Annotated in this window: 53 protein-coding genes (2 of these 53 cut by a window edge); 36 read left to right on the top strand and 17 right to left on the bottom strand. The window is 36.8% G+C overall.

Going from position 1 to position 57671, the window contains the following annotated elements; translation table 11 throughout:
• The 6 genes from gyrA to dnaA form a co-directional block, all read right to left on the bottom strand.
• Window positions 1-2112, bottom strand: partial view of a DNA gyrase subunit A gene (gyrA, locus tag MHH95_RS04405; protein ID WP_340726566.1) — the 5' portion only. The gene continues 390 nt to the left of window position 1, outside the view; only the first 2112 of its 2502 coding nucleotides appear in the window; the start codon lies at window positions 2110-2112; its stop codon lies off the left edge, out of view.
• A 28-nt stretch (window positions 2113-2140) separates the two neighbouring features.
• The gene (gene gyrB / locus MHH95_RS04400; protein WP_340726565.1) at window positions 2141-4066 is read right to left on the bottom strand and encodes a DNA topoisomerase (ATP-hydrolyzing) subunit B; all 1926 of its coding nucleotides are present in this window, start codon (window positions 4064-4066) and stop codon (window positions 2141-2143) included.
• 67 nt (window positions 4067-4133) lie between these two features.
• Window positions 4134-5246: a DNA replication/repair protein RecF gene (gene recF / locus MHH95_RS04395; protein ID WP_340726564.1), complete on the bottom strand. Its 1113-nt coding sequence runs from the start codon at window positions 5244-5246 to the stop codon at window positions 4134-4136.
• Between the two features lie 3 nt (window positions 5247-5249).
• Window positions 5250-5486: a S4 domain-containing protein YaaA gene (gene yaaA / locus MHH95_RS04390; RefSeq protein WP_191701044.1), complete on the bottom strand. Its 237-nt coding sequence runs from the start codon at window positions 5484-5486 to the stop codon at window positions 5250-5252.
• A gap of 124 nt (window positions 5487-5610) precedes the next feature.
• Window positions 5611-6747, bottom strand: coding sequence for a DNA polymerase III subunit beta (gene dnaN, locus MHH95_RS04385; RefSeq protein WP_191701045.1), 1137 nt, complete (start codon window positions 6745-6747; stop codon window positions 5611-5613).
• A 170-nt stretch (window positions 6748-6917) separates the two neighbouring features.
• Window positions 6918-8261: a chromosomal replication initiator protein DnaA gene (dnaA, locus tag MHH95_RS04380; RefSeq protein WP_340726563.1), complete on the bottom strand. Its 1344-nt coding sequence runs from the start codon at window positions 8259-8261 to the stop codon at window positions 6918-6920.
• Between the two features lie 685 nt (window positions 8262-8946).
• Here dnaA and rpmH point away from each other — a divergent pair.
• The 11 genes from rpmH to MHH95_RS04325 all read left to right on the top strand — a co-directional run bounded on the left by rpmH (window position 8947) and on the right by MHH95_RS04325 (window position 19400).
• Window positions 8947-9081 (top strand): 50S ribosomal protein L34, encoded by a 135-nt coding sequence (rpmH, locus tag MHH95_RS04375; RefSeq protein ID WP_008408389.1) that lies wholly within the window; start codon window positions 8947-8949, stop codon window positions 9079-9081.
• 269 nt (window positions 9082-9350) lie between these two features.
• On the top strand, window positions 9351-9692 hold the full coding sequence (gene rnpA, locus MHH95_RS04370) for a ribonuclease P protein component (RefSeq protein ID WP_191701047.1): 342 nt from the start codon (window positions 9351-9353) through the stop codon (window positions 9690-9692).
• A 156-nt stretch (window positions 9693-9848) separates the two neighbouring features.
• Complete coding sequence (gene yidC, locus MHH95_RS04365) at window positions 9849-10631, top strand: membrane protein insertase YidC (RefSeq protein ID WP_191704186.1); 783 nt, start codon at window positions 9849-9851, stop codon at window positions 10629-10631.
• On the top strand, window positions 10632-11399 hold the full coding sequence (jag, locus tag MHH95_RS04360; RefSeq protein ID WP_340726562.1) for an RNA-binding cell elongation regulator Jag/EloR: 768 nt from the start codon (window positions 10632-10634) through the stop codon (window positions 11397-11399). It begins immediately after the preceding gene.
• A gap of 180 nt (window positions 11400-11579) precedes the next feature.
• Window positions 11580-12965: a tRNA uridine-5-carboxymethylaminomethyl(34) synthesis GTPase MnmE gene (gene mnmE / locus MHH95_RS04355; RefSeq protein ID WP_340726561.1), complete on the top strand. Its 1386-nt coding sequence runs from the start codon at window positions 11580-11582 to the stop codon at window positions 12963-12965.
• 27 nt (window positions 12966-12992) lie between these two features.
• Entirely contained in the window at window positions 12993-14888 is a 1896-nt protein-coding gene (mnmG, locus tag MHH95_RS04350; RefSeq protein ID WP_340726560.1) for a tRNA uridine-5-carboxymethylaminomethyl(34) synthesis enzyme MnmG, read from the top strand.
• A gap of 62 nt (window positions 14889-14950) precedes the next feature.
• Window positions 14951-15667: a 16S rRNA (guanine(527)-N(7))-methyltransferase RsmG gene (gene rsmG / locus MHH95_RS04345; RefSeq protein ID WP_191704182.1), complete on the top strand. Its 717-nt coding sequence runs from the start codon at window positions 14951-14953 to the stop codon at window positions 15665-15667.
• 184 nt (window positions 15668-15851) lie between these two features.
• On the top strand, window positions 15852-16766 hold the full coding sequence (gene noc, locus MHH95_RS04340; RefSeq protein WP_340726559.1) for a nucleoid occlusion protein: 915 nt from the start codon (window positions 15852-15854) through the stop codon (window positions 16764-16766).
• A 211-nt stretch (window positions 16767-16977) separates the two neighbouring features.
• Window positions 16978-17739 (top strand): ParA family protein, encoded by a 762-nt coding sequence (locus MHH95_RS04335; protein WP_191701054.1) that lies wholly within the window; start codon window positions 16978-16980, stop codon window positions 17737-17739.
• A complete protein-coding gene (locus tag MHH95_RS04330; RefSeq protein ID WP_340726558.1) occupies window positions 17732-18577 on the top strand; it encodes a ParB/RepB/Spo0J family partition protein in 846 nt (281 codons plus the stop codon). Before MHH95_RS04335 ends, MHH95_RS04330 begins: the two co-directional genes overlap by 8 nt.
• 115 nt (window positions 18578-18692) lie before the next feature.
• The gene (locus MHH95_RS04325; RefSeq protein ID WP_340726557.1) at window positions 18693-19400 is read left to right on the top strand and encodes a DUF554 domain-containing protein; all 708 of its coding nucleotides are present in this window, start codon (window positions 18693-18695) and stop codon (window positions 19398-19400) included.
• Here the strand turns inward: MHH95_RS04325 and yyaC are convergent.
• Entirely contained in the window at window positions 19317-19943 is a 627-nt protein-coding gene (gene yyaC / locus MHH95_RS04320) for a spore protease YyaC (RefSeq protein ID WP_340726556.1), read from the bottom strand. The two genes, MHH95_RS04325 and yyaC, sit on opposite strands and share 84 nt — an antisense overlap.
• A 115-nt stretch (window positions 19944-20058) precedes the next feature.
• On the opposite strand from yyaC, the gene MHH95_RS04315 reads away from it, so the two are divergent.
• From MHH95_RS04315 to ychF, 3 genes are all read left to right on the top strand, one after another.
• Entirely contained in the window at window positions 20059-20976 is a 918-nt protein-coding gene (locus MHH95_RS04315) for a mechanosensitive ion channel family protein (RefSeq protein WP_340726555.1), read from the top strand.
• 3 nt (window positions 20977-20979) lie between these two features.
• A complete protein-coding gene (locus tag MHH95_RS04310) occupies window positions 20980-21180 on the top strand; it encodes a DUF951 domain-containing protein (RefSeq protein WP_191701059.1) in 201 nt (66 codons plus the stop codon).
• 129 nt (window positions 21181-21309) lie between these two features.
• Entirely contained in the window at window positions 21310-22410 is a 1101-nt protein-coding gene (gene ychF, locus MHH95_RS04305; protein WP_340726554.1) for a redox-regulated ATPase YchF, read from the top strand.
• Between the two features lie 93 nt (window positions 22411-22503).
• Here ychF and MHH95_RS04300 read toward each other — a convergent pair whose 3' ends face one another.
• Window positions 22504-23040, bottom strand: a complete 537-nt coding sequence (locus MHH95_RS04300) for a DUF3267 domain-containing protein (protein ID WP_340726553.1) — start codon at window positions 23038-23040, stop codon at window positions 22504-22506.
• Between the two features lie 176 nt (window positions 23041-23216).
• On the opposite strand from MHH95_RS04300, the gene rpsF reads away from it, so the two are divergent.
• The 3 genes from rpsF to rpsR are packed head-to-tail and all read left to right on the top strand — an operon-like array spanning window position 23217 to window position 24386.
• Complete coding sequence (gene rpsF, locus MHH95_RS04295) at window positions 23217-23507, top strand: 30S ribosomal protein S6 (protein WP_191701062.1); 291 nt, start codon at window positions 23217-23219, stop codon at window positions 23505-23507.
• A 37-nt stretch (window positions 23508-23544) separates the two neighbouring features.
• Window positions 23545-24105, top strand: coding sequence for a single-stranded DNA-binding protein (ssb, locus tag MHH95_RS04290; RefSeq protein WP_191701063.1), 561 nt, complete (start codon window positions 23545-23547; stop codon window positions 24103-24105).
• Window positions 24106-24146: 41 nt separating this feature from the next.
• Window positions 24147-24386 (top strand): 30S ribosomal protein S18, encoded by a 240-nt coding sequence (gene rpsR, locus MHH95_RS04285; RefSeq protein ID WP_191701183.1) that lies wholly within the window; start codon window positions 24147-24149, stop codon window positions 24384-24386.
• Between the two features lie 161 nt (window positions 24387-24547).
• Here rpsR and rbsB read toward each other — a convergent pair whose 3' ends face one another.
• From rbsB to MHH95_RS04255, 6 genes are read right to left on the bottom strand one after another with little or no spacing between them, the layout of a single operon-like run.
• A complete protein-coding gene (gene rbsB / locus MHH95_RS04280; RefSeq protein ID WP_340726552.1) occupies window positions 24548-25486 on the bottom strand; it encodes a ribose ABC transporter substrate-binding protein RbsB in 939 nt (312 codons plus the stop codon).
• Between the two features lie 16 nt (window positions 25487-25502).
• Window positions 25503-26444, bottom strand: coding sequence for a ribose ABC transporter permease (gene rbsC / locus MHH95_RS04275; RefSeq protein ID WP_340726551.1), 942 nt, complete (start codon window positions 26442-26444; stop codon window positions 25503-25505).
• The gene (locus MHH95_RS04270) at window positions 26431-27927 is read right to left on the bottom strand and encodes a sugar ABC transporter ATP-binding protein (protein WP_340726550.1); all 1497 of its coding nucleotides are present in this window, start codon (window positions 27925-27927) and stop codon (window positions 26431-26433) included. Before MHH95_RS04270 ends, rbsC begins: the two co-directional genes overlap by 14 nt.
• Window positions 27928-27942: 15 nt before the next feature.
• On the bottom strand, window positions 27943-28332 hold the full coding sequence (gene rbsD, locus MHH95_RS04265) for a D-ribose pyranase (RefSeq protein WP_340726549.1): 390 nt from the start codon (window positions 28330-28332) through the stop codon (window positions 27943-27945).
• Window positions 28329-29207 carry a ribokinase gene (gene rbsK / locus MHH95_RS04260; protein WP_340726548.1) on the bottom strand — a complete coding sequence of 293 codons (879 nt, stop codon included), beginning with the start codon at window positions 29205-29207 and terminating at the stop codon, window positions 28329-28331. The genes rbsD and rbsK overlap by 4 nt, the downstream gene beginning before the upstream one ends.
• The gene (locus MHH95_RS04255; protein ID WP_340726547.1) at window positions 29204-30190 is read right to left on the bottom strand and encodes a LacI family DNA-binding transcriptional regulator; all 987 of its coding nucleotides are present in this window, start codon (window positions 30188-30190) and stop codon (window positions 29204-29206) included. The genes rbsK and MHH95_RS04255 overlap by 4 nt, the downstream gene beginning before the upstream one ends.
• A 479-nt stretch (window positions 30191-30669) precedes the next feature.
• Here MHH95_RS04255 and MHH95_RS04250 point away from each other — a divergent pair, with 479 nt between their 5' ends.
• The 15 genes from MHH95_RS04250 (at window position 30670) to MHH95_RS04180 (ending at window position 47192) form a co-directional block, all read left to right on the top strand.
• Window positions 30670-31617, top strand: a complete 948-nt coding sequence (locus MHH95_RS04250; protein WP_340726546.1) for a YybS family protein — start codon at window positions 30670-30672, stop codon at window positions 31615-31617.
• 13 nt (window positions 31618-31630) lie between these two features.
• On the top strand, window positions 31631-33610 hold the full coding sequence (locus MHH95_RS04245; RefSeq protein ID WP_340726545.1) for a DHH family phosphoesterase: 1980 nt from the start codon (window positions 31631-31633) through the stop codon (window positions 33608-33610).
• On the top strand, window positions 33607-34053 hold the full coding sequence (gene rplI, locus MHH95_RS04240; protein ID WP_340726544.1) for a 50S ribosomal protein L9: 447 nt from the start codon (window positions 33607-33609) through the stop codon (window positions 34051-34053). Before MHH95_RS04245 ends, rplI begins: the two co-directional genes overlap by 4 nt.
• 12 nt (window positions 34054-34065) lie before the next feature.
• On the top strand, window positions 34066-35418 hold the full coding sequence (gene dnaB / locus MHH95_RS04235; RefSeq protein WP_191701073.1) for a replicative DNA helicase: 1353 nt from the start codon (window positions 34066-34068) through the stop codon (window positions 35416-35418).
• Between the two features lie 182 nt (window positions 35419-35600).
• Complete coding sequence (locus MHH95_RS04230) at window positions 35601-36887, top strand: adenylosuccinate synthase (RefSeq protein WP_340726543.1); 1287 nt, start codon at window positions 35601-35603, stop codon at window positions 36885-36887.
• A gap of 288 nt (window positions 36888-37175) precedes the next feature.
• On the top strand, window positions 37176-38645 hold the full coding sequence (locus tag MHH95_RS04225) for a M23 family metallopeptidase (protein WP_340726542.1): 1470 nt from the start codon (window positions 37176-37178) through the stop codon (window positions 38643-38645).
• 232 nt (window positions 38646-38877) lie between these two features.
• Window positions 38878-39588, top strand: coding sequence for a response regulator YycF (gene yycF / locus MHH95_RS04220; RefSeq protein WP_191701184.1), 711 nt, complete (start codon window positions 38878-38880; stop codon window positions 39586-39588).
• Between the two features lie 5 nt (window positions 39589-39593).
• Window positions 39594-41429 (top strand): cell wall metabolism sensor histidine kinase WalK, encoded by a 1836-nt coding sequence (gene walK / locus MHH95_RS04215; protein WP_340726541.1) that lies wholly within the window; start codon window positions 39594-39596, stop codon window positions 41427-41429.
• Window positions 41426-42751, top strand: coding sequence for a YycH family regulatory protein (locus tag MHH95_RS04210; protein WP_340726540.1), 1326 nt, complete (start codon window positions 41426-41428; stop codon window positions 42749-42751). The genes walK and MHH95_RS04210 overlap by 4 nt, the downstream gene beginning before the upstream one ends.
• Window positions 42738-43574, top strand: coding sequence for a two-component system regulatory protein YycI (locus MHH95_RS04205; RefSeq protein ID WP_340726539.1), 837 nt, complete (start codon window positions 42738-42740; stop codon window positions 43572-43574). Before MHH95_RS04210 ends, MHH95_RS04205 begins: the two co-directional genes overlap by 14 nt.
• Before the next feature lie 12 nt (window positions 43575-43586).
• On the top strand, window positions 43587-44375 hold the full coding sequence (locus tag MHH95_RS04200; protein ID WP_340726538.1) for an MBL fold metallo-hydrolase: 789 nt from the start codon (window positions 43587-43589) through the stop codon (window positions 44373-44375).
• Window positions 44376-44512: 137 nt separating this feature from the next.
• A complete protein-coding gene (locus tag MHH95_RS04195) occupies window positions 44513-45811 on the top strand; it encodes a S1C family serine protease (protein ID WP_340726537.1) in 1299 nt (432 codons plus the stop codon).
• Window positions 45812-45929: 118 nt separating this feature from the next.
• Window positions 45930-46139: a CxxH/CxxC protein gene (locus tag MHH95_RS04190; protein WP_445682990.1), complete on the top strand. Its 210-nt coding sequence runs from the start codon at window positions 45930-45932 to the stop codon at window positions 46137-46139.
• A 90-nt stretch (window positions 46140-46229) separates the two neighbouring features.
• Window positions 46230-46709 (top strand): 23S rRNA (pseudouridine(1915)-N(3))-methyltransferase RlmH, encoded by a 480-nt coding sequence (rlmH, locus tag MHH95_RS04185; RefSeq protein ID WP_340726536.1) that lies wholly within the window; start codon window positions 46230-46232, stop codon window positions 46707-46709.
• 9 nt (window positions 46710-46718) lie between these two features.
• Complete coding sequence (locus MHH95_RS04180; protein WP_340726535.1) at window positions 46719-47192, top strand: hypothetical protein; 474 nt, start codon at window positions 46719-46721, stop codon at window positions 47190-47192.
• Window positions 47193-47295: 103 nt separating this feature from the next.
• On the opposite strand, the gene MHH95_RS04175 is transcribed toward MHH95_RS04180, so the two are convergent.
• Window positions 47296-47442, bottom strand: coding sequence for a hypothetical protein (locus MHH95_RS04175; protein WP_191701192.1), 147 nt, complete (start codon window positions 47440-47442; stop codon window positions 47296-47298).
• A gap of 662 nt (window positions 47443-48104) precedes the next feature.
• On the opposite strand from MHH95_RS04175, the gene MHH95_RS04170 reads away from it, so the two are divergent.
• The 4 genes from MHH95_RS04170 to MHH95_RS04155 all read left to right on the top strand — a co-directional run bounded on the left by MHH95_RS04170 (window position 48105) and on the right by MHH95_RS04155 (window position 53003).
• A complete protein-coding gene (locus MHH95_RS04170) occupies window positions 48105-48407 on the top strand; it encodes a DUF4212 domain-containing protein (protein WP_340726534.1) in 303 nt (100 codons plus the stop codon).
• A 17-nt stretch (window positions 48408-48424) separates the two neighbouring features.
• Window positions 48425-50098 (top strand): sodium:solute symporter family protein, encoded by a 1674-nt coding sequence (locus MHH95_RS04165; RefSeq protein ID WP_340726533.1) that lies wholly within the window; start codon window positions 48425-48427, stop codon window positions 50096-50098.
• Window positions 50099-50662: 564 nt separating this feature from the next.
• Window positions 50663-51406, top strand: coding sequence for a DUF4230 domain-containing protein (locus MHH95_RS04160; protein WP_340726532.1), 744 nt, complete (start codon window positions 50663-50665; stop codon window positions 51404-51406).
• 322 nt (window positions 51407-51728) lie between these two features.
• A complete protein-coding gene (locus tag MHH95_RS04155; RefSeq protein ID WP_340726531.1) occupies window positions 51729-53003 on the top strand; it encodes an OFA family MFS transporter in 1275 nt (424 codons plus the stop codon).
• Window positions 53004-53065: 62 nt separating this feature from the next.
• On the opposite strand, the gene MHH95_RS04150 is transcribed toward MHH95_RS04155, so the two are convergent.
• Entirely contained in the window at window positions 53066-56824 is a 3759-nt protein-coding gene (locus MHH95_RS04150; RefSeq protein WP_340726530.1) for a S8 family serine peptidase, read from the bottom strand.
• A 378-nt stretch (window positions 56825-57202) separates the two neighbouring features.
• On the bottom strand, window positions 57203-57671 hold the final stretch of the coding sequence (locus MHH95_RS04145; RefSeq protein WP_340726529.1) for a M2 family metallopeptidase. It continues 1124 nt past the right edge of the window; only the last 469 of its 1593 coding nucleotides appear in the window; its start codon lies off the right edge, out of view — the gene reads right to left on this strand; its stop codon occupies window positions 57203-57205.

Here is a 57671-nt window from a genome sequence, read left to right as displayed (position 1 = left end):
AATTTCCATACCAACTACATAATCGCCATCACGAAGTTTAATACCTCTAACCCCTGCAGCAGTACGCCCCATTGAACGAATATCGTCTTCTTTGAAACGAACTAGCATACCTTCACGAGTACCGATAATAATTTCTTTCGTACCATCTGTTAAATGGACTGAAATTAAATCATCATCTTCACGCAATGTAATAGCAATTAACCCGTTCGTACGAATATTTGCGAATTGGTCTACTGGTGTACGTTTCGTTACACCCGTTTTTGTCGTAAAGATAAAGTATGCATCTTCTTTAAATTCCGTAACGCGAATCATTGCAGTAACATGTTCACCTTTATCGATATTCAGTAAGTTAACAATTGGTAAACCTTTTGCCTGTCTACCGAATTCAGGAATTTCGTATCCTTTTGCACGGAAAACTTTACCTTTTGAAGTAAAGAATAAAATCGTATCATGCGTAGATGTAAATAGTAAATGCTCAACGAAATCATCCTCATTCGTACCCATACCTTGTACACCACGGCCCCCGCGCTTTTGTGAGCGATATGTATTCGCTGCTAAACGTTTAATATAACCGTTATGTGTCAATGTCAGTACTGAGTTTTCTCTTGGGATTAAATCTTCGTCTTCTATCATTTCTAAACCGCCGGCAGTTATTTCTGTACGGCGTGTATCATTGTAACGTTCTTTAATTTCCGTCATTTCTGTACGGATAATTTCAATTACCTTCGCTTCATCTGCTAAAATCGCCTTTAATTCATCAATTAGTTTTAGAAGTTCTTGGTATTCCGCTTCAATTTTTTCACGTTCCAATCCGCTTAAACGTACTAGGCGCATATCTAAAATTGCTTGTGCCTGACGTTCAGATAGATTGAAGCGCTCCATTAATTGAGGTCTTGCTTCTTCCCCACTGCGAGAAGCACGGATAATCGCAATAATTTCATCAATATGATCCAGCGCGATACGTAAGCCTTCTAAAATATGTGCACGTTCTTCTGCTTTTCGAAGTTCGAATGCAGTACGACGTTTAATAACTACTTTTTGATGTTCTAAGTAATGATAGAGCACTTCTTTTAGACCTAATACTTTTGGCTGTCCATCCACTAATGCAAGCATATTTACACCGAAGCTTGATTGCATCGCTGTTTGTTTAAATAAGTTGTTGAGTACCACGTTTGCATTGGCATCACGGCGAACCTCAATAACAATACGCATACCATTACGATCTGATTCATCCCGTAAATTTGTAATACCATCAATTTTTTTATCACGTACTAGCTCAGCAATTTTTTCAATAAGTTTTGCTTTATTCACTTGGTAAGGTAATTCGTGAACTAAAATTGTCTCTTTACCATTTGCAGCTTGTTCAATCTCAACTTTTGCACGAATCGTTAAAGAGCCTCGGCCTGTTTCGTAGGCACGGCGAATTCCTGAACGGCCTAAAAGAATACCGCCTGTCGGGAAATCCGGTCCTGGAATAATTTCCATCAGCTCTTCGGTTGTAATGCTAGGGTTATCCGCTATTGCCAATACCCCATCGATTGTTTCTCCTAATTGATGTGGTGGGATATTTGTCGCCATACCTACAGCGATTCCCGAAGCACCGTTTACTAAAAGGTTTGGATAACGTGCTGGTAATACTAACGGCTCGTTTTCACTACCATCATAGTTCGGACCATAATTAATTGTATCTTTATTGATATCGCGAAGCATTTCCATCGCGATTTTTGACATACGAGATTCTGTGTAACGCATAGCTGCAGCGCCATCACCATCTACCGAACCAAAGTTACCGTGACCATCAACAAGCATGTAACGATAGCTGAAATCCTGTGCCATACGTACCATTGCATCATAGATGGAAGAGTCACCATGTGGATGGAACTTACCCATTACATCCCCAACGATACGAGCACTCTTCTTATATGGTTTATCTGAAGTATTACCTAATTCCTGCATGCCGTACAAAATACGACGGTGTACTGGCTTAAGCCCATCGCGTACATCCGGTAAGGCACGTGAAACGATAACGCTCATCGCATAGCTTAGGAAAGATGATTTAATCTCTGTTGTAATATTTTTTGATTCTATATGTCCATGTTGAATGTCAGACAAAATAAGGACCTCCTTCCAATTGAACTAATTAAATATCCAGGTCTTGTACATAGACTGCATTTTCTTCGATAAAGTCACGACGTGGGCCAACTTCATCACCCATTAATGCATCGAAAATTCTATCGGCTTCAATCGCATCATCCAATTCTACTCGAATTAATGTACGGTGCTCTGGATCCATCGTTGTATCCCATAATTGCGTTGCATTCATTTCTCCTAAACCTTTATAACGTTGTACATTTGGCTTAGGCAATTTTGGTAGACGCTGTAAAATATCTTCTAATTCTTGATCTGAATAGCAGTATTCTACATGTTTCCCTTGTTTCACTTGGTAAAGTGGAGGTTTTGCTGCATAAACATATCCAGCTTCAATTAATGGACGCATGAAACGGAAGAAGAAGGTTAATAATAATACGCGAATATGCGCACCATCGACATCGGCATCCGTCATAATTACGATTTTGTGATAACGTGCTTTTTCTAAATTGAACTCTTCGCCAATACCTGTACCAAATGCAGTAATCATTGCACGAATCTCAGCATTGGATAAAATACGGTCTAAGCGGGCTTTTTCAACGTTTAGAATTTTACCGCGCAATGGCAAAATTGCTTGGAAGTGACGATCACGACCTGATTTTGCAGAACCACCCGCAGAGTCACCCTCAACGATATAAATTTCCGATTCAGCAGGATTTGTAGAAGAACAATCTGATAATTTACCAGGTAAACTTGAAACTTCCAATGCTGATTTACGACGTGTAAATTCACGTGCTTTTTTCGCTGCAACTCGTGCTCGAGCAGCCATTGTCCCTTTTTCAACAACCTGGCGCGCTACTGAAGGATTCTCCAACAGGAAACGTTCAAAGCCTTCTGAGAATAATGAGTTTGTAATTTGACTCACTTCAGAATTCCCTAATTTAGTTTTTGTTTGCCCTTCAAACTGAGGGTCCGGGTGTTTAATCGATACGATAGCTGTTAAACCTTCTCGTACGTCTTCACCTGTAAGGTTAGCATCTGCTTCTTTAATTAAATTTGATTTTCTTGCATAATCATTGATGACACGCGTTAAAGCCGTTTTAAAGCCTGATTCATGCGTACCACCTTCATACGTATTAATGTTATTGGCAAATGACATAATTGTTGAGCTAAAGCCAGCATTATATTGCATAGCAATTTCTACAGAAATGCCTTCTTTTTCTCCAAATACATCAATTGGTACATGGATCGGTTCTTTGTTTACGTTTATGTGCTCAACATATTCGCGAATACCACCTTCAAAGTGGAATGTTTCTGAACGTTCCTGCCCAATTCGTTCGTCGGCAATCGCTATACTAATTCCGCGATTTAAATAGGCCAATTCACGAATACGAGTTGCTAAAATATCGTACTCATATATTGTTGTTTCTTTAAAGATTTCACTATCTGCCTTGAAGCGTGTAGTAGTACCTGTATAATCCGTCTCACCAATAACAGTTAGTTTTTGTACAGTATGGCCGCGCTCAAAAATAATTTCATGAATTTTACCATCGCGATGTACTTGAACAATCGTTTGACTTGATAATGCGTTTACTACAGAAGCACCTACACCATGAAGACCGCCGGATACTTTGTATCCTCCACCGCCGAATTTACCGCCAGCGTGCAAGACTGTCATAATAACTTCAACAGCAGGCATGCCCATTTTTTCCTGAGTATCAACAGGGATACCACGACCATTATCTTCTACACGAATCCAATTGTCTTGTTCAATCGTTACTGTAATATTTGAACAATAACCCGCTAAAGCTTCATCAATACTATTGTCTACAATTTCCCACACTAAATGGTGCAATCCTTTTGAACTTGTTGAACCAATATACATACCAGGACGTTTTCGTACAGCTTCTAATCCTTCTAATACCTGTATTTGATCCGCATCATAAGATTGCTGGACTTTATTATCTTCTAAAGTCACTATTGGTCACCTACTCTTTCATAACTTTCAGTATGCTTCGCTAATATTAACTTTCATGCATTTATTGTTATTCAATTGCTCCTTTTTTCACATGGAACAATTTAGCGTGCTGTATTGTTTCATGGTGAATACCTTCAACACTTGTCGTTGTAACAAATGTTTGAACTTCACCCTGAATTGTATTTAATAAATGTGATTGACGATAATCATCTAATTCAGATAAAACATCATCCAACAATAAAATCGGTGTTTCTTTTGTTTCTTGTTTTATGAGTTCTATTTCAGCAAGCTTTAATGATAACGCTGTTGTACGTTGTTGACCTTGTGAACCATATACTTGTACATCATAGTCATTCACGAAAAACTGCAAATCATCACGGTGTGGACCGATTAATGTTACGCCTCGCTCAATTTCACGCTGTCTAACCTCTGTTAGTTTTTCCGTTAAATGCGTTATCATTTGCTCAGCTGACCAATTTGCTTCCATTCCTGACACAGGACGGTATTTAATTACAAGCTTTTCTAGACCGCGTGAAATGCCAAAGTGAATTGGTTCAGCCCACTCCTGCAAGAGTTCCATAAATTGAAATCTTTTACGAATTATTTGTATAGCTGCCTGAACATATTGTTCTGTATAAATATCAAACATTACATCAGATGCAAATGCTTGTTTTCCTTGGTTTTTTTTCAGTAAATGATTACGTTGTTTTAATATCTTTTGAAATGTCAGTAAATCATGTAAATAGACTGGCGATATTTGCCCGATTTCCATATCGATAAATCTTCGGCGAATTTGTGGGCTACCTTTCACGATATTCAAATCTTCAGGAGCAAACATGACAACATTCATCTGTCCAATGTAATTACTTAATTTAGTTTGTTCAAGATGATTGATTTTGCCTTTTTTGCCCTTTTTTGAAATCGTTAATTCGATAGGAATACCACCGTAACGCTTATTTACCACACCTTCTATTTTACCATAATCCGCGTCCCAAAGTATTAATTCTTTATCGTTCGCAGTACGATGAGATTTGGCCATCGCTAGTACATAGATTGATTCCATAACATTTGTTTTTCCTTGAGCATTCTCCCCAATAAAAACGTTAATTTTATTTGAAAAATCTAGTGTTAACGATTCATAGTTACGATAATTCGTTAGCTGTAAGCGCTCGATGTTCATGAATTATTCTTCTCCGTTTGCAATAAACGCATCCACAATTTTAAATCGGCCAACACCTGGGATATTAATAACATCTCCATGACGTAATTTTTTTCCTCGGCGACCTTCTGCTTCTCCATTCACAAACACTTCATGTTCACTTAAAAACCATTTTGCCATACCACCAGAGCTAATTGTATCTGTCATTTTCAGCGCTTGACCAAGCGTTATAAATTCTGTATCAATTACTAAATCATTCAACGTAATTCATCCTCCACTTAAATAAAGTCTTATCATTCTATCATACCTAAAATTTGTCCATAAGTAAAAAAGGAATGGTCTCAATAATAAGTTAAAGACCATTCCTTTTAAAAATTATATTTTTTTAGTAAGTACGTACCGGTAAAATCAGTTGTAAAATCGCATCATCTGCTACAGATCGCAGAATGAATGGACGCATTGCCCCTGTAAATTCAATGACAACATCTTGACCATCAATTGCTTTTAACGCTTCCATCATGTATTTTGCACTGAAAGAAATTTTTAAAGTTTCTCCTTCTAGGCTTTCCACTTGGATTTGCTCTTCCACTTTACCAATCTCAGGTGAATTTGATGATATTTCTACTGTTTGGTTTTCAAGAGTTTCAAATCGAACAACATTATTACGGTCTTCACGAGCAAGCAACGATGCACGGTCAATTGCTTGAAGAAGTGATTTTCCGTTAATAGTAATCATTGTTTTAAATTCTTCTGGAATTAAACGGGATGTGTCTGGGTAATTCCCTTCCAAAAGACGTGAAAAGAAAAGAACGTCATCTGTTTTAAACAATACATGTTGACTCGTTAATACAATTTGTACTGGGTTATTCGTATCTTCTAAAATTTTATTTAATTCATTTAAACTTTTTCCTGGAATAACAACTGAAGTCACATCAGTTGGTAAATTTTCAAGATTTACTTTACGACGTGCTAAACGGTGACTATCCGTTGCAACGCATATTAATTCATCGCCATCAACTTTCCAGTTTACACCTGTCAACACGGGACGACTTTCAGAAGTAGCTACAGCAAACACCGTTTCACGAATAATCGACTTTAATAGATCCGTAGGTATTGTAAATTGGCGATCAGCTGCAAGCTCAGGTAGTTGTGGATATTCTGTTGCATCAGATCCGATTAGATGAAATTCTGATTTACCAGAACGAATAATTGTTGCAGTACCGTTTGTAATTTCGATTTCTACTTCGTTTGTAGGTAATTTACGAACAATTTCGTTGAACATACGTGCTTGTAATACGATAGAACCTGTTTGAGTAATATTTATGATTTGTTCGCCATTTTCTTCTACTGGGATAAATGTTTGGATTGTAATATCTGCATCACTACCAGTTAAAGTCATACCCTCATTTGTAACATCAATCTTAATTCCCGTTAAAATAGGAATCGTCGTTTTAGAGCTAACTGCTTTCATTACATCATTTAATCCAGCTAAAAGATGATCACGTAAAATATTAAATTTCATTAGTTTACCTCTCTTATATAATTAATTATTTATTTAAAGATATTAATAGATATAGTAATAGGTCCTGTGGATTTGTGGATAACCGAACTTTTTCTTACGGCATGTAAGCTATCCACATGTGCACAAGTTGTGAATATCCTTGTGTGAAAAACAGTGAGTTATACACAACTTTATTTACCTAGCATGCTTCGAATTTGTTTAATATCCTGTTGGAGTTGCTGATCTGTTTTAATTAATGAAGATATTTTTTCATGTGCATGGATGACAGTCGTATGGTCTCGTCCACCAAATTCCTCACCAATTTTAGGCAATGAAAAATCCGTTAGTTCTCTGGATAAATACATCGCAACCTGTCTTGGGAAAGCAATCGACTTTGTACGGCGCTTTGCCGAAAAATCTTCTAAACGAATATTGAAGTGCTCGCCTGTTGCTGTTTGAATATCTAAAATTGAAATCATGCGCGGCTTTGAGTTTGGCATAATGTCTTTTAAAGCTTCTGCAGCCAGTTCCGGTGAGACATCCGTATTGACCAAAGAAGAATAAGCAACTACACGGATTAATGCGCCTTCCAATTCGCGGATATTTGTATCGACTTGGTTGGCAATATACAGCATAACCTCATTTGGAATATCTAGACCGTCAGCTTTGGCTTTTTTTCGTAAAATGGCAATACGTGTTTCTAAATCAGGTGGTGCTATGTCTGTGATTAAACCCCATTCAAATCGAGAGCGCAAACGATCTTCTAATGTAGGGATTTCCTTAGGTGGTCGGTCACTTGAAATGACAATTTGTTTTGATTCTTCATGTAAAGTATTGAATGTATGGAAAAACTCTTCTTGCGTTGATTCTTTCCCAGCTAAAAACTGAATATCGTCAATTAGTAACACATCAACATTCCGGTATTTATTACGAAAATCAATTGTTTTGTTATCACGAATCGAGTTGATAAACTCATTTGTGAATTTCTCAGATGATAGATAAACGACATTTGCAGTAGGATTATGTTCTTTTACATAATGGCCAATGGCATGCATTAAATGGGTTTTTCCTAGTCCTACCCCCCCGTATATAAAGAAAGGGTTATACGCTTTTGCTGGTGCTTCTGCTACAGCTAAGCTCGCTGCATGAGCAAAGCGGTTACCAGAGCCGATAACGAACGTATCAAATGTGTATTTTGGATTGAGCATACCAGGTGTAATATCATGATGTTCACTTGATTTTGCTTGGGTAATTGGTGGTGGTAGTTCAAAGTCGTCTGCAACTTGATCTTTCTGAACGACAAATTTTATGACCAGATCTTCGCCAGTTAACTCATTTAATATTCCTGTAATCATATGAATATAGTATTGTTCAAGCCAATCACGGGCAAAAGAGTTAGGTGCTGATATCGTTACTTTTGTGCCACTATGAGCTAAAAGTTTTGTCGATTTCAGCCAAGTATCAAAGCTCGGTTTTGAAATTTTTTGTTCAGCTTGGGCAAGGACGGCATTCCATAAATTTTCTAAATGTTCCAAGCTTGTTCTTCCTTTCGTTAATTCATTTCACATATTAATTCATATATTAGAAAAGATTTATTTCGTTCAACATAGAATGAGATAATTTTTTTTATGTGATTTTTGTTGAAACTGTTTCGTTCGTATTCACAAAAAAAAGAAACGCCCTGTTAGATATTTAATAGAAAAACAGAGCTATAAAATATGAACTTTATCAATAAAAAACACTTTCATACACATACCCACACACTGTGGATATGTGTTATACAATTGCCGGGGAAATCATTGTCCACAGATTATCAACAATTGTGGATAAAATATTTCCCAGAAAAGAATTCCACAAAGTAAAACACAGTTATCGTATCAAATAAAGTGAGCTATTTCAATACTTAATCAATCTTATCCACATAATCATATGTTATTCGAGTCATAGTTGTCCACAGGGAATTTATATGTGAAAAAGCTGTAGATAAACGTTGTGGATAATTTTTTAAGAAAAAAAACTACTCACAGGCTGAAGTTGAAAAAATTTTATGGATTGTGGATAACTGTATAGAGGAAAGGTAAGGGGAATGAACTAACAAATTCTTTTTAAAATAGAAAAATAAATAGAAGGATTGACAAATGGGTTTCATTATTTATATAATATCATGGTCTGTATGTAGAGATAGATATAGTAACGCTCGAATTCAGGAGGTGTATATAAATGAAACGCACGTACCAACCTAAAAAACGTAAGCACTCTAAAGTTCACGGTTTCCGCGCTCGTATGAGCACTAAAAACGGCCGTAACGTATTAGCTCGCCGTCGTAAAAAAGGAAGAAAAGTATTATCAGCATAAGTCCACTGAGCCACATCAGTGGTCTTTTTTTTCTTTTATCTTCATTCAGTAGAAAATACTTATCTGTATAGGTAGGGGATGCATGCTTGTTTTGTCAGTTCCGTCAGGTGTTGTAAACACTGAATGAAGATAAGCCTCTGGCAGATGGCTCAGATTTTTAAAGGTAATTTTTTACCGGAAATCTGGACGCAATTACGCCTAGGTGTAATTGATTGTTTCGACAGAAGCAAAAAAAGTACCAATGATTAGATGGAGCAGGTGAATGGATCATGAATAAACGCCAACGAATAAAGAAAAATGAAGATTTTCAAAAGGTGTTTAAAAAAGGTAAGTCATTTGCGAATCGCCAATTTATTGTTTATTGCTTGAAAAAAGAAGAACAAGAGGCGTTTCGTATTGGCTTATCAGTAAGTAAAAAAGTGGGGAATGCTGTCACTCGAGTTCAAGTGAAGCGTTATATTCGCCAGGCTTTTCTGGAAATAAAAGATGAAGTAAGACAAGATATGGACTATGTTATTATCGCCAGAACGCAGGCGGCCACAATAGATTTTCATGAAACCAAAAAAAGCTTGCAGCATGTATTAAAGGTTGCAAGAGTATATAAAGGTTAATATCGCACTAAAAATTTACTATAAAATTATTCGATAGTTTGAAATAAAGATACGATAAAATTTAAATTATCGGAACAATTAGTAGTGTACAAACGTATGCACATGGTAAACTGTTGTCATAAAAAATTGAATAGGTTTGCTTTAGGAGGAAGAAGGTTGAAGAAAAATCTTTGGATAATGCTGTCGCTTGTCTCTGTAGTATTACTACTTTCAGGCTGTACAGAATTTGACCAGCCGATTTCATCTGAAAGCGATGGCTTTTGGAATGAATATATCGTTTGGCCACTCGTATCATTCATCAAGCTTTTTGCTGATATGTTCGAAGGCAATGCTGCGAATTATGCTTTTGCAATTATTATCGTAACAGTTATTATTCGTTTAATTATTTTACCTTTAACAATCAAACAAGTTAAAAGCTCTAAAAAAATGCAGGAAATGCAACCAAAGTTAAAAGAGCTTCAAGCAAAATACAGCTCTAAAGACGCAGCAACTCAACAAAAGTACCAGCAGGAAATGATGCAGTTAATGCAAACTTCAGGTGTTAACCCATTAGCTGGATGTTTACCGATTCTTATTCAAATGCCAATTCTGATTGGTTTCTATCATGCAATTAGCCGTATGAATGCAACACCGGACGCATTTGAATTAGGAACATTTTTAGCGGTTCCATTAGCAGAGCCAAGTATTGTATTTGCTGTTATCGCAGGTCTTATCCAGTATGTTGTATTAATGACTGGACCAGCAGTAGATAATCCGCAAATGAAAATTATGATGTACATTATGCCATTAATGATTGTTGGTTTCGGTATTATTTTACCTGCCGCTTTATCATTATATTGGGTAGTCGGAAACTTTGTATCTGTATTACAAAACCTTGTTATTTACAAACCTTGGAATAAAAATAAACCGGATGCTACCGATGCAGGAGGAGCGAAATAAGTGAAACAAACTACGCAAATAGGCGCAACAGTAGAAGAAGCGATCTCATTAGCGTTACAAAAGCTTGGCCATACTCGGGAACAAGTTGATGTAGAAGTTTTACAAGAAGGTAAAAAAGGATTTTTAGGTTTTGGTGCACGAAATGCAGAAGTTCGTGTTACTGTAAAAGAAATTGTTCAGCAACAAGTGAATAAAGAAACGACTTCACATCCTACACCTGTAGTAGAAGAACAGTCATTTATCGAAGAGACCTTTGAAAATGAGTCGGTTTTAGTTAATGAAGATCAATCAATTCATCATGAACAACAACAACAAGTGGACCCTATTGAAGAAGCAAAGTCGTATTTAACGAATATTGCTTTAGGAATGGGAATTACAGATTTAACAATTGAACATGAATCAGATGGCAAATATGTTTCTTTTAAGTTATCGAGTGAAAAAGCAGCATTATTAATTGGTAAGCGTGGTCTTACTTTAAATGCGCTGCAACATTTAACACAGCTCATTCTTAATAAAACTGCCAAATCATTTATGGTTTTACAAATGGATGTAGAAGATTATCGTGAACGACGTCAAGTTGCGCTTGAGCAGCTAGCATTGCGGATGGCCGACAAGGCAGTACGTACACGAAAACCGGTCTCATTCGAACCAATGGCTTCTTATGAAAGAAAAATTATTCATAATGCATTGGCTAACCGTCTGGATATTGAAACATATTCAGAAGGTACAGAGCCAAATCGCTATTTAGTCATTGAGCCAGTAAAATAAATGCATACAGACAGTGTCGGCCTATTCATTTGGATAGGCCATTTTTTTATGTTAATAATACATGTAAAAAACAACATTGCTTTAGATTTTTTTTAAAATATGTTAGTCTAAATTGTTAGAAAGTGTAGCACGGATGTGATTTATCCACATGTGGATAACACAAAATTAGGAGGATATAAGATGGAATTCGATACAATTGCTGCGATATCCACACCAATGGGCGAAGGAGCCATTGCCATTGTTCGTCTAAGCGGAGATGAGGCAGTAGCGATTGCAGATAAAATATTTAAATCACCAAATCATAAGCGTTTAAACGAAGTAGCATCACATACGATTCACTATGGACACTTAATCGATCCAAAAACGGATGAGGTCGTAGAAGAAGTGATGCTGTCACTGATGCGCGGTCCAAAAACGTTTACACGTGAGGATGTAGTCGAAATAAACTGTCATGGTGGTATTGTGTCAGTTAATCGTGTTTTACAGCTTGTATTACGCTATGGTGCACGTTTAGCTGAACCTGGGGAATTTACTAAGCGGGCATTTTTAAATGGTCGTATAGACTTATCACAGGCAGAAGCTGTTATGGATTTAATTCGTGCAAAAACAGATCGTGCTATGAATGTTGCACTCGGTCAAATGGACGGGAAGCTTTCGCGTCTCATTACGTCTTTACGCCAAGCATTATTGGAAACATTGGCACAAGTAGAAGTAAATATAGATTATCCAGAGTATGACGATGTTGAAGAAATGACGATTCCGGTACTGCTTGAAAAATGCGGTTGGGTACGTGAAGAAATTATTAAATTACTTCAAACATCATCACAAGGGAAAATTTTGCGTGAAGGCTTATCAACCGTTATTTTAGGTAGACCAAATGTAGGAAAGTCTTCTCTTTTAAATAGTTTAGTTCAAGAAAATAAAGCGATTGTAACCGACATCGCAGGTACTACTCGTGATATTATTGAAGAATACGTAAATGTACGCGGTGTACCTTTACGTTTAGTTGATACTGCGGGTATTCGTGAAACAGAGGATATCGTAGAGCGAATAGGTGTTGAACGTTCTCGTGAAGCGTTAAAAGACGCTGATTTAATATTGCTTGTTTTAAATTATGGAGAAGCATTGACGATTGAAGATGAGCGGTTATTTGAAACTATTCAGGCAATGGATTATATCGTCGTTGTTAACAAAACAGATATCGAGCGCAAAATCGATTTAAATCGTGTCCATGAATTGGCAGGTAAACATCGTGTCGTAACGACTTCGCTATTAAAAGAAGAAGGTGTAATGGAGCTAGAAGAAGCGATTGCAGCGTTATTCTTTGAAGGGCAAGTAGAAGCAAATGATTTAACATATGTATCAAATGCACGTCATATCGCTTTATTGCATCAAGCTCAACAAGTAATTGAGGATGCGCTGGCTGCAGCAGAATCTGGTGTACCAGTTGATATGATTCAAATAGATGTTACGCGTACGTGGGAAATTCTTGGTGAAATTATAGGGGATACTGTTCAGGAAAGCTTAATTAATCAGCTATTCTCACAGTTCTGTTTAGGAAAATAAATTTAAGTAAAGGAAAGGAAGAACAACATGTCATTACAATATGAAGCAGGTAATTTTGACGTAATCGTTGTTGGTGCAGGACATGCTGGTGTGGAATCAGCATACGCTGCCGCGAAAATGGGTGCTAAAACACTCATGCTTACAATTAATTTAGATATGATTGCGTTTATGCCATGTAACCCTTCAGTCGGCGGACCTGCAAAAGGAATCGTTGTTCGTGAGATTGATGCACTTGGCGGTTTAATGGGACGTATTATCGATAAAACACATATCCAAATGCGTATGTTAAATACGGGGAAAGGTCCAGCAGTACGCGCATTGCGTGCACAAGCGGATAAATTCCAGTATCAACATGAGATGAAACGTGTATTGGAAGAAGAGCCAAACTTGCAAATTCATCAAGCAATGGTCGATGAACTAATTGTAGAAGATGGAGAAGTAAAAGGTGTAATTACACAAGTGGGAGCCATTTACCGCGCACCAGCTGTTATTATTACATCAGGTACGTTTTTACGTGGAGAAATTATTTTAGGGAATCTGAAGTATTCTTCAGGTCCAAATAACCAACAGCCATCGATTAAATTGGCGGATAACTTAAAAGAATTAGGATTTGACTTAGTCCGTTTTAAAACGGGGACACCACCACGTGTAAACAACCGTACAATTGATTATTCAAAAACCGAAATTCAGCCAGGTGATGAAGTACCGCGCGCATTTAGCTTTGAAACGACAGAATATATTATGGATCAGCTACCTTGCTGGTTAACTTATACAACAGAAGAAACACATCGTACAATTGAAGAGAATTTACATTTATCGCCAATGTTTTCAGGGATGATTAAGGGGACAGGTCCACGTTATTGTCCATCAATTGAAGACAAAGTAACGCGCTTTAGTGATAAGCCTCGTCACCAGATTTTCTTGGAGCCTGAAGGACGCAATACACGTGAAGTATATGTCCAAGGGTTATCGACAAGCTTACCTGAACATGTTCAAAAGAAATTACTTGCCTCTATTCCAGGATTGGAAAACGCGGAAATGATGCGTGCCGGCTATGCGATTGAGTATGATTCAGTAATTCCAACACAATTATGGCCAACACTAGAAACGAAAAAAATTCAGGGTCTTTATACGGCTGGTCAAATTAATGGTACTTCAGGTTATGAAGAAGCAGCAGGTCAAGGTTTAATGGCTGGTATGAATGCAGCAGCAAAAGTTTTAGGGCGTGAAGAAATTATTTTAGGTCGTTCTGATGCTTATATCGGTGTTTTAATTGATGACTTAGTGACGAAAGGTACAAATGAGCCTTATCGTTTATTAACATCTCGTGCAGAATATCGACTACTTTTACGTCATGACAACGCGGATTTACGTTTGACGGAAGTAGGCTATAAGGCGGGTATGATTTCAGAAGAACGTTATGCAAAATTCCAGTTGAAAAAAGCAAAAATCGAACAGGAAATTGCCCGTCTACGTGAAGTTATCATCAAACCAAATGCTACTACTCAAGAGGTAATCCGCTCTGTTGGCGGAGCAGAACTTAAAGATGGTATCCGCGGAGCAGACCTTTTAAAACGTACAGAAATGACGTATGATTTAGTTGCTTCGTTAACACCTTCAGAAATTGAACTATCAGACGATATAAAAGAACAAATTGAAATACAGCTAAAATATGAGGGTTATATTCAAAAAGCACTTCAACAAGTAGAAAAAATGAAGAAGCTTGAAAATAAGAAAATCCCTGAAAATATTGATTATGATGCGATATCAAGCTTGGCGACAGAAGCTCGTATGAAGCTAAAAAGTGTTCGACCACTTTCCATTGCACAGGCTTCACGTATTTCTGGAGTTAATCCTGCAGATGTATCGATTTTACTTGTTTATATTGAGCAAGGGAAAATTGCAAAAGTAAGTACGAACTGAATGATGTGAGCGTCTTTATTCAGAAAGGCGCTCATTCTTTTGAATATGGAGGAGTGCATTTTATGAACGAAAAGCAGTTTATTGAAGCATTGAAGGAAAAGGGTATTGAGCTTTCAGAGCAGCAAATTGCACAGTTTAATAAATATTTTGAGCTATTAGTTGAGTGGAATGAAAAAATGAACTTAACTGCCATTACAGATCTAGAAGGCGTATATTTAAAGCATTTTTATGATTCTATTAGTGCCTCATTTTATTTTGATTTCACGAAAGTCACATCGGTATGTGATGTAGGGGCAGGAGCTGGATTCCCAAGTATTCCAATTAAAATCTGTTTCCCACATTTAAAAATTACGATTGTGGATTCTTTAAACAAACGAATTACATTTTTAAATCATTTAACAAATGAGTTAAATCTTGAAGGTATGACATTTGTACATGCCCGTGCAGAAGAGTTTGGACAAAATACTGCATATCGTGAAAAGTTCGATGTTGTTACTGCTCGCGCGGTTGCACGTCTTTCTGTTTTATCTGAATTATGTCTGCCAATGGCAAAAGAAGGCGGATATTTTGTGGCATTAAAAGCCGCTGCAGGTGCAGAAGAGTTAAAAGATGCGACGAAGGCTATTTCCACTTTAGGAGGCAAACTAAAAGAAGAATTTGCGTTCCACCTACCTGTTGAAGAAAGTGAACGCTCGCTCTATGTATTTGATAAAATTAAGTCAACACCAAAAAAATATCCCCGTAAACCAGGTGTACCAAATAAGACACCAATTATTTAAAATTTAAATAAAAAATAAAATAAAAATATAAAATATGAAATGTTTTCACCTTTTGAAGCATACATATTTATATTTATGTTGTTTTTAAAAAAATTACTGTTCATTGAACACTGTACATTTTCGTATGAATCATAAATAATATGGTATAAGAGATAGATAGTTTCCTAAAGGTGGTGCCACACGGATGAAAAGTACTTTTTCACGTTTTTTCGGAGGCGGGAGCAAAGAGCCAGAAGTAAAAAGTGAAGTAGAAGTAATAGAGAACTCGTTGGCTTCAGAAGAAGTAATAGAGAATATCTCGATGGCTTCAGAAGAAGTAGTTAAAATTCCAATAGACAAAATCATTCCGAACCGTTATCAGCCACGTACAGTTTTTGATGATGAGAAGATTGAAGAATTAGCAAGAACAATTCATACACATGGTGTTATCCAACCGATTGTTATCCGTCCTATGAGCGATGATTCAGATAAATACGAAATCATTGCTGGAGAACGTCGTTATCGAGCTATGAAATCACTACAATGGACTGAAGTTCCTGCTATTGTCCGCCAATTAAATGATCGTGAAACGGCTTCCATTGCACTTATAGAAAACTTACAACGTGAAGAATTATCAGCAATTGAGGAAGCGCTTGCTTACCAACAATTATTAGGCTTGCACTCGCTCACACAAGAAGCACTCGCACAACGTCTTGGAAAAGGCCAATCAACGGTAGCTAATAAATTACGTTTATTAAAATTACCTCAGTTTGTCCAAGATGCTATATTAAATCGTGAAATTTCAGAGCGTCATGCGCGTGCTTTAATTGCTATTAAAGATGAGCAATTACAAATGCAGCTTATTGCTGCTACTAAAGAATATGATTGGAATGTAAGACAACTAGAAGAGCAGATTAAAAAACTTCTTAATCCAGAAGAACCAGAAGTGAAAAAACGCAAACCTACTCGTAAAGCGATTAGTAAAGATGTGCGTATTGCCCTGAATACAATTAAGCAATCGTTAACAATGGTGACGAAAAGTGGAATCGACGTGAAAACGGAGGAAGAGGATACAGATGATTACTATCAAATCACTGTTAAAATTCCGAAGAGAAAATAAATTATTTAGCTGCCCGAAAGATTCTACCTTTTGAGGCAGTTTTTTAGTGGATAGAAAGTATTAAGTTTTAAAAATAAATTTATTTTCATAGCATCGCTTTGTCACTATTTTTGTTAATATAAAAGTAGATGTGTCATAATAGAGAAATATTCTAAGTTTTTTAAACTTTGAAAAAATACCTAAATTGAAGTGATGAAAGCAGGTGCGGATATTGGGACGTATAATTGCGATTGCCAATCAAAAAGGTGGCGTTGGAAAGACGACATCTTCTGTAAACTTAAGTGCATGTTTAGCTTTTTTAGGAAAGAAAGTGTTATTAATCGATATCGACCCACAGGGAAACGCTTCAAGCGGACTAGGTGTGCGAAAGGGAGACTTAGAAAGCTGTATTTATGATGTAATAATTAATGATGAAGATATAAAAGAAGTGATACAACAGACAGATGTGGAAAATTTATATATAGTTCCCGCTACAATTTCATTAGCGGGTGCGGAAATTGAGCTTGTCTCAACCATTTCACGTGAAGTAAGACTAAAAAAGGCGGTACAGGAAATTAAAAATAATTTTGATTTTATTATTATTGACTGCCCACCGTCTCTTGGCTTATTAACTATAAATGCATTAACCGCTTCTGATGCATTGATTATACCTGTTCAATGTGAATACTATGCATTAGAAGGTTTAAGTCAATTGCTCTCTACGGTTCGTCTTGTTCAAAAGCATTTAAACAAGGAATTAATGATAGACGGTGTGCTATTAACGATGTTGGATGCACGTACCAATTTAGGGCTTCAAGTAATAGATGAAGTAAAACGCTACTTCCAGGATAGGGTTTATCGTTCTATTATCCCCCGCAATGTGCGGTTAAGTGAAGCACCCAGTCATGGAAAACCCGTAATTTTATACGATTCAAAATCACGTGGGGCAGAAGTATATTTAGAGTTAGCAAGGGAAGTGATTAAAAATGGTTAAAGGGTTAGGTAAAGGGATTGACGCGCTTTTTAGAGAAGAGGCCGTACATAAGGAAGATCAGGTACAGCAAATTGCCGTCACAAAAATTTTGGCAAATCCATTTCAGCCACGTAAGATTTTTGATGAAACCGCTATTGAAGAATTGGCAAGTTCCATTATTGAGCATGGTATTATTCAGCCAATTGTTGTTAGAAAATCCGGCAGAAAGTATGAAATCGTTGCTGGGGAACGGCGATACCGCGCTGCTAAGCTTGCCGGATTAGCAGAAGTACCTGTCATTGTAAAAGATTTTACAGAGCAGCAAATGATGGAAGTCGCAATTTTAGAGAACTTACAACGGGAAGATTTAACTCCAATTGAAGAAGCAGAAGCATATAATAGTTTAATTGGTAAACTGAATTTCACACAGGATGATTTAGCGAAGCGATTAGGAAAAAGTCGCCCGCATATTGCAAACTTAATTCGTTTATTACAATTACCCGATGAAATTCGTGACCTTGTCAATGAAGGAAAACTGACAATGGGCCATGGGCGAGCATTGCTTGGTTTAAAAAACAAACGACGAATTCCAGAAGTGGCGAATAAAGTAATTAAAGATCATTTAAATGTACGTCAATTGGAAAAGTACATCCAGGATATAAACGAAACCGTTTCACGTGAAACAAAGGCTACGAATAAGGATATTCATACAGAAGCAACAGAATCCCAACTGCGTGAATATTTCGGAACGCAAGTACAAATAAGAAAAGCAAAAAATAAAGGGAAAATCGAAATCGAATTTTATTCAGAGGATGATTTACACCGTATTTTAGAAATATTAAATATAGAAGAACAGTAAAAAATGTGCTGAGCATTACGTTTCAGCGCATTTTTTACTGTGAATGTAATGATTATTATCGTAGTACATAGGCTATAAAAGAATAAGCAGATAGCAACTAGAAAGAGGAAAGATCATGGTATTATTAGGCTCTTTATTAAACTCACTATTTATTGTAATTGGGACATTAGTGGGACGATTATTTAGAAATATTCCGGAATCAATGCAACAAACTGTTATGTCAATTATCGGTTTAGTTGTTGCTCTCTTAGGAGTTCAAATGGGATTAGAGGGTGATAACTTCATTCTATTAGTAATTAGTTTAATAGTGGGAGCTGTTATCGGAGAATGGCTCAACCTAGAGGAAAAGTTCAACCGCTTTGGTCAATGGATTGAATCCCTTTTCGGAAAACGTGCACAAAAAGGAACGATTGCAGAGGGGTTTATTACTGCATCGCTCATTTTTGTTATAGGTTCCATGGGAATTATTGGTGCCCTTGATAGTGGTTTACGTAATGATCATAATGTATTAATTACAAAAGGAATAATTGATGGTTTTATGTCGATCATTTTAGCCTCAACGTTAGGCATTGGCGTAATATTGTCAGCAATATCTGTATTAATATATCAGGGAAGTATTGCATTATTTGCAGGTGTCATTAGTACATATATTCCAACAGAAGCGCTTAATCTATTTATTAAAGAAATGACAGCTACAGGTGGTGTTATGATTATAGCAATTGGGTTAAATATTGCGGGTCTAACGAAAATTCGAATAGCCAATTTGCTGCCAGCGATTTTGATGGTCGGAATACTCGTAACGATTATTTTTCTGTTTCAGTAAATGACGCTGCCATGCTAAAACGAGTGCACGTACAATTTTATCACTCATAGAATAGGTAACATGAAGCCTTGTATTTTGAAGTACTTTTGCTTCCATAAAGCCTCCTACATTAACAATTCCTTTAATAGAAACATTTCCAATGGGAGGTAATTCCTTTTTAACAGCCTTTCCAGGAAAAAGAGGACCATGCTGGATTAAAATTGAACCAATTGCATTAGACTCTCCTAAACAAGCATCAATGGCGATGATGAATGCATTTTCATTTTCTTTTATGAGCTGCTCGTAACGGTCAACGATATTCAATGCATGAAGGGGTGCTTCTAGGGTTCCAACAACCGGGAATGGGAAAGAAAAGGTTTGGTGCAGCTGGCTCCCGATAATCGGACCTAATGCATCCCCAGTTGAGCGGTCTGTACCGATACAACAAAAAATAAGTTTTTCATGTTCAAATGGAACCATTTTCAAAAAGATTTCACTTAGCTCCCAAACAGCGCTTGTCTGTTCATAATGGACGCTATAGTTTTCTGGACAGGCTTGTGTCACATGTAGTCACTCCTTTAAATTTAAGTAGATTATATTACTCGAGAAATAGTGTGAAATACGATATATTTATGCAGTATATTCATTTTTAAAGTTTGTTATACAAGAGGTGGTAAATTTGGAAGAAGATTTAAATTTAGAAGAAGAAATTAATTTTGAAGATATAGCCACTACGGATTTAAAAGGGCTTGCTCGCTATACGACACAACTTTGGGATTACGTCACTAGCCAGGATTTTTGGGATATGATTATATTGGCTAGCGCAAAAATCCTAGCAATCCTTGTTATTTCATATATCGTTGTTTTTGTTGGTAAAAAGGTGATTCATCGTGTCTTTATGCTGCGTGTAAGAAATAATGAGCGTCGACAGCTTACGATTGTAAAGCTCTTACAAAGTGTACTGAGTTATTTAGTGTATTTCTCTGCTATTATGGGAATTTTATCTGCTGTGAATATTCAGGTAGCAGGTCTATTAGCAGGGGCAGGTATTGCTTCTGTGGCAATTGCTTTTGGAGCTCAAAACTTAGTGAAGGATGTCATTACTGGTTTTTTCATTATTTTAGAGGATCAATTTGGAGTAGGGGATTTTGTGAAAATTAATACGGCAGAAGGTACCGTTATGGAAATTGGTCTTCGTACAACGAAAGTAAAGGGCATAACAGGGGAACAATTCATTATTCCAAATGGAAGCATTATAGACGTTGTTAACTATTCCATCAATAACTCAAAAGCTACGATTAGTATGCAAATTCCGCTTGAGACAAATATTGAAAAAGTTCAAATGATAATTCAAAACTATTTGGATACGTTGCCTGAAAAACACGAAGAGCTTGTTACTGCTCCTGTCTTTTTAGGAATCACAAATACGACAAGCACAGAAGCTACAATTGGCATTACACTCGAAACATTGCCTTTACAACAGTATTCAATTTCTCGAGTGATTCGAAAAGATGTAATGGATATCTTAACACGTAACGGTATCCCTCTTGCTGTACCAAAAATGATGTTTTATGAGCGAAATCAAGGAGGAGAATAAAAGATGGAAGCAAAACAATACGCTCTTAATGACGTTGTAGAAATGAAGAAACAACATCCTTGTGGCACAAACGAATGGAAAGTAATTCGACTAGGTGCTGATATTCGCATAAAGTGTGAGGGCTGCGGACATAGTGTTATGATTCCACGGCGTGAATTTGAGAAAAAAATGAAGAAAGTTTTACGTCAAGCAGAAGAAGTATAAAAGCAAAATAGACTTTTAAGTGTGTAATCAATATAATAGACAAGGTTATAGAAATTTAATGGACAGAAAAATCCATATAATTTATGATTTCAAATAAAAATGAAGTGAATATAGAAAGGTTGTGTCAAAATGGCATTAACAGCTGGTATCGTAGGTTTGCCGAACGTAGGGAAATCGACTTTATTCAATGCAATTACAAAAGCAGGTGCTCTTGCGGCTAACTATCCGTTCGCAACGATCGAACCAAACGTAGGTAGCGTAACTGTTCCAGATGAGCGTTTAGACAAATTAACAGAATTAGTTGTACCGAAAAAAACAGTTCCAACTACATTTGAATTTACAGATATCGCGGGTATCGTAAAAGGCGCTTCTACTGGTGAAGGACTAGGGAATAAATTTTTAGCTCATATTCGTGAAGTAGACGCAATTTGCCAAGTTGTTCGCTGCTTTGAAGACGAAAATATTACCCATGTTTCCGGCACAGTAAATCCAATTGATGATATTGAAGTTATTAACTTAGAGCTAATCTTAGCGGATATGGAATCAGTGGATAAGCGTATTGCACGCGTTGCAAAAATGGCAAAGCAAAAAGATAAAGAAGCAATGGTAGAAGAACCAATTCTTCAAAAAATTAAAGAAGTATTAGAAGCTGAAAAACCAGCTCGCGCGGTAGATCTTTCGGATGATGAGAAAAAGATCATCAAAGGATTACACCTTTTAACGATTAAACCAATGCTTTACGTTGCAAATGTTTCAGAGGATGAGGTAGCTGATCCATCTGAAAACAATTATGTAAAAATGGTTCAGGAATACGCAGCAACTGAAGGCGCTCAAGTAATTACAATCTGCGCAAAAATTGAAGAAGAAATTTCTGAGTTGGAAGATGAAGAGAAAAAAGAATTTTTAGCGGAATTAGGAATTGCTGAATCAGGGTTAGACCAATTAATTAAAGCTTCATATAGCTTATTAGGTTTAGCAACTTATTTCACTGCTGGTGTTCAAGAGGTTCGTGCGTGGACATTCCGTAAAGGGATGAAAGCACCACAATGCGCGGGTATTATTCACTCTGACTTTGAGCGTGGCTTTATCCGTGCTGAAACTGTGGCATATACGGATTTAGTAGAGTACGGTTCGAAGCCAGCTGCTAAAGAAGCAGGACGCGTACGCGCTGAAGGTAAAGAATACGTTGTACAAGATGGCGACGTACTGGAGTTCTTATTTAACGTATAAAATTTAAGCGAAGGAATTGACCGGAAAATGATTTTCGGGGCAATACCTTCGCTTTTTCTTATTCAATTTAGCCATTAGATTACTAGAAAACAATTAGAAATAAACATATAATTTTGGCTCTTTCGAATCGTCCTTTACAGTTGCATCGTTAGGGTATTTCCGCAATTCTTTATACATATAAAAATCGCCCATTGCTCCAGCTATTAAAAACGCTCCGACAATAACTATCATAAAGTTATCAAGCGTTAAACCGATAATTGTGGGTACAATACCTGTAGTCCAAAATGGAAGTAATAATGCTTTTTTCATGGCCGCATTTGTTAGTGGTTTTTTTGTAGTGGCATAGGCGACACCAAGTTTTAAATTGATACCATAATCCAGTTCTTTATATGGAACACCGCCAAATAGCATAAAACCAATTAAGTGAAACGCTTCATGAAGAATAATGAGTACTATATATGCTACAAAAAAATTGAAAAAATCAAACAAGGTAAATTCACCTGTAAAACGCTGATGAATAAGGGCATTTAAACCAACTAATAAAACAATTAAAATGATAGTTAATATTAGATTATCCCGCGCTATCTTTTTCATATTCAATTCAATTACTACTGGCTTTTTATCATACATAAAATCCCTCCCTTACAGAGAAGTATAACAAAAATTGAATAAACATAAGAGTTATATTAGGTTGCGTCTAATAGGAAACTATGTTACAATTCATTGATGTGAGTAATAAGAATTTACTTACTCCTTGCTCCCTATTTAATAGGAGAGCCCAAGTCCATAAGGAGGTGCAAACACAAATGAGAAAGTACGAATTAATGTACATCATCCGCCCAAACATTGAAGATGAAGCGAAGAAAGCTTTAGTAGAGCGTTTCAACGAGATCTTAACTTCAAATGGTGCAGAGATCACAGAAGCAAAAGATTGGGGTAAGCGTCGTTTAGCTTACGAAATCAATGACTTCCGCGAAGGTTTCTACCAAATCGTGAAAGTTAACGCTGGTACTGAGGCTATCAACGAATATACTCGTTTAGCAAACATCAGCGAAGACATCATCCGTCACATCGCAGTACGCGAAGAAGAAAAATAATTTTTAACTTAAATGCTGAAAAAAGGAGGGTGCATTGATGATTAACCGTGTAGTATTAGTCGGAAGACTTACAAAGGATCCAGAGCTTCGTTATACGCCGAGTGGAGTTCCAATGGCACGTTTTACGGTTGCCGTAAATCGTACTTTTTCGAGCCAGTCAGGTGAACGCGAAGCAGATTTCATAGGCTGTATTGCTTGGAGAAAACAAGCTGAAAACTTAGCAAACTTCATGAGAAAAGGGAGTTTGATTGGTGTAGAAGGTCGTATTCAAACAGGAAGCTTTGAAGGACAAGATGGAAAGCGTGTGTACACAACAGATGTCATTGCCGATGCAGTGCAGTTCTTAGAACCGCGTGGAGGAGCTAATGCATCTCAAGGTTCACAAGGTCAACAATACAGTGGTGGGCAAAATTATGGTGGTCAGCCATCTTATAATCAGCCAAACCAGCAATTTGGAGGCTCGCAACAACCACAGGATTCTTACGGTTCTTATCAACAGCCATCTCAAAATCAGCAAAATTATACACGAGTAGATGAAGATCCATTTGCGAATAGCAAAGGACCAATCGAAGTTTCTGAAGACGATTTACCGTTCTAAGAACTTAGCATCTATTATTAAAAATTAAAAGGAGGAACACGATAATGGCACCACGTCGCGGAGGCCGCAAACGCCGTAAAGTTTGCTACTTCACTTCAAATAACATTACGCACATCGACTACAAAGATGTAGATCTTTTAAAGAAATTCATCTCTGAGCGCGGTAAAATTTTACCACGTCGCGTAACTGGTACTTCTGCTAAATACCAACGTAAACTTACAAACGCAATCAAAGTTTCACGTATTATGGCATTACTACCATTCGTTGCTGAAGAAAAATAATATGTTTAAAAGTACAACACAGGCTTAATTGACCTCTGTTGTACTTTTTTTGTTTTCTAAAGTTTTTGCCTATATTCCCATAATAAAAGCTGCCACTAAATTTCTTGTGGCAGCTACAGGAATGCAACAGCCTATTTGCAGACCGTTACATGTATTTCTATTTATTTTTTAATTAACTCAAGCTTTACCGGTATAGTATTTTCAACTGTTTCACCGTTTAAATAAGCAATCGCAGTCTCCATCGCAATATTCCCGATTTCATCTGGTTTTTGTGCAACAGTAGCGGCTAGTTTCCCTGCCTTTACAGCAGCCACAGCATCATCAGTCGCATCAAAGCCCACTACGACAATCTTTTTACCCGAAGCAGAAATGGCTTCTTGTGCACCTAATGCCATTTCGTCATTGTGTGCAAATACGGCAGTAACATCAGGATTGGATTGCAAAATATTCTCCATTACCGTTAAGCCTTCTGAACGATTAAAGTTTGCTGTTTGCTTTGCAACGACATTTAAAATACCTGTAACAGCTTCATTGAACCCTTGTCCGCGATCACGTGCAGCAGAAGAACCTGCGACACCTTCCAATTCAACGACTTTGGCACCTTCACCAACTAACTCTGTAATATATTCACCAGCCAGCATCCCGCCAGCCACGTTATCAGAAGCGATATGTGATACGACTTCGCCACCTTCAGATGAACGATCCACTGTAATTACAGGGATATTTACTGCATTCGCAGATTCTACAGCAGTTGCAACAGCAACAGAATCTACCGGATTAATGATGATTAAATCAACTTTTTGTTGGATTAAATCTTCAATATCAGAAGCTTGCTTTGATGCATTATCTTGCGCATCTACAACCGTTGTTTTCACTCCGAGCTCTGTTGCCTTTGCTTCCGCATTTTCACTTAACGTCACGAAAAATGGATTATTTAAAGTTGAAATAGATAAACCGATTGTCAACGTATCATTACTACTCTCAGAAGGTGTAGCAGATGTACCAAAAGAAGGCTCCAAAGAGAAACCAGGCTTTACCGAACAAGCCGATAACATTACAGTGGCCATAAGTGCCATTAAAAATATCAATCGTTTTTTCAAGCTAATGACCTACTTTCTATGCTGTTTTTTTACGGTCAATTAATACCGCGATTAAAATAACAATTCCTTTTACAACTTGTTGGAAGAATGAAGAAACACCGATTAAGTTTAAACCGTTATTCAACACACCGATAATTAAGGCACCAACTAATGTACCAAAAATCCAACCTTTACCGCCTGTTAAACTTGTACCACCTAAAACCACTGCTGCAATAGCATCTAACTCATAAGAAGTACCAGCTGTTGGCTGTGCAGAGTTAAGGCGAGATGTTAAAATTAGTGCGGATAACGCAGCTAACATACCTGTTAATGAATAGACGGCAATTTTTATACGATCTACATTGATTCCTGATAATTTAGATGCTGCTTCATTGCCGCCTACTGCATAAACACGACGACCGAATGTTGTTTTATGCATAATTACATATAACGCAATGAAAGCTAGAATCATGGTACATACCGGAACTGGAATACCGAAGAAGTATCCTTTCCCTAACATTTGGAATGTAATTTCATTTCCTAAGTCAGAAACAGGGCGACCATCCGTGTATACTAACGTTAATCCACGGTAAATTGTCATTGTTGCCAATGTTGCGATGAATGGTGCAACTTTACCTTTTGCGATAATAACACCATTTACAGCACCTAGAATAGCGCCTAACAGTAGTGCAGCAAAAATTGTTAACACGGGGTCCATACCTGAAGCAAGCATTGTGGCAGCTACGGCACCTGTAAGGGCTAATGTCGAGCCAACCGATAAATCGATCCCGCCAGTTAAAATAACAAAAGTCATCCCAAATGCGATAAGCGCACTTATTGATACTTGACGTAAAATATTTAAAACATTATCTGTTGTCATAAAGCTTGGATTTAAAATCGTAATGACAATTACAATTAAAAATAATCCTAAAAGAGGACCTAGCTTTCCTAACATTTCTTTTGAGCTAGTTTTTAACAACTTCTTCTCCTCCTGTTGCGTAATGCATAATAGTTTCTTGTGTTAAGTCAACGTTGTCTAAAATAGCTGTTTGACGTCCTTCTTGCATGATCATTACACGGTCCGCCATACCTAACACTTCCGTTAGCTCTGAGGAAATCATTAAAATGGCTACACCTTCCTCGGCTAACTGGTTCATAATCGAGTAGATTTCTTTTTTTGCGCCAATATCAACACCGCGAGTCGGTTCATCCAAGATTAAAATATCCGGTTTTGTACTTAACCATTTCGCAATAACTACTTTTTGCTGATTCCCGCCGCTTAATGAGCCAACAGCTTGTGTCGCATCACTGCAGCGAATATTTAGCTGTTCAATATATTTTGCTGCTTGTAATTGCTCTTGTTGTGTTTGAATAAAGCTACCCTTTGCAATTGATTTCAAATTTGTTAAAAACATATTTTCTTTAATTGAAAAATCTAAAACAAGACCCTCTGTTTTACGGTCTTCCGTCACAAATCCAATTCCGTGTTTCATCGCTTGGATCGGATTTTTTATCGTCACCTTTTCACCGTGAATTAAAATCTCACCTTTTGACTTTTTAAGGTTTCCGAAAATTGCTTGGGCCACTTCTGTACGGCCTGCTCCCATTAAACCGGCAAAGGCTAAGATTTCCCCTTTACGAATTTGGAAGTTAATATCTTTGCATACCGCAGGACATGTTAGCCCTTTTACTTCTAATGCAACCTCACCAATTTTTGCGTCACGGCTTGGGTAACGTTCACCAAGTTCACGTCCAACCATCATTTTGACTACTTCATCAAAAGTTGTACTAGGAATTTCACGTACGCCAACATATTCACCATCACGCAAAATCGTAATACGATCACAAATTGCAAAAATTTCTTCCATACGATGCGAAATATATACAAAGGAAATGCCTTTCGCTTTTAGTTCGCGAATCGTTTCAAAAAGCGTTTCAATTTCACGGTCTGTTAAAGCAGCTGTCGGTTCATCCATTACGATGTATTTCGCTTCTGAATTAATTGCTTTGGCAATTTCAATGAGTTGTTGTTTTCCCACTGATAAGGAACCTGCAGGCTGACGTACATCAATGTGTAAGCCGAGCTTTGCTAACAGGGTCTGTGCTTCTTTGTTCATTTGGCGTGTACGCAGGAACCCCGTACGACCAATTGTTTTTTCTTTTCCTAAAAACAGGTTTTCCGCTACAGATAAATGCGGCAGAATATTTAATTCTTGGTGAATTACGTGAATACCTAAGCTTTCCGCGTCCTTTGCAGAAGTAAAGGTATAGGACTGTCCGTCTACCAGCACATCACCTTCGTCACGTGAGTAGATGCCAGCCAGAATCTTCATCATTGTTGATTTACCGGCACCATTTTCACCCATTAGCGCGTGGATTTCTCCATCTAAAAGCGTAAATTCAACATTGTTTAATACGACGTTGCCGCTGAATGCTTTTTTTATGCCCTTCATTTCGATCATATTCCGACACCTACCTTAGAAAATTACACCACTTTGCAGCATGATGTTAGCGTATGGCGTCATTTCGCCAGTGCGAATAATGACCTTTGCTTCGCTAGACATATGTTTGAATTGCTCATGTGATAAATATGTAACCGGTTCCACATTTTGCAAAATAAATGAATGAATTGTTTTGTTTGCTACTTTAATTTCTTCAGCTAAGTAACTATGTTCTACCTCTAAATCTTGTAACACAGTTTCTAAAATAGCTTTAAATCCGGGTTCACCTAATTTATAGGCTAAATCTATACATGTGACACCGTCTGGAATCGGTAAGCCACAATCTGCAATGACAATTTTATCTGTATGACCTAAACGTGCAAATATACCTGCTAATTCACGATTTAAAATGCCTTGTTTTTTCATTTTGTGCCTTCCTTTCGAGCAATAACTTCCTCTAATTTTGGCATACCACCTTGAGCGCCAAATTTTTCAACGGATAATGATGCTGCAATATTTGCGAAAAATACCGCTTCTTCAATTGATTGTCCATTTGTAACAGCATGCGCGAATGCACCGTTAAATGTATCCCCGGCACCTGTTGTATCAACAGCTATCGTTTTGTATCCTTTTACATGTACATGTTTTTCACCATCAAAGTAGCGCGCACCATTATCGCCTAATGTCACAATTAATTGATTTGGATATTTCTCTAATGCTGCTTCTACATCATTTCCAAATAATAGAGCACACTCAGTTTCATTTGGTGTTAAGTACTTTATATATGGCATCCATTCTATATCGAAGTTTGCTGCTGGAGCAGGGTTAAATAGTACTGGCACTTGAAGCTCTTTACATAATTTCAAGCTGTATTCAATCGTTTCTACTGGGATTTCAAGCTGCATTACAACTAACTGACTGTTTTCAATAACAGTTTTAGCAGAAGCAATCACCTCTGGGGTTACTTTAGAATTGGCACCTGGTACAACGACAATACGATTATCTGATTCATAAAGTAAAATATTTGCGATGCCTGTCGCCCCATTTGTATTCATAACTAAGCTAGTATTTATATTTTCTTCATTCAGATTTGCACGAAGTTCCGTACCGAAACTATCTGAGCCAATAGCACCTAACATTTTAACTTGACTGCCTAAACGTGCAGCAGCTACAGCCTGGTTTGCCCCTTTACCCCCTGGAACCGTTGTAAATAGACTTCCTAAAACGGTCTCTCCTTGTTTTGGAAATACATCCATTTGAACGACTAGGTCCATATTGATACTTCCTATTACCGTTATCATTTTGCAGCTTCCTTTCTCGTCGTACCACGTACAATTAATTGTGCATCTATATTTAATACCGTTTGTTTCATTTCTTTGCCTTCAATTTGCTCAATTAACATGGTTGCAGCAGCAGCACCCATTTTATATAAGTCCTGACCGACTGTTGTTAGAGCAGGTGATACCATCTCACCGAGCGAGATTCCGTCAAAGCCTACAATTTGCAGTTCTTCCGGTACACGTTTTCCTAGTTTGTGTGCAATATGAAGCGCAGCAATTGCTAATGTATCGCTGCTCGCAAAAATACCATCAATATGAGGGTGTATAACTAAAGTCTGTTCAATCACCTTAGCAGCTTCTTTAAAATCAAATGAAGTTGCTACAACAATTGGATCTAGTCCTTGTTCATCAATCGCTTCAAGAAAACCTAAAAGGCGATCATCTGCAGTTTTTAAACCTTGTGGACCTCGTATACATAATAAATTTTCTGCACCATTTGTGAGCAAATATTCAGTCCCAAGCATGGCCCCTTTTCGGTTATCAGTCGTCACAGTAGGTATTGTTACATCAATTATCCGGTCAAGTGCAACTATTGGTGTATTGATGGACATGTAAACAGAGGGATCCATTAAGCTTGTCGTCACAATTAAACCTGCAACATATGTTTGCGATAACCGTTCGATATATAACAATTCTTTTTCAATTTGCTCGTCTGAATTACAAAGAACTACCGTATAACCATAAGACCAGGCCATGTCTTCAACGGCACGAGCTAACTCTGGAAAATATGGGTTTTTTATATCTGGCACAATCAGGCCGATTATATTTGATTGTTTTTTACTTAATGAACGTGCAACACTGCTTGGCTTATAATCTAGCTCTTGAATGGCTTGTTCAATACGTTCTGAGGATCTTTTACTTACATACCCATTTTGGTTTAGGTAGCGTGATACTGTCGCCACAGAAAGATTCGCAATCTTTGCAACATCTTTAATGTTAACCATCACTACGCCCCCATAAAATGAAATATGTTACCGGTTACATAATATATGCTATACAATACAAAATGTCAACGAAATAAAGGACATAACAGACAGGAAATGGGCTTTTAAAACATAGAATTTGGTTATTCAAAAGAAAAATACTCCATATTAAGCTATACTAAAATATTTAAAATGACATACTATTACTTTGTTTAGTGTTTTTGTTACTTGAATAATAAGGTAAAAACCCAATCTACTCCTATAAATGGTAGGATATCATCCCGCACATTACACGAGGTCGAAGCTGAATGTATTATATATCGACTAATTCGTACTTCTCATCGTAACCGTTAGTTTGTTTGGTCATTCAAAAATGGTACAATGGAAAGGTGAGAAAAGTTGAAAGTAGACAAGTCAAAATATCGACAAAAGATGGTTGCAAGCTCTGTATGCTACATGCACCATAGCGTCTTACCAACAACAGATAAGGAAGGTTCTCCATGCAAATTAATCAAACAAGAAAGTTAGCACATGGTGCTATGATGATAGCTATTTTTACTGTGCTGATGGCTATCGTATTTTATATTCCTATGGCGAATATTATTGCAGCCGTCATAGCTCCTTTACCGATGATTTGGTATAGCGCCAATTACGATCGAAGGTCATCATTTTTAGTTGCAATAATTGCTGTAGTCGTCACTTTTTTTATTGGCGGTTTACTACTGATACCCGCCTCACTGATTTTTGCAGCATCAGGTGTGGCAATTGGGGATGCTATTTACAATAAAAAAAGCAAAGTATTTATGTTTATATCTACGAGCATTGTCTTACTCGTAACATTTGCTATTCAATATGTCATATCATTACGTTTGTTTGAAGTAGATTTTATCCGTGATTCGATGGAACTCATGAAGACAAGCTATATTGAATCGATTAAAATGACGGAAAAGCTGACAGGACAGGCAACACCAAAAGAAGTAATGGATAATATAAACAATATGCTGAATATGTTAGAAATGACTCTACCTGCTTCGATTACGTTGGCAATGCTGCTTGTATCCTTCATAATCATCACTGTTAACTTACCGATTCTAAAGCGATTGAAAGTAGATGTACCAAAGTTTGGGAAGTTTAGTGAGTTACGCTTACCAAGATCGGTCCTATGGTATTATCTCATTGCTTTATCCATTAATTTATTTGTTCAGCCTGAACCAAACTCTTCATTAGCCGTTATTATGTTAAATATTTCAATGATTTTATGGATATTGCTAACATTACAGGGGATTTCTTTTATCCATTTTGCTATAGATGCATTTGGTTATCCTAAATTTATAAAAGTACTAAGTACAATTGTTGCCATTCCACTTTATTCTTTTGTTATATTAATTGGTATTATCGATTTAGGCTTTAATGCAAGAGATTACATTCGGGAAAAGAGTCAAAAGTGAGGAGCTGATTGAAATGGGCAATTTTCGCAAAAGACCAATTCGATATCCACTAGTAGTCTTGTTTTTACTAGGTGTAGTGGCAGCTATCCTTATGATGATATGGAATGTATGGATTGGGGTCGCATTTATAATCGTGTATTTAGGAGTTGCCTATTATACGTTAAAGATTGAAGCATTGACGTACAAAGACACAGAGCAACATATAGAAGCACTTTCCTATCGGATGGAAGATGTGGGAAAAGAGGCATTTCTTGAAATGCCATTCGGAATTGTATTATTAAATGATGACTTTACTGTGGAATGGGCAAACCCATTTATGCTTCGGGTATTACAGCAAGAATCATTAGTCGGAGTTGAATTGGATACGATTTCAGATGAATTACCTATACTTATAAATGAAGAACAGAAGAATGAAACGGTTGTGGCGATACATGACCGAAAATATCATATTTATTATAAAGAAGATGAAAAGTTATTTTACTTCTTTGATGTTACCAAACAAGTTCAGATAGAAAAGCAGTACTTGGCAGATCGTACCGTGTTGGCAATACTATTTATTGATAATTATGATGAGCTTACATCAGGTATGGATGACCAAGCGAGAAGTGTAACAAACACAATGATGACTTCTATTGTGAATGAATGGGCCGCACATTACGGTATTTTCGTAAAAAGAATAGCATCCGATCGTTTTATGGCCGTATTGAATGAATCGATATTAGCAGAGCTTGAGCAAAAGCGTTTTTCTATATTAGATGTAATACGAGAGCGAACGATGATGCAGAAGAACCTGTCATTAACTTTAAGTATTGGGATTGGAGCAGGCTCTCAATCATTAGTGGAGCTTGGCCAATTAGCACAGTCAGGTCTGGATTTAGTATTAGGACGCGGCGGTGACCAAGTGGCTATCAAGCAATCAAATGGTAAAATTCGCTTTTATGGTGGGAAAACAAACCCTGTTGAAAAGCGAACGAGGGTGCGTGCCCGTGTAATTTCGCATGCACTTAGTGATTTAATACAAGATAGTGATCAAGTATTTATAATGGGACATAAAAATCCAGACATGGACTCAATAGGGGCTAGTGTCGGTGTACGTAAAATGGTCGCAATGAATGGAGTCGAAGGATTTGTAATCGTAAATTTTGATGAAGTGCGCGGCAGTGTAGGCCGTTTGATGACCGAATTGGAGCAAAAAACGGATTTTTACAATCGTTTTATAACACCTGATGAAGCTTTATCAAAAATAACACCAAAATCTCTCGTAGTCATTGTGGACACTCATAAGCCAAGTATGGTAATTGATAGCCGATTATTAAGCAGGACAGATAAGGTTGTTGTCATTGACCACCATCGTCGCGGTGAGGAATTTATTAATAATAGTCCAACATTGGTATATATGGAGCCATATGCTTCCTCCACTGCAGAACTTGTTACAGAATTGTTGGAATATCAACCACAAAACGAAAAATTACTGCCTCTTGAAGCAACAGCGTTATTGTCTGGTATTATAGTTGATACAAAGAGCTTTACACTTAGAACAGGTGCACGTACATTTGAAGCTGCTTCCTATTTACGTACATTTGGAGCAGATACGGTTTTAATTCAACGCTTGCTAAAAGAAGATGTAGGAACATATGTCGAGCGATCAAAAATTATTCAGACAGTTCAATTTCCTTATACAGGCATTGCAGTCGCGCATGGTGAGGAAACTAAAGTATATGATTCAGTATTAATCGCCCAAACTGCGGATATTTTACTGACTATGAAAGATGTGGGTGCTTCTTTTGTTATTGCACATCGCAATGATGGATTAATTGGCATTAGTGCACGTTCTTTAGGAGACATCAATGTACAGCTTGTAATGGAAAAGCTTGGCGGCGGCGGGCACTTAACCAATGCAGCTACACAGATGAAAGCAGAAACTATTGAAGAAGTAAAAAATCATTTAATTGAAGCTATTAGCGAAATAGTCGAAGGGAGCAAGGAATCATGAAAGTAGTATTTTTAAAAGATGTAAAAGGTAAAGGTAAAAAAGGTGAAATTAAAGAAGTTGCTGAAGGTTACGCACGTAACTTTTTAATTAAAAATGGTTATGCAAAAGAAGCGAATAATCAAGCGTTGAGCGAAATTCAAGGTCAAAAGCGTTTAGAAGAAAAAAATGCAGCTGCAGAACTACAAGCAGCGAAAGATCTAAAAGAACAGTTAGAGGCTATTACAGTAGAAGTAAAGGCGAAATCAGGTGAAGGTGGACGTTTATTTGGTTCAGTTTCTACAAAGCAAATTGCAGATGCACTACAAAAAAAGCATGGCTTTAAAGTAGATAAGCGTAAAATGGATTGTAATGATGGAATCCGTTCATTAGGCTTTACAAATGTTCCTGTTAAGTTACATCAAGATGTAAAGGCAACGTTAAAAGTACATGTAATTGAAGAATAAGGAGCGACAACAATGAACGAATCCATGATGGACCGCGTTCCGCCGCATAATAATGAAGCCGAACAATCGGTTATTGGCGCAGTTTTCCTTGATCCACAAGCTCTTATAACAGCATCTGAAATTGTTATTGCAGATGATTTTTATCATATTGCACATCAGAAGATTTTCCAAACGATGCTGAATTTAAGCGATCAGGGGAAAGCGATTGATGTTGTAACTGTTACAGAAGAATTATCAGCGAAAAAAGAGCTGGAGGATATAGGTGGCTTAAGCTATATAACGGAACTGGCAAATGCAGTACCGACAGCTGCCAATATTGCACACTACGCAAAGATTGTAGAAGAAAAGGCGATATTACGTCGCCTTATTCGCGTTGCCTCTAAGATTGCGGATGATGGATATACGCGTGAAGATGAAGTAGAAGTGCTCTTAGCAGAAGCTGAGAAAAAAATGCTTGAAGTTTCAAACCGAAAAAATGCGGGAGACTTTAAGCACGTAAAAGATGTATTAGTTCAGACATTCGATAATATTGAACAGCTACAATCACGTGCCGGAGACGTTACAGGTATTCCAACCGGTTTCCGTGACTTAGATAAAATGACTGCTGGTTTCCAACGCAATGATTTAATTATCGTGGCAGCTCGTCCATCGGTTGGTAAAACAGCCTTTGCATTAAATGTTGCACAAAGTGTTGCCGTAAAGGCGCGTGAAAATGTTGCGATTTTCTCTCTTGAGATGGGTGCCGATCAACTTGTCATGCGTATGTTATGTGCGGAAGGCAATATTGATGCACAACGCCTACGTACAGGGGATTTGCAAAATGAGGACTGGGGTAAGTTGACGATGGCGATGGGAAGTTTATCGAATTCGGGAATTTATATTGATGATTCACCAGGTGTTCGGATGGCGGATATTCGCGCCAAATGCAGACGATTAGCAAAAGAGAATGGGTTAGGAATGATTTTAATCGACTACTTACAGCTAATTTTAGGTAGTGGTAAGCCTGGCGAGAACCGTCAACAAGAAGTATCCGAAATTTCACGTTCATTAAAAGGCTTGGCGCGTGAATTAAAAGTTCCAGTTATTGCGCTATCACAGCTATCACGTGGTGTAGAACAACGTCAGGATAAGCGTCCGATGATGAGTGACTTACGTGAATCGGGTTCGATTGAGCAAGATGCGGATATTGTAGCGTTTTTATACCGTGATGATTATTACGATAAAGAATCGGAAAGTAAGGATATTATCGAGATTATTATCGCGAAACAACGTAATGGTCCAACAGGTACAGTAAGTTTAGCATTCCGGAAAGAATACAATAAATTTTTAAATTTAGAATTTACCCCTCCACCACGCGAGGAATAGACATTAAACACGAACGTTTCACATAATCGACATGTGTACGTTCGTGTTTTTTATTGACTTTTATGTTTCGGAATTGTTAAAATGTTCATGCTTCATCATTAAGGAATAAAAAGTAAGTTTTATTAAAATGAATAGGATACTTAATACTTTTTAAGGATTCAATTCGTCGGAGGTGCTCGTATATGACAGCGGTAGTTGTAGTAGGTACACAATGGGGAGACGAAGGAAAAGGTAAAATTACAGATTTCCTTTCTAAAAAGGCAGATGCAATAGCTCGCTTTGCAGGTGGCGATAATGCAGGACATACAATAAAAATTGGTGAAGAAACGTATAAGCTTCACTTAATTCCATCTGGGATATTTTATTCTGATAAATTGTCGGTAATCGGCAATGGTGTTGTTATTAATCCAAAGTCCATTGTAACTGAATTAAAAGGTTTACAGGAAAGAGGTATTGATACTTCTAATTTGAGAATTTCAAATCGTGCGCATGTAATTTTGCCGTACCATATTCATCAAGATATCGTTGAGGAAGCGAGCCGTGGTGATGAGAAGATTGGTACAACAGCAAAAGGAATTGGACCATGCTATCAGGATAAAGTAGCCCGAATCGGCATACGTATTGCCGATTTAATGGATAGACCGACTTTTGAAAAGAAGTTACGTGAAAACTTAATTTTAAAAAACCGCCTATTTACGAAATTTTATGAAGTAGAAGGCTTAAATTTTGAAGATATATTTGAAGAGTATTACGCGTATGGACAAGAAATAGCCCAATATGTAACGGATACTTCAAAAGTGCTGAATGATGTAATTGATGAAGGTGGAAAAGTGTTATTTGAAGGAGCTCAAGGAATTATGCTTGATGTCGATCAAGGAACATATCCTTTCGTAACTTCATCAAATCCTGTTGCGGGAGGCATTGCGATTGGATCAGGCGTAGGTCCTACTGCAGTAGAACGCGTAGTAGGCGTATGTAAAGCTTATACATCCCGAGTGGGAGATGGTCCGTTCCCATCAGAACTACACGATGAAATTGGTCAACAAATTCGTGAAGTGGGCCGTGAATATGGTACAACGACAGGTCGCCCACGCCGTGTTGGCTGGTTTGACGCGGTAGTTGTTCGCCATTCACGTCGCGTTTCAGGAATTACTGACTTAGCATTAAACTCCATCGATGTATTGTCAGGCCTAGAAACAGTAAAAATTTGCACAGCATATGAGTATAATGGAGAGCAAATTACAGAGTACCCGGCTAACCTTGAAATAATTAAACAATGTAAGCCAGTATATGAAGAGTTACCTGGATGGTCAGAAGATGTAACGGGTGTCCGTACAATGGAAGAGTTGCCGGAAAATGCACGCAACTATATTAATCGTATTGTAGATCTTACAGGAATTCCGTTAACAACATTTTCAGTTGGTCCAGCTCGTGAACAAACTAATATTGTTAATGGTATCTGGGAATAATAGAAGTGCGCTGTAGAGGGGTATTAAAAGTCATTTGGCTTTTGATACTCCTTTTTCTATGCTATTCAAGAGTTAAAAAGAATAAAAAGGTACTAAAAAATATAAAAATAGCTCGATTAATTAGAATGTAACAATTTTTTAGATAATAATACAATTTCATTACAAAAATATTGAAGTAGTTCATTTGGTATGAGAAATATGGTACAGTGGCAAAGTGTGTTTTAACGCTTAAAGATAAATAGATGGACTAAAAATTATAGATTAGACATAGTTGGAAGGAGCTTTATCATGAGTTCAAAAGGAAACAAGTTAGGCTTGGGCAATTTAAAACAAAGTCTAAGGAATCGTCATAATGGAAAACTAAAAATGACTGCAATTTTTGCGTTACTCGTTTCTACGGTGACATTCAATCTAGGTTTCGCGAATGAAACAGATAAAGAAAAATTCGCTAAAATTTTCCATGTTTATGTAGCTGATACATATGTTGGATCTGTTGCAGATGAAGCAACAGTAGAAGAAGTTGTACTAAATAAAGAACTAGAGGCTAGTAAAAAGTATGAAGATTTAAAGGTCGATGCTAGTGCCGAAGTTAAAATTATTCCTGAGCAAGTATTTACAGTAGATGCAAATGAAGAAGAAACGATAAAAAACCTTCAAGAAGCATTGACGGTTCAAGCTCAAGCTTACTCGCTACAAGTAGAAGAGACAGTCGTTGCTTCATTGAAGGATAAAGAAGATTTTGAAGCTGTAATTGACGGATTAAAGCTTCAGTATATTACTCAATATCAATTGAATAAATTGAAAAACAACTCAACTAATGATTCATTACCCGAATTGAAAAAAGATGAAACACGTTTAATCGATGTTGCCTTATCAGCTCCAATTACGGGACAGGAAGATTTAGCAAAGCCTGAAGAAATTGTTTCTGTTTCAGAGGCGGTCCAGTTATTACAAACAGGTTCAATAGAGCAAGAAGCCTATACTGTAAAATCTGGGGATGTGTTGGGCTCCATAGCATCTGCACATGGTTTAACAACGGCACAATTGCTAAATTTAAACCCTTCTCTTAAAGAAAATACAGTACTTCAGATTGGTCAAGAATTAAATGTAACAGTAGAAAAACCATTTGTTACTGTGAAGGCAGTTTATGAGAAGAAAAAAATTGAAGAAATTGATTTCGCCAAAATTGTTGAAGAAGATCCAACAATGTTAAAAGGTGAAAAGCTTGTTAAGCAAGAAGGTAAAAAAGGTAAAAAAGAAGTTACTTATTTAATTTCAGAAGAAAATGGTGTACGAACAGAGCGACTTCAATCTGTGGAAAATATATTAGTAGAACCTGAAAATCGTATAGTCGTTGTAGGAACGAAGGTTATTCCTTCTGTTGGAACAGGGACATTTGCTTGGCCAGCAGTTGGAGGTTATGTTTCAAGTAATATGGGGCATCGTTGGGGACGCTATCATTATGGAATCGATATTGCGCGACCATCCAATTATACGATCAAAGCTTCAGATAATGGGGTTATTAAAACAGCTGGCAGTCATTCAACTTATGGGAACTATGTTGTGATCGACCATAATAATGGTTTTGAATCACTATACGCTCACTTATCGCGTATTGACGTATCAGTTGGACAAGTAGTAGAACAAGGATCGGCGCTTGGACAAATGGGTTCAACAGGTCGTTCCACAGGAACTCATTTACATTTCGAAATTCACAAAAATGGTTCAGAAGTAAATCCATTATCATATTTAAATTAATCTGGGAGGTGTGTTAAAAGCTTTGTCTTTTAGCACACTTTTTTCAATATACAGCACTTTTCGAATTTAGAACTAAAATTCGAAAAAAATTAAAAAATATTTCCTGGAAAATAATTTATGGGAAACATCTGTATAATGCATCAAATCGTAAAGCGTGATAGAGTAATGATAGTAAATTATAAAATTACTTTTTATTTCATATAGAATTTATTAGGAAAGAGGTATATAGATGATGGATAAAACAATTTTAGTTGTAGATGATGAAAAACCAATTGCAGATATTCTACAATTTAACTTAATTAAAGAAGGTTATCGTGTAATTTGTGCATACGATGGAGACGAAGCACTACAAAGAGTTGAAGAAGAGCAACCAGATTTAATGCTGTTGGATATTATGCTTCCAAAGCGTGATGGGATGGAAGTATGTCGTGAAGTCCGTAAAAAATATGATTTCCCTATTATTATGCTAACAGCAAAAGGCTCGGAGATTGATAAAGTATTAGGTCTTGAAATGGGTGCAGATGATTACGTTACGAAACCATTTAGTACGCGTGAACTAATCGCACGTGTGAAGGCAAATATGCGTCGATTAAATGTCCCTGCTCAAGTAGAAGAAGCAACAGCTGAATCGAATGATATTGTTGTAGGTTCATTGACAATTCAGCCTGATGCATATTTAGTGTTAAAGCGTGAAGACTCCATTGAGTTGACCCATCGTGAATTTGAATTATTACACTATTTAGCAAAACATATTGGCCAAGTAATGACACGTGAACACTTGCTGCAAACGGTTTGGGGATATGATTACTTTGGAGATGTACGTACAGTAGACGTGACAATTCGCCGTCTGCGGGAAAAAATTGAAGATAATCCTAGTCATCCTTTATGGATTGTGACAAGACGAGGTGTCGGTTATTATTTACGAAATCCTGAACAGGAGTAGACTGCATGCAAAAAGTAAGCTTTTTTAAATCAATTCATGTAAAGCTTGTATTAATCTATGTACTTTTAATTATTATTGCGCTCCAAATTATTGGTATTTATTTTTCAAAGCAGCTTGAGACGAATTTGAAATCAAATTTCCAAGATTCCATTCGTCAAAGGATCGAGCTTGTACACTATAGTATTCGTGAAGAAATGATTAAAGAAGTGGATGATACGGCACCTTCAATAGAGTTAAGGTTAAGCACAATTTTACAGGAAGTTTCTACAGAAGATATTAATAAAATTATTGTTGTTAATAATCGCAGTCGTATTCTAGCTACCTCGGATGCAAATAATCAGTCTCTAGTGGGTCAACGGGCAAATGAAGATAATATAAGTAAAGCGATGTCCGCCGAAACGTTATGGGATAGTATATCGCTCGACCGTGATACAGGGCAGCGAGTCTGGCTGCTTGCATACCCCATAACCGATACAGTGGGGCCAAATGGGGAAGTAAGAGGTGCTATATATGTCGAATCTAATATTGAAAAAGTATATGAACAACTAAATGAAATAAACCGTATTTTTGCTGCCGGTATTGCAATGTCTCTGGCTATTACAATTATTTTAGGAATACTTGTTGCACGAACGATTACAAGACCCATTTCCGATATGCGTAAACAGGCGCAAGCGATGTCAAAAGGAAATTATTCGCGAAAAGTACGTGTATACGGAACAGATGAAATCGGTCAGTTAGCGATTGCTTTTAACCATTTAACTAATCGCCTACAAGAAGCGCAGTCTACGACAGAAGCTGAACGCCGAAAGTTGGCAAGCGTTCTAAGTAACATGACAGATGGAGTTATTGCAACAGATCGCAAAGGCAAAATTATATTAATTAATGAGCCTGCTTTGGATTTACTTCATGATACACGGGAATCTACATTAAATCGTCCAATTGCTTCTGTTTTAGGGCTGGATCAGGAATATAGCTTTGAAGATTTAATTCATATGAAAGATCCGGTAAACCTTGATTTTAGCATGAATGATGCACCTTATATTTTACGAGCTAACTTCTCTGTTATTCAAAAGGAAACAGGCTTTGTTAATGGTTTAATTACTGTATTGCATGATATTACCGAGCAAGAAAAAATTGATATGGAACGTCGAGAGTTCGTAGCGAACGTATCTCATGAGCTTCGTACACCCCTTACTACAATGCGTAGCTATTTAGAGGCATTGGCAGAAGGTGCTTGGCGTGATGAAAATATTGCACCGACGTTTTTGAATGTAACACAAACAGAAACCGAGCGCATGATTCGTTTAGTAAATGATTTATTACAGCTTTCTAAAATGGACAGCCAAGAGTATGAATTGAATTTAGGATTTGTAGAGTTTAATAAGTTTTTCACTCAAATTATTGATCGCTTTGAAATGTCGAAGTCACAAAATGTAGATTTTATCCGCTTACTTCCAGAGAAAAGCTATTTTGTTGATATTGATACCGATAAGCTCACACAGGTAATCGATAATATTATTTCAAATGCATTAAAATATTCTCCAGATGGTGGTAATATCCGATTTGGGTTTACTGTACATGATAATATGCTTCGTGTCATGATTTCGGATGACGGGATGGGAATTCCAAAGGAAAATGTAGCACGGATATTTGATCGCTTCTATCGTGTAGATCGAGCACGTGCACGATCAATGGGTGGAACTGGCTTAGGACTTGCAATTGCCCGCGAAATGATTGAAGCACATGGCGGAAAGATTTGGGCAGAAAGTGAGGAAGGTCAAGGTACTACGATATTCTTCACTTTACCATACGAATTGGATGAAGCGGGGGATTGGGAATGAAATATGTCGAACAAGTAAAATCAATTTTATTAACATTCCTCGTTTTGCTCAGTATTATTTTGACGCTTCTTATTTGGAACTATAAGCCTGACTATGGGTTAATAGAAGAAACACAAATTGAGGAAGTTATGGTCGGGGATTCAAAGGAACTGAAAGATGTATTAAAGCCTTATCGACTGTTGTACCGGCAAAACGACGAATTTTTTGGCACAGTATCTCCAAGTGTTTTAAATGAACTCTACAGCTATTTACAATCATGGCAAACGAATGAGCTGATTTTAATTAATAGCAACCTATCAGATGAAAAAATAAATGAAATTATAAAAACGAATAATCGTATCACGATGTTTTTCAATGGTGAGGTTCCGTTACAGGTTTTTTCAAAAGTTGTATCATTTAATGATAAGACAATACCGGAAGCAAGCTTTACTCGTCTAATTTTAGACTGGTCAACTGTAGAAACAAACAATCAGTTACAACTGCTCTTTTTGAATACAGAAAAACGGATATTATATAGAGCATATGTAGATTTAGTAAATAGAGACAAGTTTTTGACAGAAGTAATTAAGCCTGCAAAAGATTATATTCCATATGTAGAAATAGAACGAGATTCATTACGTTCATTGTATGTCTCAAAAGATCCGATTCAATCAACACGCTATACGTATTTAATACAGGAGATTCCTCCAAATTTATTTAAATCAATTGTTTTTACACAACCGAAAATTGTACAGCGAAATACTGAAAGTGAACATTCGGAAAGGTATAGAGATGATACATCATTAATGACGGTGGATACTAAGAATCGCATGCTTAATTATGTGTATCCGCCTGCAGAAAGTATTGCGCCAATTCTATCATCGAGATTACTGATTGATAGCTTTGATTATATAAATGATCATGGTGGATTTACAGGAGACTATCGATTCTCTTCGATGAATATAGATAAGCATATAACTGAATATCAACTGTTTTTACATGGATTGCCGATTTATAGTAATAGTAATATGACGACGACAACCCGCATCATAACAACATGGGGTGAAAATCGTATTTTCCGTTATCGACGTCCTTATTATTCTATCGCAACAGAAGGCGAAGTTTATAGATCACAGAAAGAATTAGTTTCTGGTGAACAAGTAATCGAATATATTCGAAAAACGGATAACTCATTTAAAGATATTGATGAAGTTGTTGTTGGCTATTATTTCGCGCAAGATGAAGCGTTCATTTTAGAACCTAGTTGGTTTACCATTTCAAACGATGAGTGGACCCGCATTTCACCTGAATATACAGGGGGGATTATAAATGGATTGGAGTAGAACCAAATCTATTTTTATATGGGTGTTTTTAATATTGAATCTCTTTTTATATACGCAATATCTAGAAAGCTATAACGAAGGTCAACTAATTGAGGTTTTAGGAGAAACGACGAAAAAAATCGAAGCGCGTTTGAAAGAAGATAATATTACTTATATAGCACTTCCAAATAACAATGAGAGTGCAGCTTATTATTCTGGGCAAATCAAAAAATTCTCACCGGCAGAAATTCCATTTTTCCCAAATCAGTTTACACAAATCGAAAATGAAAACAAGCTGATTGTCACGATGGAAAAGCCAGTAAAGCTTCAGGAAAACGGTGGCAGGAATCCATTTCTTGAATTTCTTTATAATTATGTACATGAAGGCGACTCCTATGTATTATGGAATGTTGATGAAGAAAAAAGAGAGGCTACATTTTTCCAGAAGGTAAATAACTTAACACTGTATTACAATGTACGAGGTTATGTGAAAATTTACTGGGATGATGAAAATCGTGTGTATGCGTATGAGCAAACAATGCTGGAAAAACATGAGAAGCTAGATAAACAACAAAATTTATTAACGGCAATACAAGTTCTGCAGATCTTAGATAATAAAAATTTATTAAAACCAGATTCTCAAATTTTAGAGATGAATATTGGCTATTCCACAATTTTGCAATTACCACCAACTCAGGTTTTTGCGCCTACTTGGGAAGTGCGTGTGAAGCTAAAAGATGGTCAAGAAGAAATACATTTTGTAAATGCAGTACAAGGCAAGATTGTGGAATTACAAAATGATTTATCCGAAATCGTCGAAGAGACGGAGGATTTGGAAGAGTAGGGAGTTTTAACAATGCGATTTAGCGTTTTAGCAAGTGGCAGTACAGGAAACGCAGTCTACGTAGAAAATGATGAGCATTCATTTTTGATTGATGTAGGCTTAAGCGGAAAAAAAATGGAGCAACTGTTTGCTAATATAGATCGTGATATGAAAAATTTATCAGGTATTTTAGTAACTCATGAGCATAGTGATCATATTAAAGGTCTTGGAGTTATTGCACGTAAATATAATATACCAGTATATGCAAATGCAAAAACATGGACGGCAATGGATGGTTTAGTTGGTACAATTCCAACAGATTTATGCTTCGATTTTGATATGGAAACAGTAAAAACATTTGGCAGTCTTGATATTCAATCGTTTGCCGTGTCGCATGATGCCGCGGATCCAATGTTCTATACATTCCATGATAATGGCCGTAAGCTTGTTGTCATTACAGATACGGGCTATGTAAGTGATCGGATGAAAGGATATATCTCAGCAGCAGATGCGTATGTATTTGAAAGTAATCATGACGTGAGTATGCTGCAAATGGGTAAATACCCTTGGAGCATTAAACGACGTATCTTATCTGATGTCGGCCACGTTTCAAATGAAGATGCTGCAGTAGCAATGGCAGATGTCGTAGCGGAAAAGCAGACGCAAATTTATTTAGCCCACTTAAGTAAAGACAATAATATGAAAGATTTAGCTCGTATGAGTGTCGAACAAACGTTGCAGTCTTGCGGAATTATAACGGGGGAGTATTTGCATTTACATGATACAGATGCAAACGAACCTACCAAGCTTGTGATGGTATAAATATGGGTAAAGGGATGTGTTGAAAGTCTATACTTTCAACACATCTTTTTTTTAAGGAGGTTTTAAGTAATTTTCATCTAATTTTAATGTTAAATGTGTATGCTATGAATAAGAAAAGTAATGAAAGGATGAACATCATGGGTTATTTTCCTGAAGATGAAAATGAAAAAAAGGATGGCCAAAACAACCATATTACAGAGCTTGAGGCTCGTTTAAAAAGAGAAGAGGAAGAAAGACAGCAGCGCCTAAAAAACAAAGGTAATAAAACTGGTAGTAAATTAGGCTACTTTATATCGGGAATGAGCGGTGTTGTTGTAGGTGCTTTATTATTATGGCTACTTTTACCATCTCTTGCTAATCAGTTGCCAGGTTCAAATGAAATAAACTCTATTTCAAGTGAATCATCAAACTCAACAATTAATCAAACCGCAACGGAAGTAACGACTGATGTTACGAATGCAGTAGAAAAAGTATCGAGCGCTGTAGTAGGGATAACAAATATCCAAAAAGTTGCACCAAATTTCTGGAATCAAAGTACCGGGACTGAACAAGCTGTAGGAAGTGGTTCAGGCATTGTTTATAAAGTAGAAAAGGATTTTGCTTTTATTGTTACGAATCACCACGTAGTAGAAGGTGCAGAACAAATTGAAGTAACATTGGAAGATGGCGAAAAGGTCGAAGCACAGCTTGTTGGCTCAGATATTTGGACAGACTTAGCAATTATCTCTATTCCGAGTGAAGGAATTGAAACAGTGGCGCAATTTGGTGATTCCGACGTGTTAAAACAAGGTGAAACAGTTATTGCAATCGGTAACCCATTAGGCTTAGAATTCTATGGATCGGTAACAACGGGTGTTATTTCAGGGAAGGATCGATCTGTACCAGTTGATTTAAATGAAGATGGTGTAGAGGATTGGTCGACTGAAGTATTACAAACAGATGCAGCAATTAACCAAGGGAATTCCGGCGGTGCTTTAATTAATATTGCCGGTGATTTAATAGGCATAAATTCCATGAAAATTGCGCAATCTTCAGTAGAAGGTTTAGGTTTTGCAATTCCGATTAATTCAGCAATACCTATTATTGATCAGTTAGAGAAGCATGGAGAAGTTCAACGCCCAACAATGGGTATTTCATTAGTTGATTTGACAGAGGTTCCGGCTTATTACCAGCAGCAGACATTACAATTACCTGAAGAGGTAACGAACGGTGTTGTCATTTCACAAGTTGTGCGCGGATCTGCTGCAGATAAAGCAGGTTTACAGCAATATGACGTTATTGTGGAGATGGATGGACAAAAAATCGAGAATTCAATTCAGCTACGAAAACATTTATATAATGAGAAGGCAATTGGGGATACATTGCAAATTAAAGTGTACCGTGAAGGAGAAATAGTTGAAGCACAATTGGAATTAGTAGAGAATGCACAATTATAAATTGTGGATAACTAAATATTAGAACTATTTTATGCACAATGGGTAGAGAAGAAAAAGGCTTTTCTTTTCTACCCGATTTTTGTTTGTTACAATGGATTGTGGATAACATTTAAAAATTGTGAATAAGTTTCTAGAAATTTCAGAAAAGAAAGAAGGATTAAAAATGAAAAAATATAGCTGCGAAACCCATATAGATCACGCTTTAGATATGCTGGTAGCTGAGACAGAACAATTTCCAACGATGGACTTTTTAACAGAAGATGAAAAGTTATCAACAACTTGTTCTTACTGTGAAGAGCAAGCAACATATATAGTATCAAGTAAATAACTTTACACCATATATAGGTTTTAGTTGTGGATATGTGTATAACTTTTGTGGATAACTTGTTTGTAAATGGAATGTAAAGGTGGATAAGTTGTGAATATAACAATCATTTCAGTAGGTAAACTTAAAGAAAAATATTTGAAGTTAGGTATCGAAGAATACGTGAAGCGTTTAGGCGGATATGCAAAGATTGATTTAGTAGAGGTTCCGGACGAAAAGGCACCTGAACAGTTGAGTGAAGCCGATATGGAAATTGTGAAACGTAAAGAAGGTGAGCGCATCCTAGCAAAAATTAATGAGGGTACATATGTTATTGCGCTCGCTTTAGATGGCAAAATGAAAACAAGTGAAGAAATGGCCGCTGATTTAGAATCTCTCATGACATACGGAAAAAGTAAAGTCGCCTTTGTTATTGGCGGTTCATTGGGGCTGCACACCGATGTATTAAAACGAGCAGACGAAAAGCTGTGCTTTGGAAAAATGACGTTACCTCATCAGTTAATGAAGCTCGTATTAGTAGAACAGATTTATCGTAGTTTTAGAATTATTAAGGGAGAACCGTATCATAAATAGGAGTATTAAATGGACACTCAATTTTTATATTATAAGAAATATAAATCATATGCAGTTCCAGTTGATTATGTTAATTGGGCCTTTAAAATGTTGGGAAATGAGCTTTCTTCTCCATCGCTAAATATACTGGCTTCCTTGAGAGAACCATTTAATATTTTTGAGGTGGAACGATATTTTAAAAACGCAATGTTTAAATTAAAATTGCCAGAGCCGTCGCATAAAGAAAGCGCGGAAGGTTACGTGCAATACTTAATGCAACAAATAATACTAGGTAACGGTAATGTTATAGATAGGGCATATGAAGTTTATAAAATATTACGGGAATATTGGGATTATGATGATGAAAAACTAATTGTTTGGTACAGAATAATTGAGATGATTGATGACTTTTATTATGGTGACAACGTAAATAATATTACCGAAGATTTTCTCTTAAATGTTATTGCACGAGAAGCAAATGTGCAGTTAGAGAAGGGTTACTGAGAAGTAGAAATATCGCACTTAGCAATATTAAGGAGAAGCGGATTTTTTCGATGTGAGAAAAGCTTTAGTCCAAGTTCTAAGTCGAACCGGACTAAAGCTGTTCTTATATGCCTCTGTGCTTTGTCACTTCTTGTGGAGGATTATTATGAATCACTTGGTTAAACTCTTTGGAATACTCTTCACGGTGATTAATATCTTTTTTAGGCTTTTTTCTTTTTGTAAAAGTTGTTTTACTTTTCTTAGCCATCAATCGTTCACCTCCATTTTATGAGTCAAAGCTATGCGACAGAGTCAAAATTAATTTGTTCAGAACGGTTAATTTTATGCTTGATTTTTAATGGTTTTTAAATTAAAAAAATAACTTTAATTTACTAATTAAGTACACAATAAAGAATGCTACTTGAATTGCTGGATTGGCAGCTTACCAGGTAGCGTTACTTCTCTTTTCTAGTGCATATAAGAGGAATTAAGGATAAATAATAATGCGCATTTATCATAATTAAGTGAAGTTTTTAAAAGTACCACCTAAGACGTTGATTTGTCATCGTTTTAGGTGGTTTTACTTTTTTTTATAGTTACTTAGATACTTGCCTTAAGTAATCCTTTTCTTTTTTTTGAGCAAATTGTCTAGGAGTTTTTTACTTCATATTCGTTTTATCTGGGTTATTTCCAACATATATTAGAAAACGTTGAGATTATAGGAGGTGTTTAGTTGCTGCTGTTTTTTATTTTATTTACTATTTGCTGCCTTATCTATGCACTAATAAAAAAACGTTTTATTGCACTTACCTTTCCTGTAGTTGCACTAGTTATTTTAATGATAGTCAAAGTACTGTTGGTTCCGCTTCCTTTAATGGAAACGCTTCAATTCATTTTTGATCTGAGATAAATTAATGAAGAAAGGTGGTCCGAATGAAAAAGATTGATCAAAAGGTTGCTGATGCTTATTTCCGTGAGAAAAATAGGTACATGCTCGTTTACTTTGTTATCTGGTTTCTTGTGTCTTACGTCGTCGTAGCGTTTGCAGACTCGTTGACTGAAATTCAATTTTTAGGCTTCCCATTCCATTATTTCATGGGAGCAATTGGAGCATTGTTTACTTTCATTGTTTTACTGTTTGTAAATGCGATTGTCGGTGACAAAATTGATAAAAAGTATGGGATTGATGATGAACGCAATAAAGAAATAGGCGCAAAAAATATGATAGATCACTAATGGAAGGGGGATGAATAATGGATAGTCAATTTTTAGTGTCACTGGTGATTATATTAAGTACATTCGCTTTGTATATTTGGATTGCAGTATTTAATACTGCTAAGCAAACATCTGATTTCTATGTTGCTGGCCGTGGAGTTCCTCCTATTTTTAATGGGATGGCAATCGGAGCAGACTGGATGAGTGCAGCATCCTTTATCGGAATGGCCGGAACGATCATGTTACTTGGCTATGATGGTTTAGCTTATATTATGGGATGGACTGGCGGGTATTTATTTTTAACGATATTACTTGCGCCGCAACTCCGTAAATTTGGGCGCTTTACTGTACCTGAATTTATCGGAGACCGTTTTAATAGTAAGGCAGCACTAATAATAGCGGCTATATGTACAATAATAATAAGCTTCACGTATTCCATTGGACAGCTATCAGGTTCTGGTGTAGTAATCGGACGCCTTTTTGAAATAGATGCAAAATTAGGAACAATGATCGGCGTTGTGTTAATTGCCTTTTATGCAGCATTTGGTGGGATGAAAGGTATTACTTGGACACAAGTAGCACAATACATTATTTTAATTATTGCTTACTTAGTACCAGTTATTTTTATGTCATTACAATTAACGAGTAATCCTTTACCGTGGATTTCCTATGGTGAAATTGTAACAAAAATGGGCGAACTTGACCGAGAGCTCGGAATCTCGGAATACTTTGCGCCATTTACAAATGGAACCAAATGGCAATTTTTAGCGCTTATGTTCACATTAATGTGTGGTACAGCCGGACTTCCCCATGTTATTGTCCGTTTTTATACGGTAGGGACTATGAAGGCAGCGCGTTGGTCAGGTGCATGGGCACTAGTGTTTATCGGACTTTTATATTTTAGTGCACCAGCTTATGCAGCCTTTGCACGTTTCATTTTAATGACGGAAATCGCTGGTAATAAGATTGCGGAATTACCGGCCTGGACTCAATCATGGATTGATACAGGAAAACTAGGGATAGTCGATACGAATGGTGATGGCATTCTTCAGTGGCTTGAACTTAAAATCGCTAATGACATTGTCGTAATGGCTACCCCTGAAATCGCAAATCTAGGTGTATTTGTTATTGGATTAGTAGCTGCAGGTGCAATGGCGGCTGCGTTATCTACTGCTGGTGGCTTGATGATCTCAATTTCTTCGTCGTTTGCACATGATATTTATTATCGCATCATCAATCCTCAAGCCTCTGAACAAAAACGTCTACTTGTAGGTCGTATTTCCATTGTCGTTGCAACATTACTAGCAGGAATTATTGCATTGAATCCACCTGGTGCCATTACACAAATTGTCGCATGGGCATTTGCACTTGCTACCGGTACTTTCTTCCCAGCACTTGTATTGGGCGTCTGGTGGAAACGAGCGAATGCAAAAGGAACTATGGCTGGTATGCTTGTCGGTTTAACTGTGACACTCGTTTACATTTTTAGTGCGAAGTATGGCGGATTTACGATATTAGGAATTATCGATACAGGTGCGGGTGTTTTCGGAGCAATAGCTGCCTTCGCTACTAATATCATTGTGTCACTCTCAACGCGTCCACCTTCACAAGAACTTCAGGATGCGGTTATAAACCTACGTTATCCTGAACAAATGACGTATAAAGACGGTGAAGTTTATTTAAATGACGGCTCAATGAAAGATGTAAATTAAGTGGGGGAATTATTCCACTTACAGAATGGCTAAACTAAAAAGATGCCAAAACGTTGTTAATTAGACGTTTTGGCATCTTTTTATTCCTCATTAAAGGATAGGATGGCCTCTACCTTATGGCTGAGAAAACTAGAAGCATCGTATTGTCATGCAAGTGTTCCTTTAATTAAATTACATAATTTACTTAAGTAAGATCCTTTTCTAAAGGAAACAAAAAAGGCAGCATCTCACAAGGAGATGCTGCGGTAGAATTCTTTGTTCCTGAAGAACTCTAATGGGTTTGGCACCCAATAATGCTGATTTCGCAATCTTAAATTACCATTATTCGATGTCAACAAGTATTAGTGTTTTTCTACTTATTCAATATACCATAGTTATCAGTGAAATCTTAAATAATTATGTATTCTGTGTATAAACTTGAAAACAGTAGTTTGTTTTAATGAAATGTAAGAAATGTTTCTTCTAAAATTTCGATGGTTTATATAGTATAACTTGCCAAATTTTATAATTTCCCCTACTTTAAAAATAGAAGTCTATTAAACATCATAGGGAGGGGGGAATGATATGAGTAAAAAAGACGAAGCCTTAACACAAATTGAGCGGATATTGAAGGAACTAAAAGAGGGCGAAGAAGAAAGTGCAGCTACTGCCGTTGTTGGACAAAGTAGGAGAAGTACCAATATTTCAGGAGCATTATTGAAGGTGCTATTTAAATTTTGGGGATTAAAATTTATTTTAATTGTATTGTTTCTCATCGGCCTCGTATCTGGAGGTGCTTGGTTATACTTTGGAAGTACATTTAAAAGCGAAAGTACAGTATTTGTAGAACAAGTCCAGGAATTAGCCACGCTTGCAACAGCTGAAGCCCATGTAACTGTAACTATTGAGGAAGAAGACAATAAGCTGTTCGGAAATAATATTGCAGTTAATTTGCCAGGTACAAAGAGGGAGCTGTTATTAATAGTTCCTGCTACAGTTATCGCAGGAGTAGATCTTAAAGGTATCACTTCAGACGATATAAAGGTGAATGATGATAAAAAAGAGTTAGAAATTATTCTGCCAAAGGCAACACTTATACATGATCCAGCAATCCAAATGGATCATGTTAAAACTTTCTCTGACGAAGGAATATTCCGTGGGGAAGTGAAATGGAATGAAGGATTTGACTTGGCAGCAATAGCGCAGAAAGATATTAAAGATAAGGCTATTGAAATAGGCTTATTACAATCAGCAGAAAAAAGTGCGGAGAAAGTTCTCAAAGGTTTCTTTAGCAACCTAGGCTATACGGTGAAAGTAACGTTTAAATAAAATGGTAATCTTAAAATCGAAATAACCAGTTTTTCTAACAGTCTAATGAATATCATTAGACTGTTTTTTATTTTGGAATATAATAATGCATTTAGCCTAACTTTTCTAACTTTTCTCAAAAAAATATTTTAATATAACAATTACTATTCATTTATGTGTAAAGATGTTATATAATCATTTTATTAATTTTCGTAAATAAACAATATAAAACCTAAAAATAAATATCAATAACAATATTTATTAATAAATTACGAACATAAACTATAATTTTAATTATAATGTTCGTATTTTAAGGTTAATAGGATAACGAAGGAGTTTTATTGTGGGAAAGTTTGAAAATAAGTGGATTCGTGCTGTAATTCCAGCTTTGTTGATTCACTGTAGCATCGGTACTGTTTACTGTTGGTCATTGTTTAAGGCAGATATTGCCTCTTACATTGGAAATTCTGTCGGTGAAGTGGAATGGGCATTTAGTATAGCCATTTTTGTTCTGGGAATGTCTGCGGCCTTTGGTGGAAAATTTGTTGAAAAAGATATTCATAAGTCGTCATTGCTTGCGGCAATATTTTTTGTTGTGGGGATGGCAGCAACAGGTTTCTTTATTTATCAAAAGTCGTTACTAGGTATTTATATTTCTTATGGAGTGATTATGGGAATTGGGCTTGGAATTGGGTATTTAACACCAGTAAAAACACTGATGCTTTGGTTTAAAGAGCAAAAAGGTTTAGCAACGGGTCTTGCTGTTGCCGGCTTTGGTTTAGCAAAAGTCATTGCTAGTCCGTTAATGGAAAAGTTACTTGGTGAAAGAAACAATGAAGGAATTTTAGTGAATCCAACCAATATCTATACAATGTTTTACGTTTTGGCTGGAATCTATTTAGTAATGATGGTTATTGGACACTTAATTTTAAAGAAACCATCAGGATTCGAAGAGGAAAGTATACAAATGCAAAGCTTTAGCTATAAAAAAGTATTAACGAATAAAACGTTTATCGGTATTTGGTTGATGTTCTATATTAATATTACATGTGGCTTAGCATTAATTTCACAAGAAAAAGGGATATTAGCATTCATTGGATTTGGAGCAATTGGTTTAGTTAGTTCATTAACAGCTATTTTTAATGCAGGTGGGCGAATTGCATTTTCTGCATGGGGGGATCGTTTAAAAGATCGTAACTCCATATATAAAATTATATTCATTTCTTCCATTGTCATAATTTTATGTACGGTTGTGTTTGATGGCATTAATAATTCTATGGCAATTCTTATTATTGCTTTACTTTGTATCGTAAATGCAGGTTACGGCGGTGGGTTCTCTTCTTTACCACCACTGTTATCCGACCGCTTTGGTTTAGACAGTATTTCAACTGTGCATGGCTTAGCTTTATCAGCTTGGGCATTTGCAGGATTGTCAGGGAACCAGTTAAGTGCATTTATTCTGGAAAAGACACAATCCTATGACATGGTATTATATGTAATTATGGCTTTGTTCACGCTTGCGACTTTAATTAGTATTTTCGTTGTGAAGCCTGAAAAAGTAAACTTGGAAAATGATGAGTTTAATAAGAAAGAAGAAATAGTAGTAGGTTTAAGATAAATATAAAAGTAAAAAGAGAAATTGCACTGTGCAATTTCTCTTTTTGTTTAACTAAAATTTAATTATAGCTCAGACTCGGTAACTTCATTATTGTGCTTAGGACCATTGCCGTTACCATTGCCGTTACCATTGCCGTTACCATTGCCGTTACCGTTACCGTTGCCGTTGCCGTTACCGTTGCCGTTACCGTTGCCATTGCCATTGCCATTACCAGGCTTAACAACAGTAACATCGAACGTCAGTGTATGTTCACCATAAGTTACTGTAACAGATGTAGTACCTTGGCCTTTACCTTTTACAGTACCGGCTTTTACAGTAGCAATCTTGTCATTTTGAACTTTGTAATTCGCTAGCTTTGTAACATCTTTTTCTGTTGTTGCACCGTTTAAAGTAGTTACTTCAGTAATCGTAACGTTTACTTCTTTACCGATGCTCGTCTCAACGTTAGTTTGGTTGATTTCCAGTGTTACGACTGGTACCTCTACAACAGGTGCTGTAACTGTAACATTTACAGTTACTTCGTTTTCACCGTATGCAACAGTAATTGTTGTTGTACCTTCTCCTACTGCAGTTACTAATCCATCGACTACTGTTGCTACATTTTCATCTGCAATAACATAAGTAGCTTTTGAGGTTACATCTTCTTCTGTTGCATCACCTTCAGCAGGTGTTGATGTTTCTGTTACTGCAAGCTGTGCCGTTTCGCCAGCTGTTAAGCTTAGTTCAGTAGGGTTAACAGAAAGTGTTTTTACCGGTTCAACGATTTCATTTTCAAAGATAATCGCTTCGCCAACATTTCCCGCAGCATCATTAATTACCACTGTTACAGCGTTCGTTTCTGCTGTTACCGGGAATGTGAAGCTACCGTCTTGATTTAAGTTGAAAGCAACCGGAGCTTGTACTTCACTATTTACAGTCGCAACATATGAAGCTTTTAATTTATCATTTAAATTGTAATCTAAACCGTATAAATATAACTCTTCATTATAGTCAATATACTTATCTGTTACTTGTCCTGTAACGATACCTTCAGCTACTGTACCTGTAATTTCCGGTTTAGTTGTTTTCACGACAATTGGTCCAACATAATCCGAAACTACTCCTGTAGCGGCAAGACCTGTGAAATCAATTGTATATAGACCATCTGGAATCGTTGTTGCAGGTGCACTGCCCCATGGCTTATACTGACCGCCAACATTCAGTGTATATGAACCTTTTCCAAGTGAAGTACCTGAATGAAGATAACCAATATACCCATCTCCATATTCTCCGCCTTCCGGATTCATAATATCCCAAAGCTCAATATAGTTCGTTGTTACATCTCCAGTTAATGTGAATGAAAGTACCGCTGAGTCTTTCACACCATCACCGTTAAATGATAAGTCTGTTTCCGTAATTTTAAAATCTTTAATTTCTGTTGTTGCTGCACTACCGAAGTCAGCCGCGAATGGCAATGAAGCTTCTGTAGCGCCACCGTTAATGTGGATAAAACCTAAGATTTCAGAGCCATTTGGTGCCACAGCTTGAGAAGCAGTTAAGGTAATATTTAAAAGCTGCTCACCAGCTAAATTAAATGTCGGCTGATCTACTGTAATCGTTGCATCACCGAAAGTTTTCGTTACATCAACGGAAACATTATAATTACCGCCATTACCTTTAATATCTTTTACTAAAACTTGTTTCGTTACAGAAATATTGCCATCTTTTAGTGATTGAGGACCGAAAGTAACAGTACCTTTCAGATTTTCAACAACAGCACCTGTACCATCTAAAATAGCTTCATCAAGTGCATATGCAAGAATTTCTGGATGAGCCGCTGCATAAGCATTTACACGCCCCGCACCTTGAGAAAACACATCATATTTTGCTTTATCTAATACTTTTGCTGTATTGGAAAGTGCTACTTTTACATCAAAAGCGCTCCAATTCGGATTTGCTTGCTTCACTAATGCAGCAATACCTGCAATGTGCGGTGTTGCCATAGAAGTTCCTGTTTTACGAGCATAAGCTTCCGTATAATCTGCATCAGGGAAGTCTGCTTTGTACATAGGAATTGTTGACATAATATTTGTTCCAGGCGCCGTTACATCTGGTTTAATGTCAAAGTTTGGAGTAGATGGCCCACGGGAACTTGAAGAGTTTACATCATCTCCAGCTGTCGTTGTGGAAGCAAATTTTCCAAAGCTTACTTTTCCAATTCCGCCAGCTAATGCAGCGCGGATTGCAGCACCATCCGTTACGGACATATCAAATGTTGGAAGGAACTCAAATGAATCCCCAAGGAAAGTTCCTGAAATGTCTGGTGCATTCGATCCACCGGCAAAGTTATGAATAATTGTTGCAACGGCACCATTGGCCTTTGCATTTGCAATTTTATCAACGAATGCAATATTGCCTCGAGAAATTAAGGCTACTTTACCTTCTACATCAATTCCTTCAAAATCTTTTACTTCTCCGTTTCCTGGAATCGCAACTAGGTCGAATTCACCTTGAAGCTGTGTTGCTAAATCTTTGCCAAAAGTTGTTCCCATTAATGGAAGCTGTTTTGTTAAGTTGTAATCACCAACTGTGATATTAACTTCTCCGTTATACATTTTTTCTGGATTTGTTGTGTTACCAACAGCAATCCCTAAACGAGCAGTTGCTGGTGTTCCCATTGTCCCACGATTTGGACCAGAGTTACCTGTTGCAATGACTCCGATTGTTCCCGCTATCATTGCGTTGTTAATCGCGAATGAACCAGCATCGGTTTCAGAGTTAGCTCCGCCACCAAGTGAAAGATTGATAATATCCATTTCTTCTAAAACGGCCGTTTCGATAGCTTTTACAATACCTGATGTAGCACCACTACCATATGCTCCAAGAACTCGATAAGCATAAAGGTCTATTTTTGGAGCAATTCCTTTGATGCCAAATTCGTTAGCTCCGATTGCTGCGATTGTCCCAGCAACATGTGTACCGTGAGAAGTATAGAATGAGCTACCGTTTGCATTAAATTCAGGTGTCCCAGCTGGGCGCTCTGAAGGTAAAGTTTCCGACGCATCGTCATCTGCACGAGGTTTATTGTAAGTTGAAGAGTGAGGAATAAAGTTTTTACCACCTTTATAAATTCCGGCAAATTCCGGGTGATCTGCATCAATACCCGTATCTAGTACTGCTACTTTAACTCCTTGTCCTTCAATACCTTCGTTCCATAGCTGTTCGATGCCAAGGAAGGAATTACTTGTATTCATATAAGCTTCTAATGTTTCTTCCTTAATAAGCTCCGATGATTTCATGTTTTGATCTTCTGATGCATAAACCGTCGCATCAGGCTCAATCAGTGTGATTCCGTCTACTGAAAGCAGTTTCGGAAGATCATTTGCTTTAATAGTTGCTGCGAAACCGTTTAAAACCGTATCAAACGTATACCCTTGAGTCATCTGTACGTTTTTGACAGCTAACTCTTTTTTTACTTTTGCTTGCTGGGCTTTTACATTTGAACGAACTTCATTTGCTCTAGCATTGGAGAATTTTTTGCCTTTAACTTGGCTCATCCCTTGCTCTAGTGCAACAGGCTTTTCAGATAAATGAACAATAACTGCAATATCCTGATTGCCCGATACATTTTGTAAGCTTTCGTGAAGAGTTGGACCATCTTTAGACAAGCTTAGCTGTTCAGCAATAGCCGCCTTTAGTTGAATCGTGCTTTCACTTTGATTATTCTGCTTGAATGATTTTAGTTCTTCAGCATTCACACTCGAGAATGGCAACAATAAAGAAAGCACCATAACGAAGGCTAGAACACTACTAAAGAACTTCGTAAACTTAAACTTACTCAAATCTCATTTCCCCTTCACCTTTAATTTTCATACTTTTCAGTTTAGTATGACATTTCCAATTTATCACAGGTAAACCAATTCGAATATCGAAATTTTTAAATATTCTAAAATATTGATAATTAGTATCAGATATTCAAAAATATGTTAAATCTATCTACCTATGAAATTAATGAAAAAGTAGAACTTTTTGCATTAAATAAGAATATCTTCACCTAAGTAAAGTAGAGAATAAGTTTAGAAAAATCATAAAGAACGATTAAATTATTTTTTTAAAATAATAATAAGGTTCGCTTTATACTTTAAAACTTCAAATTATTTCATTAGAAATAGAAAAAGGATAGTTTAGACCATATAGTCCCAACTACCCTTTTTCACTTATTAACTTTTTATTTGTGTTTTACAATAAATCTCTACAAAGTGAGAGGGGTTTAAACTTTCCCCCGTTATATTACGTATTTTATCATTCCAGTTATAGAGTGCGGCTGGTTTAAAAAATTGATTGATAAGAACTTCCCCCGTTTCTTTTGTGAAAAATTCCGGAGATACCTCTGTTTCGATATGACGAAGTAGCTGTGCAGCCATTAATTCCCCTAGAAGATAGTTGTGGTAATAAACTGGTGCAAGTGAAAAGTGAATCTTTGCTGCCCAATCTGGATTATCTGTTGAATCCGGGGGTGTGACAAGCTGAATTTTATGGACAATTTTCCACCATAAAGCGTTTAAATTCTGATCAGGATTTTCATATAGTTCTCTTTCAAAAAGAACAAAGGTCACAATCCATCTTACGGCGATTAGCATTTGTAACTGCAGAAACTTTTCTAGTTCAGGAGAGAGCGCATTTACAGTT

Source organism: Solibacillus sp. FSL K6-4121 (assembly GCF_038002585.1).
Lineage (GTDB): Bacteria > Bacillota > Bacilli > Bacillales_A > Planococcaceae > Solibacillus > Solibacillus faecavium.
The sequence above is the reverse complement of the archived record's forward strand: the minus strand, read 5'-3'. Positions and strand labels throughout refer to the sequence as shown.

Coding starts and splice junctions, on each gene's coding strand:
- recF (WP_340726564.1), bottom strand. CDS start 5,246: ATGAACATCGAGCGCTTACAGCTAACGAATTATCGTAACTATGAATCG.
- dnaN (WP_191701045.1), bottom strand. CDS start 6,747: ATGAAATTTAATATTTTACGTGATCATCTTTTAGCTGGATTAAATGAT.
- rpmH (WP_008408389.1), top strand. CDS start 8,947: ATGAAACGCACGTACCAACCTAAAAAACGTAAGCACTCTAAAGTTCAC.
- rnpA (WP_191701047.1), top strand. CDS start 9,351: ATGAATAAACGCCAACGAATAAAGAAAAATGAAGATTTTCAAAAGGTG.
- mnmE (WP_340726561.1), top strand. CDS start 11,580: ATGGAATTCGATACAATTGCTGCGATATCCACACCAATGGGCGAAGGA.
- mnmG (WP_340726560.1), top strand. CDS start 12,993: ATGTCATTACAATATGAAGCAGGTAATTTTGACGTAATCGTTGTTGGT.
- rsmG (WP_191704182.1), top strand. CDS start 14,951: ATGAACGAAAAGCAGTTTATTGAAGCATTGAAGGAAAAGGGTATTGAG.
- noc (WP_340726559.1), top strand. CDS start 15,852: ATGAAAAGTACTTTTTCACGTTTTTTCGGAGGCGGGAGCAAAGAGCCA.
- MHH95_RS04330 (WP_340726558.1), top strand. CDS start 17,732: ATGGTTAAAGGGTTAGGTAAAGGGATTGACGCGCTTTTTAGAGAAGAG.
- MHH95_RS04325 (WP_340726557.1), top strand. CDS start 18,693: ATGGTATTATTAGGCTCTTTATTAAACTCACTATTTATTGTAATTGGG.
- MHH95_RS04310 (WP_191701059.1), top strand. CDS start 20,980: ATGGAAGCAAAACAATACGCTCTTAATGACGTTGTAGAAATGAAGAAA.
- ychF (WP_340726554.1), top strand. CDS start 21,310: ATGGCATTAACAGCTGGTATCGTAGGTTTGCCGAACGTAGGGAAATCG.
- MHH95_RS04300 (WP_340726553.1), bottom strand. CDS start 23,040: ATGTATGATAAAAAGCCAGTAGTAATTGAATTGAATATGAAAAAGATA.
- rpsF (WP_191701062.1), top strand. CDS start 23,217: ATGAGAAAGTACGAATTAATGTACATCATCCGCCCAAACATTGAAGAT.
- ssb (WP_191701063.1), top strand. CDS start 23,545: ATGATTAACCGTGTAGTATTAGTCGGAAGACTTACAAAGGATCCAGAG.
- MHH95_RS04270 (WP_340726550.1), bottom strand. CDS start 27,927: ATGATCGAAATGAAGGGCATAAAAAAAGCATTCAGCGGCAACGTCGTA.
- rbsD (WP_340726549.1), bottom strand. CDS start 28,332: ATGAAAAAACAAGGCATTTTAAATCGTGAATTAGCAGGTATATTTGCA.
- rbsK (WP_340726548.1), bottom strand. CDS start 29,207: ATGATAACGGTAATAGGAAGTATCAATATGGACCTAGTCGTTCAAATG.
- MHH95_RS04255 (WP_340726547.1), bottom strand. CDS start 30,190: ATGGTTAACATTAAAGATGTTGCAAAGATTGCGAATCTTTCTGTGGCG.
- MHH95_RS04250 (WP_340726546.1), top strand. CDS start 30,670: ATGCAAATTAATCAAACAAGAAAGTTAGCACATGGTGCTATGATGATA.
- MHH95_RS04245 (WP_340726545.1), top strand. CDS start 31,631: ATGGGCAATTTTCGCAAAAGACCAATTCGATATCCACTAGTAGTCTTG.
- rplI (WP_340726544.1), top strand. CDS start 33,607: ATGAAAGTAGTATTTTTAAAAGATGTAAAAGGTAAAGGTAAAAAAGGT.
- dnaB (WP_191701073.1), top strand. CDS start 34,066: ATGAACGAATCCATGATGGACCGCGTTCCGCCGCATAATAATGAAGCC.
- MHH95_RS04230 (WP_340726543.1), top strand. CDS start 35,601: ATGACAGCGGTAGTTGTAGTAGGTACACAATGGGGAGACGAAGGAAAA.
- MHH95_RS04225 (WP_340726542.1), top strand. CDS start 37,176: ATGAGTTCAAAAGGAAACAAGTTAGGCTTGGGCAATTTAAAACAAAGT.
- yycF (WP_191701184.1), top strand. CDS start 38,878: ATGGATAAAACAATTTTAGTTGTAGATGATGAAAAACCAATTGCAGAT.
- walK (WP_340726541.1), top strand. CDS start 39,594: ATGCAAAAAGTAAGCTTTTTTAAATCAATTCATGTAAAGCTTGTATTA.
- MHH95_RS04210 (WP_340726540.1), top strand. CDS start 41,426: ATGAAATATGTCGAACAAGTAAAATCAATTTTATTAACATTCCTCGTT.
- MHH95_RS04205 (WP_340726539.1), top strand. CDS start 42,738: ATGGATTGGAGTAGAACCAAATCTATTTTTATATGGGTGTTTTTAATA.
- MHH95_RS04200 (WP_340726538.1), top strand. CDS start 43,587: ATGCGATTTAGCGTTTTAGCAAGTGGCAGTACAGGAAACGCAGTCTAC.
- MHH95_RS04195 (WP_340726537.1), top strand. CDS start 44,513: ATGGGTTATTTTCCTGAAGATGAAAATGAAAAAAAGGATGGCCAAAAC.
- MHH95_RS04180 (WP_340726535.1), top strand. CDS start 46,719: ATGGACACTCAATTTTTATATTATAAGAAATATAAATCATATGCAGTT.
- MHH95_RS04170 (WP_340726534.1), top strand. CDS start 48,105: ATGAAAAAGATTGATCAAAAGGTTGCTGATGCTTATTTCCGTGAGAAA.
- MHH95_RS04165 (WP_340726533.1), top strand. CDS start 48,425: ATGGATAGTCAATTTTTAGTGTCACTGGTGATTATATTAAGTACATTC.
- MHH95_RS04160 (WP_340726532.1), top strand. CDS start 50,663: ATGAGTAAAAAAGACGAAGCCTTAACACAAATTGAGCGGATATTGAAG.